The organism is Sporolactobacillus kofuensis (assembly GCF_024125425.1).
Lineage (GTDB): Bacteria > Bacillota > Bacilli > Bacillales > Sporolactobacillaceae > Sporolactobacillus > Sporolactobacillus kofuensis.
In genome coordinates this window covers 173,015-230,685 of record NZ_JAMXWN010000002.1, presented here as the reverse complement: position 1 = coordinate 230,685, position 57,671 = coordinate 173,015, and the positions used below count along the sequence as shown (strand labels likewise).

Annotated in this window: 53 protein-coding genes and 1 tRNA gene (2 of these 54 running past the window's edge); 19 read left to right on the top strand and 35 right to left on the bottom strand. The window is 42.5% G+C overall.

The window, feature by feature from the left end; genetic code table 11:
* Together tkt and NIE32_RS02530 are read right to left on the bottom strand one after the other, a co-directional pair.
* A protein-coding gene (gene tkt / locus NIE32_RS02535) for a transketolase (protein ID WP_253052685.1) crosses the window boundary here: on the bottom strand, positions 1–1,245 show its 5' portion. The gene continues 768 nt to the left of window position 1, outside the view; the window shows 1,245 of its 2,013 coding nt (coding positions 1–1,245); the start codon lies at positions 1,243–1,245; its stop codon lies beyond the left edge, outside the window.
* Positions 1,246–1,299: 54 nt separating this feature from the next.
* A complete protein-coding gene (locus NIE32_RS02530) occupies positions 1,300–2,010 on the bottom strand; it encodes a transaldolase (RefSeq protein ID WP_253052683.1) in 711 nt (236 codons plus the stop codon).
* Between the two features lie 229 nt (positions 2,011–2,239).
* Here NIE32_RS02530 and mmuM point away from each other — a divergent pair, with 229 nt between their 5' ends.
* Positions 2,240–3,187: a homocysteine S-methyltransferase gene (gene mmuM / locus NIE32_RS02525; protein WP_253052681.1), complete on the top strand. Its 948-nt coding sequence runs from the start codon at positions 2,240–2,242 to the stop codon at positions 3,185–3,187.
* A 69-nt stretch (positions 3,188–3,256) separates the two neighbouring features.
* On the opposite strand, the gene NIE32_RS02520 is transcribed toward mmuM, so the two are convergent.
* The 8 genes from NIE32_RS02520 to NIE32_RS02485 form a co-directional block, all read right to left on the bottom strand.
* Positions 3,257–5,914 carry a cation-translocating P-type ATPase gene (locus NIE32_RS02520; protein WP_253052679.1) on the bottom strand — a complete coding sequence of 886 codons (2,658 nt, stop codon included), beginning with the start codon at positions 5,912–5,914 and terminating at the stop codon, positions 3,257–3,259.
* Positions 5,915–6,385: 471 nt separating this feature from the next.
* Positions 6,386–6,886 carry a GNAT family N-acetyltransferase gene (locus tag NIE32_RS02515; RefSeq protein WP_253052677.1) on the bottom strand — a complete coding sequence of 167 codons (501 nt, stop codon included), beginning with the start codon at positions 6,884–6,886 and terminating at the stop codon, positions 6,386–6,388.
* A gap of 229 nt (positions 6,887–7,115) precedes the next feature.
* Complete coding sequence (locus NIE32_RS02510) at positions 7,116–7,736, bottom strand: hypothetical protein (RefSeq protein WP_253052675.1); 621 nt, start codon at positions 7,734–7,736, stop codon at positions 7,116–7,118.
* A 97-nt stretch (positions 7,737–7,833) separates the two neighbouring features.
* Positions 7,834–8,130 carry a DUF5316 domain-containing protein gene (locus tag NIE32_RS02505; protein WP_253052673.1) on the bottom strand — a complete coding sequence of 99 codons (297 nt, stop codon included), beginning with the start codon at positions 8,128–8,130 and terminating at the stop codon, positions 7,834–7,836.
* A 237-nt stretch (positions 8,131–8,367) separates the two neighbouring features.
* Entirely contained in the window at positions 8,368–8,685 is a 318-nt protein-coding gene (locus NIE32_RS02500) for a hypothetical protein (protein ID WP_253052671.1), read from the bottom strand.
* Positions 8,686–8,779: 94 nt separating this feature from the next.
* The gene (locus tag NIE32_RS02495) at positions 8,780–8,917 is read right to left on the bottom strand and encodes a hypothetical protein (RefSeq protein WP_253052669.1); all 138 of its coding nucleotides are present in this window, start codon (positions 8,915–8,917) and stop codon (positions 8,780–8,782) included.
* A gap of 36 nt (positions 8,918–8,953) precedes the next feature.
* Entirely contained in the window at positions 8,954–9,220 is a 267-nt protein-coding gene (locus NIE32_RS02490; RefSeq protein WP_253052667.1) for a hypothetical protein, read from the bottom strand.
* A 211-nt stretch (positions 9,221–9,431) separates the two neighbouring features.
* A complete protein-coding gene (locus NIE32_RS02485; protein WP_253052665.1) occupies positions 9,432–13,316 on the bottom strand; it encodes a pectinesterase family protein in 3,885 nt (1,294 codons plus the stop codon).
* 441 nt (positions 13,317–13,757) lie between these two features.
* Here NIE32_RS02485 and NIE32_RS02480 point away from each other — a divergent pair, with 441 nt between their 5' ends.
* From NIE32_RS02480 to NIE32_RS02430, 11 genes are all read left to right on the top strand, one after another.
* The gene (locus NIE32_RS02480; RefSeq protein ID WP_253052663.1) at positions 13,758–15,116 is read left to right on the top strand and encodes a ferredoxin reductase family protein; all 1,359 of its coding nucleotides are present in this window, start codon (positions 13,758–13,760) and stop codon (positions 15,114–15,116) included.
* Between the two features lie 14 nt (positions 15,117–15,130).
* Positions 15,131–15,796, top strand: coding sequence for a cytochrome b5 domain-containing protein (locus NIE32_RS02475; RefSeq protein WP_253052661.1), 666 nt, complete (start codon positions 15,131–15,133; stop codon positions 15,794–15,796).
* Between the two features lie 69 nt (positions 15,797–15,865).
* Positions 15,866–16,273 (top strand): YybH family protein, encoded by a 408-nt coding sequence (locus NIE32_RS02470; protein WP_253052659.1) that lies wholly within the window; start codon positions 15,866–15,868, stop codon positions 16,271–16,273.
* Positions 16,274–16,431: 158 nt separating this feature from the next.
* A complete protein-coding gene (locus NIE32_RS02465; RefSeq protein ID WP_253052834.1) occupies positions 16,432–16,857 on the top strand; it encodes a DMT family transporter in 426 nt (141 codons plus the stop codon).
* A 75-nt stretch (positions 16,858–16,932) separates the two neighbouring features.
* Positions 16,933–17,634, top strand: coding sequence for a Crp/Fnr family transcriptional regulator (locus NIE32_RS02460; RefSeq protein WP_253052657.1), 702 nt, complete (start codon positions 16,933–16,935; stop codon positions 17,632–17,634).
* A 47-nt stretch (positions 17,635–17,681) separates the two neighbouring features.
* A complete protein-coding gene (locus NIE32_RS02455) occupies positions 17,682–18,164 on the top strand; it encodes a DMT family transporter (RefSeq protein ID WP_253052655.1) in 483 nt (160 codons plus the stop codon).
* A 228-nt stretch (positions 18,165–18,392) separates the two neighbouring features.
* Complete coding sequence (locus tag NIE32_RS02450; protein WP_435594232.1) at positions 18,393–19,169, top strand: potassium channel family protein; 777 nt, start codon at positions 18,393–18,395, stop codon at positions 19,167–19,169.
* A 149-nt stretch (positions 19,170–19,318) separates the two neighbouring features.
* Positions 19,319–19,391, top strand: a tRNA-Ala gene (locus NIE32_RS02445).
* Between the two features lie 263 nt (positions 19,392–19,654).
* The gene (locus tag NIE32_RS02440; protein ID WP_253052651.1) at positions 19,655–20,185 is read left to right on the top strand and encodes a flavodoxin domain-containing protein; all 531 of its coding nucleotides are present in this window, start codon (positions 19,655–19,657) and stop codon (positions 20,183–20,185) included.
* A gap of 67 nt (positions 20,186–20,252) precedes the next feature.
* A complete protein-coding gene (locus NIE32_RS02435) occupies positions 20,253–20,633 on the top strand; it encodes a VOC family protein (protein WP_253052649.1) in 381 nt (126 codons plus the stop codon).
* A 208-nt stretch (positions 20,634–20,841) separates the two neighbouring features.
* Entirely contained in the window at positions 20,842–21,012 is a 171-nt protein-coding gene (locus NIE32_RS02430; protein WP_253052647.1) for a hypothetical protein, read from the top strand.
* A gap of 70 nt (positions 21,013–21,082) precedes the next feature.
* On the opposite strand, the gene NIE32_RS02425 is transcribed toward NIE32_RS02430, so the two are convergent.
* The gene (locus NIE32_RS02425) at positions 21,083–21,511 is read right to left on the bottom strand and encodes a disulfide oxidoreductase (protein ID WP_253052645.1); all 429 of its coding nucleotides are present in this window, start codon (positions 21,509–21,511) and stop codon (positions 21,083–21,085) included.
* 236 nt (positions 21,512–21,747) lie between these two features.
* Here NIE32_RS02425 and NIE32_RS02420 point away from each other — a divergent pair, with 236 nt between their 5' ends.
* The 3 genes from NIE32_RS02420 to NIE32_RS02410 all read left to right on the top strand — a co-directional run bounded on the left by NIE32_RS02420 (position 21,748) and on the right by NIE32_RS02410 (position 23,940).
* The gene (locus tag NIE32_RS02420; protein ID WP_253052643.1) at positions 21,748–22,269 is read left to right on the top strand and encodes a GNAT family N-acetyltransferase; all 522 of its coding nucleotides are present in this window, start codon (positions 21,748–21,750) and stop codon (positions 22,267–22,269) included.
* Positions 22,270–22,302: 33 nt separating this feature from the next.
* Positions 22,303–22,905, top strand: a complete 603-nt coding sequence (locus tag NIE32_RS02415; RefSeq protein WP_253052641.1) for a pentapeptide repeat-containing protein — start codon at positions 22,303–22,305, stop codon at positions 22,903–22,905.
* A gap of 132 nt (positions 22,906–23,037) precedes the next feature.
* The gene (locus tag NIE32_RS02410; protein ID WP_253052639.1) at positions 23,038–23,940 is read left to right on the top strand and encodes a GNAT family N-acetyltransferase; all 903 of its coding nucleotides are present in this window, start codon (positions 23,038–23,040) and stop codon (positions 23,938–23,940) included.
* A gap of 488 nt (positions 23,941–24,428) precedes the next feature.
* On the opposite strand, the gene NIE32_RS02405 is transcribed toward NIE32_RS02410, so the two are convergent.
* The 9 genes from NIE32_RS02405 to NIE32_RS02365 form a co-directional block, all read right to left on the bottom strand.
* Positions 24,429–25,658 (bottom strand): metallophosphoesterase, encoded by a 1,230-nt coding sequence (locus tag NIE32_RS02405; protein ID WP_253052637.1) that lies wholly within the window; start codon positions 25,656–25,658, stop codon positions 24,429–24,431.
* A gap of 219 nt (positions 25,659–25,877) precedes the next feature.
* A complete protein-coding gene (locus NIE32_RS02400) occupies positions 25,878–27,296 on the bottom strand; it encodes a M20 family metallopeptidase (RefSeq protein WP_253052635.1) in 1,419 nt (472 codons plus the stop codon).
* 23 nt (positions 27,297–27,319) lie between these two features.
* Positions 27,320–28,696 carry a M20/M25/M40 family metallo-hydrolase gene (locus NIE32_RS02395; RefSeq protein WP_253052633.1) on the bottom strand — a complete coding sequence of 459 codons (1,377 nt, stop codon included), beginning with the start codon at positions 28,694–28,696 and terminating at the stop codon, positions 27,320–27,322.
* Positions 28,697–28,844: 148 nt separating this feature from the next.
* Positions 28,845–30,482: an ABC transporter substrate-binding protein gene (locus NIE32_RS02390; RefSeq protein ID WP_253052631.1), complete on the bottom strand. Its 1,638-nt coding sequence runs from the start codon at positions 30,480–30,482 to the stop codon at positions 28,845–28,847.
* A 25-nt stretch (positions 30,483–30,507) separates the two neighbouring features.
* A complete protein-coding gene (opp4C, locus tag NIE32_RS02385; protein WP_253052629.1) occupies positions 30,508–31,440 on the bottom strand; it encodes an oligopeptide ABC transporter permease in 933 nt (310 codons plus the stop codon).
* A 15-nt stretch (positions 31,441–31,455) separates the two neighbouring features.
* Positions 31,456–32,406: an ABC transporter permease gene (locus NIE32_RS02380; RefSeq protein WP_253052627.1), complete on the bottom strand. Its 951-nt coding sequence runs from the start codon at positions 32,404–32,406 to the stop codon at positions 31,456–31,458.
* Positions 32,407–32,421: 15 nt separating this feature from the next.
* Positions 32,422–33,417, bottom strand: coding sequence for an ABC transporter ATP-binding protein (locus NIE32_RS02375; protein ID WP_253052832.1), 996 nt, complete (start codon positions 33,415–33,417; stop codon positions 32,422–32,424).
* Between the two features lie 2 nt (positions 33,418–33,419).
* A complete protein-coding gene (locus NIE32_RS02370) occupies positions 33,420–34,442 on the bottom strand; it encodes an ABC transporter ATP-binding protein (protein ID WP_253052625.1) in 1,023 nt (340 codons plus the stop codon).
* A gap of 14 nt (positions 34,443–34,456) precedes the next feature.
* Positions 34,457–35,680 carry a M20 family metallopeptidase gene (locus NIE32_RS02365; RefSeq protein ID WP_253052623.1) on the bottom strand — a complete coding sequence of 408 codons (1,224 nt, stop codon included), beginning with the start codon at positions 35,678–35,680 and terminating at the stop codon, positions 34,457–34,459.
* A 418-nt stretch (positions 35,681–36,098) separates the two neighbouring features.
* Between NIE32_RS02365 and NIE32_RS02360 the strand changes: the two genes are divergently transcribed.
* Together NIE32_RS02360 and NIE32_RS02355 are read left to right on the top strand one after the other, a co-directional pair.
* The gene (locus NIE32_RS02360; RefSeq protein WP_253052621.1) at positions 36,099–37,340 is read left to right on the top strand and encodes a M20/M25/M40 family metallo-hydrolase; all 1,242 of its coding nucleotides are present in this window, start codon (positions 36,099–36,101) and stop codon (positions 37,338–37,340) included.
* Between the two features lie 98 nt (positions 37,341–37,438).
* Positions 37,439–38,596, top strand: a complete 1,158-nt coding sequence (locus tag NIE32_RS02355) for an amidohydrolase (RefSeq protein ID WP_253052619.1) — start codon at positions 37,439–37,441, stop codon at positions 38,594–38,596.
* A gap of 192 nt (positions 38,597–38,788) precedes the next feature.
* On the opposite strand, the gene NIE32_RS02350 is transcribed toward NIE32_RS02355, so the two are convergent.
* The 3 genes from NIE32_RS02350 to NIE32_RS02340 form a co-directional block, all read right to left on the bottom strand.
* Positions 38,789–39,505 (bottom strand): helix-turn-helix transcriptional regulator, encoded by a 717-nt coding sequence (locus NIE32_RS02350; protein ID WP_253052617.1) that lies wholly within the window; start codon positions 39,503–39,505, stop codon positions 38,789–38,791.
* A gap of 260 nt (positions 39,506–39,765) precedes the next feature.
* Positions 39,766–41,157, bottom strand: coding sequence for a sensor histidine kinase (locus NIE32_RS02345; protein ID WP_253052615.1), 1,392 nt, complete (start codon positions 41,155–41,157; stop codon positions 39,766–39,768).
* Positions 41,154–41,852 (bottom strand): response regulator transcription factor, encoded by a 699-nt coding sequence (locus NIE32_RS02340; RefSeq protein ID WP_253052613.1) that lies wholly within the window; start codon positions 41,850–41,852, stop codon positions 41,154–41,156. Before NIE32_RS02340 ends, NIE32_RS02345 begins: the two co-directional genes overlap by 4 nt.
* 228 nt (positions 41,853–42,080) lie before the next feature.
* On the opposite strand from NIE32_RS02340, the gene NIE32_RS02335 reads away from it, so the two are divergent.
* Both NIE32_RS02335 and NIE32_RS02330 read left to right on the top strand, forming a co-directional pair.
* Positions 42,081–43,064: a glycosyltransferase family 2 protein gene (locus NIE32_RS02335; RefSeq protein WP_253052611.1), complete on the top strand. Its 984-nt coding sequence runs from the start codon at positions 42,081–42,083 to the stop codon at positions 43,062–43,064.
* A gap of 78 nt (positions 43,065–43,142) precedes the next feature.
* Positions 43,143–45,365, top strand: coding sequence for a glycosyltransferase family 39 protein (locus NIE32_RS02330; protein ID WP_253052609.1), 2,223 nt, complete (start codon positions 43,143–43,145; stop codon positions 45,363–45,365).
* 100 nt (positions 45,366–45,465) lie between these two features.
* On the opposite strand, the gene nspC is transcribed toward NIE32_RS02330, so the two are convergent.
* The 12 genes from nspC to NIE32_RS02270 form a co-directional block, all read right to left on the bottom strand.
* Positions 45,466–46,602, bottom strand: coding sequence for a carboxynorspermidine decarboxylase (gene nspC, locus NIE32_RS02325; protein WP_253052607.1), 1,137 nt, complete (start codon positions 46,600–46,602; stop codon positions 45,466–45,468).
* 11 nt (positions 46,603–46,613) lie between these two features.
* A complete protein-coding gene (locus tag NIE32_RS02320; protein WP_253052605.1) occupies positions 46,614–47,813 on the bottom strand; it encodes a saccharopine dehydrogenase family protein in 1,200 nt (399 codons plus the stop codon).
* A 65-nt stretch (positions 47,814–47,878) separates the two neighbouring features.
* The gene (gene speE, locus NIE32_RS02315) at positions 47,879–48,730 is read right to left on the bottom strand and encodes a polyamine aminopropyltransferase (RefSeq protein ID WP_253052603.1); all 852 of its coding nucleotides are present in this window, start codon (positions 48,728–48,730) and stop codon (positions 47,879–47,881) included.
* Between the two features lie 5 nt (positions 48,731–48,735).
* A complete protein-coding gene (locus tag NIE32_RS02310) occupies positions 48,736–50,184 on the bottom strand; it encodes an aminotransferase class I/II-fold pyridoxal phosphate-dependent enzyme (RefSeq protein WP_253052601.1) in 1,449 nt (482 codons plus the stop codon).
* A gap of 13 nt (positions 50,185–50,197) precedes the next feature.
* Positions 50,198–50,992 (bottom strand): adenosylmethionine decarboxylase, encoded by a 795-nt coding sequence (speD, locus tag NIE32_RS02305; RefSeq protein ID WP_253052599.1) that lies wholly within the window; start codon positions 50,990–50,992, stop codon positions 50,198–50,200.
* A gap of 562 nt (positions 50,993–51,554) precedes the next feature.
* Positions 51,555–52,715 carry a teichuronic acid biosynthesis protein TuaH gene (tuaH, locus tag NIE32_RS02300; RefSeq protein WP_253052597.1) on the bottom strand — a complete coding sequence of 387 codons (1,161 nt, stop codon included), beginning with the start codon at positions 52,713–52,715 and terminating at the stop codon, positions 51,555–51,557.
* A 14-nt stretch (positions 52,716–52,729) separates the two neighbouring features.
* The gene (gene tuaG / locus NIE32_RS02295; RefSeq protein WP_253052595.1) at positions 52,730–53,509 is read right to left on the bottom strand and encodes a teichuronic acid biosynthesis protein TuaG; all 780 of its coding nucleotides are present in this window, start codon (positions 53,507–53,509) and stop codon (positions 52,730–52,732) included.
* Between the two features lie 12 nt (positions 53,510–53,521).
* On the bottom strand, positions 53,522–54,205 hold the full coding sequence (locus tag NIE32_RS02290) for a hypothetical protein (RefSeq protein ID WP_253052593.1): 684 nt from the start codon (positions 54,203–54,205) through the stop codon (positions 53,522–53,524).
* Positions 54,202–55,701 carry a teichuronic acid biosynthesis protein TuaE gene (gene tuaE, locus NIE32_RS02285; protein ID WP_253052591.1) on the bottom strand — a complete coding sequence of 500 codons (1,500 nt, stop codon included), beginning with the start codon at positions 55,699–55,701 and terminating at the stop codon, positions 54,202–54,204. Before tuaE ends, NIE32_RS02290 begins: the two co-directional genes overlap by 4 nt.
* A gap of 21 nt (positions 55,702–55,722) precedes the next feature.
* The gene (locus tag NIE32_RS02280; protein WP_253052589.1) at positions 55,723–56,658 is read right to left on the bottom strand and encodes a GDP-mannose 4,6-dehydratase; all 936 of its coding nucleotides are present in this window, start codon (positions 56,656–56,658) and stop codon (positions 55,723–55,725) included.
* Positions 56,659–56,695: 37 nt separating this feature from the next.
* Complete coding sequence (locus tag NIE32_RS02275) at positions 56,696–57,355, bottom strand: sugar transferase (protein ID WP_381451501.1); 660 nt, start codon at positions 57,353–57,355, stop codon at positions 56,696–56,698.
* A gap of 154 nt (positions 57,356–57,509) precedes the next feature.
* On the bottom strand, positions 57,510–57,671 hold the end of the coding sequence (locus NIE32_RS02270) for a lipopolysaccharide biosynthesis protein (RefSeq protein WP_253052587.1). 1,269 nt of this gene lie beyond the right edge of the window; the window shows 162 of its 1,431 coding nt (coding positions 1,270–1,431); its start codon lies off the right edge, out of view — the gene reads right to left on this strand; it ends in the stop codon at positions 57,510–57,512.

The window sequence follows — 57,671 nt, the reverse complement described above, 5'->3', positions numbered from 1 at the left end:
TGCACTCATGGCGAATTCGCGAACCCCAAACCAAATGTTGCGACCGCTGTAAGATTCCGGAAGGAACTCACCGCCTTCTTTGATCGCCGTCTTAGTGGAAGAAGCAAGATCCGCAGCACCACCGAACAAGGCCGGTACCGTTTTTGCGAGAGCATTAATCACTTCGCCGGAAGTTTGGCGTGTCGCTTTCTTTGTTCCTGTAGCATAGATCGGCAATTGATCTGCATAATCGTCCGCAAGTTTTCCACTGATCGCTGCCTTCAGCTGCGCTGCAAGTTCCGGATAAGCTTCGGCGTATGCATCAAATTGGCTTTGCCAATCTGCCTGAACTTGTGCTTCCGTCGTGTTCAGTTTCAGGAAATGCGCCCGTACTTCTTCCGGTACATGGAAGGGTTCATGAGCCCAGCCGTAACTTTTCTTTGTCTCAGCTGTTTCTTCATCCCCGAGCGGGTTACCGTGGATCTTATTTGTTCCTGCAAGATGTGGCGCACCAAATCCAATGGTCGTGCGCACTTCAATCAAAGTTGGGCGTTCTTGTTCAGCGGTCGCTTGATCCAGTGCTGTCTGAATCATTTCAACATCATTACCGTCTTCTACCAATAGTGTCTGCCAGCCGTATGCATCAAAGCGCTGACGCACCTGTTCAGTAAAAGACATGTTCAATTGGCCATCCAGTGAGATCTTATTCGAGTCATAGAGCAATACCAATTTTCCAAGTTTCAATCGTCCGGCTAATGACGCAGCTTCCGAGGCAACACCTTCCATCAAATCACCATCGCCGCAAAGTGCATAGGTGTGATGATTGATAATTGGATAGCCATCACGGTTATAAGTAGCGGAAAGATGCGCTTCCGCCATCGCCATGCCAACAGCCATGGCGATGCCCTGCCCAAGCGGGCCAGTAGTCGCTTCGACGCCGACAGTGTGGCCGTATTCCGGATGACCTGGGGTCAGGCTTCCCCATTGGCGGAATTGCTTAATTTCTTCCACGGACAATCCATAGTTGAAAAGGTGTAGAAGACTATATAAGAGCATCGAACCATGACCGGCAGATAAGACAAAACGGTCACGATCGAACCATTTCGGATCAGCCGGGTTGTGCTTTAACTTCTTCGCCCACAACGTATAAGCCATCGGCGCTGCCCCCATCGGCAGTCCGGGGTGTCCGGAATTCGCCTTGTTAATGGCATCTATAGATAACGTACGAATCGTATTAATCGATAATTGTTCAAGAACTGTTGTCATCGTGGCCCTCCTTATATCGACAATAGCCGACAATTTAAGCGTTTACAGAATAATTTATAAAATAGAATAGCCGAGTGTCTGAATATCTTTATTAAATCCTTTTACTGTATCAAGGGACAATTGTTCGAGCGGTGTTCCTACCTTTTTCAATTTGGAAATTATTTCGGGTGTGCATGTGATAATGTCGACCCCTAGTCGGTCTGCTTCATAGACATTGAACAATTCTCGCGAGCTTGCCCATAGCAAATTCGCTCCTTTTTTCGTCTTGCAGATCTCAACAGACTTTTTCATGTATGGGATGGGATCAACACCTGTATCAGCGATACGCCCTGCGAATACGGAGACAATGTTTTCAACGTCCGGATTCAGCGCAGCAACTGTTTCTTCGACTTGCTTAATTGTCAAAATTGCCGTTACATTTAATGAATAGCCCTTATCTTCGAGCTTCTTGATGAGTGGAATCGAGGATTCCCCTTTTGTATTAGTAATCGGAATCTTGATGAAGACATTTTTTCCGAAAGAATGGATCTTCTCTGCTTCTTTTTCCATCGTTTCGAAATCGTCTGCAAACACCTCAAAAGAGAGAGGCAAGTCCGGAATTTTCTCAACAACGTCTTTGGCGAATGCCACGTAGTCGGTTACCCCCGCCTTCTTCATGAGGCTTGGATTTGTTGTAAATCCACTAACGAAACCAGATTCATAGGCTGAGAGCATATCGCTAAGCACCGCACCGTCGGCATAAATCTTTACATTTAGATCATTCATCTCATTCATTCCTCCAATTTAAGACATGATAAATATGGCAATTAGTAAAACTTATTCATGAATCACTGTGAACATTCACCATTTAACAAAATTTGTTTCTATGAAGAGTGCGTGTATGGCGAATTCCATAATGTCCAAATTCACAGGTGCCTGTTTCAGTTGTTTTGTCTATAATTGGAATCATGATTCGTAACAAGCACCCACTTGAACTATAGAAGGAAGTGTATGAATGAAAAATAAAATCAGCGAACTTCTACACCAAATGAAGCCGATTATCCTTGACGGGGCGATGGCTACGGAAATTGAAAAACAAGGGATTGTGATCGATAGCGAGCTCTGGTCAGCTTCGGTGATCCATGACAATCCCGCTAGCATCAAAAAGGTGCACCTAGATTATTTTCATGCTGGCGCAGATGTTGCGACGACTAACACCTATCAAGCAACCATGGCGGGTTTTCAACAAAGCGGGTACACAGAGCAAGAGGCCGCGACCATGATTAAAAAGGCTGTTGAAATCGCTATTGAATCAAGAACTGAGTTCTGGGAGAGTCTTTCAGAGGAACAGCGCAAAAAAAGACCATTTCCTTTGATCGCAGGAAGTGTTGGTCCTTATGGGGCATACCTTGCCGATGGTTCGGAATATACCGGTGACTATACATTGAATGATGCAGGCTACAAGCAGTTTCATCAATCGCGAATGCAACTTTTGAAAGAAGCAGGTAGTGATGTATTTGCATTTGAAACTCTGCCGAATTTTCACGAAGCACAGGTACTTGCTGAGTTGCTTCAGAATGAATACCCTGATGATGAAGCATGGCTCTCGTTCAGCATTTCAAGGGATGGGCAACTTTGCGATGGCACCCCACTATCTGAAGCGGCCGCATACTTCAACAGCAATGATCAAATTACTGCTATTGGTGTAAACTGCACCGCGTTGACAAGAATAACATCCGCAATTGAGACCATCCGAAATGCGACTAACAAACCCATAATCGTTTATCCGAATTCCGGTGAACACTACAATCCAATCAAGAAAATTTGGCAGGCGCCGAAAAAGTTGCCCAGCTTCGGTTCCCTCTCAAAAGAATGGTTCGATGCCGGTGCTTCATTGATCGGTGGCTGCTGTCGGACAACCCCTGAAGATATTCGCCAAATTGCGGAATGGGCACGTGACTGATGATTCACTTGTGACATGAAAAACAGGTAAGACCCGTTGGAGTCCTACCTGTTTTTGCTTTTCGATACACTATTTTGTTCTCATCCGCATTCCGCTTTTTATGAATTCATTGACGACAAGCGGGATTAAGGCAAATAGGATCACGATCACCCAGTCACGTAGCGTCAACATTTGCACATGAAACGCCGAGGCCAGGAATGGTATGGAGATGACGGCGAATTGGAGCACAACGCCCAGAATAATCGCACCGATTAGGTATTTATTCGAGAAGAGTCCAACTTTGAAGATTGAATGGGACGCACTTCTCATCGATAGCGAGAAGAAAAGCTGGGAAACCGCGAGGACCACGAATGCCATCGTTTCCGCATAGGTCAGGACTTGTTTTGGAATGGATTCTGACCAAAGTTGATAACCATGCTCGTTCAATCCGAAGTAAAAAGCAACAAGGGTTAGGATCCCAATTAATAAACCACCTACAATAGCACGTATGGCAGCACCGCCGGCAAAAAAGCTTTCCTTTGGATTTCGAGGCCGCCTCTTCATTACATCTTTATCGCCAGGATCAACCCCAAGCGCGATCGCCGGAAATGTATCGGTAATCAAATTGATCCACAAAATCTGTGTCGGCAATAGCGGCACCGGCCAGTAAAACAGTACGGATGCGAGAATCGCTACAATTTCGCCAAGGTTACAAGAAAGCAGAAAAACAACGGCTTTCTTGATGTTATTATAAATATTGCGTCCTTCCTCGATCGCCGCGACAATCGTTGTGAAATTATCGTCGGTCAGGATCATATCACTGGCGCCTTTAGATACATCAGTCCCTGTAATGCCCATGGCAACACCAATATCAGCATTTTTGAGCGAAGGCGCATCGTTCACGCCGTCCCCGGTCATTGAGACAATATTTCCATGAGACTGAAATGCTTTAACGATTTTCACTTTATGTTCAGGAGAAACACGTGAGAACACGCGGTAATTTCCAATGTTCTTATTGAATTCTGCTTCAGACATCGCGTCAATCTCACTTCCAGAGAGCGTCTGTTTTAACGACGTAGCCATACCGAGCTCCATGGCAATAGCTGCGGCAGTATGCTGATGATCACCCGTAATCATTACTGGTGTAATCCCTGCTTGCTTGGCTTGGCGAATGGCACCCTTAACCTCAAGTCGTGGTGGATCAATCATCCCGACAAGGCCAAGCACGGTCAGTTCTTTTTCCATCTCATCAGGATCGATGACGCTGTCGGTATCCTTATAGGCGGCACCGAGTACACGCAACGCCTGATCGGACATTTTCTCAGCTGCTCGCAAATAATCCGTTTTGAGCTGCTCAGTAAGCAGCACTCTTTCACCATTAATCAATGCATGGGTTGCGATTTCTAAGAGGTTGTCGATCGCGCCTTTGGTATGTACGCGGTAATGATCACGTTCCTTATTCAACGTCGACATGAGTTTGCGGTCTGAATCAAAAGGTTTTTCTGCCACACGCTCGTGACCGGACTCCAGTTCACGTTTCGGCGAATGAAATTTTTCCCCCAGTTCAAGCAAGGCAATTTCTGTCGGGTCACCGGTCCCCTCACCGTCAACAAGTGTTGCATCCGTACACAAGACCATCGTCTGAATCAAAAGTTGTGCCGTATGCTCTTCAGCGGTCGCTGTTCCTTCACTTGGTACATCAAGCTTTTGTCCGTGTGTATAAAGGTGGAGCACCGTCATTTTATTTTGGGTAAGCGTGCCTGTCTTATCTGAGCAGATAATATTCACCGAGCCTAATGTTTCCACTGCAGGCAGCCGCTTGACAATCGCATGAATGCGTGACATGCGCGTCACACCGAGCGCAAGTACAATGGCTACAATCGCCGGCAGCCCTTCTGGTATCGCGGCTACCGCAAGACTGATTGAGGTAAGAAACATTTCGAAAAGATCTCGTTTCTGAATCAAAGCAACAATAAATATGACTACACAAATTCCAATCGCGAGGTATCCCAGAATTTTTCCTAATTCAGCAAGGCGTTTCTGAAGCGGCGTCATTTCAGACTTGGTCTCATCGAGTCCTTTGGCAATCTTGCCAATTTCCGTATTCATCCCCGTACCAACAACGACACCTTCTGCTCGCCCATATGTGACGAGCGTCGACATGAACGCCATATTGGCCAAATCACCAAGAGGCGTTTTCGGATCATTAAAAAGAGCTGTTGCATTTTTCTCAGAGGGTACCGATTCCCCAGTTAATGCTGATTCCTCAATCTGCAGATTTATGCTCTCAATCAGGCGCAAGTCTGCCGGAATATACCGTCCTGCGTCAAGGATAATAATATCTCCAGGCACAATCGTCTTTGAATCAACCTCAATAACCTCACCATCACGTCGAACCAACGCATGCGGTGTTGTCATCTTTTGCAGGGCCTCAATTGCTTTTTCTGCTTTATATTCCTGAAAAACACCGATGATCGCATTCAGAAGAACAACAAGCAAGATGATGATTGCGTCTGTATATTCACCAATGAGCAGTGTAATGACCGCCGCACCAAGCAGAACATAGATCAGCATATCGTTCAATTGTGAAAAAAAGAGTGCAAATAGACTTTTCTTCGGTTTACCAATTAACTTGTTTTCGCCATATTTTTCTAGCCTTGTGCGGACCTGATCATCCGACAGCCCCCTTTTACGGTCGACATTTTGCTCGTTTAATACATCATCAACATCCGTTGAAAACCAATTCACTAAAATACACCACCCTCAATTGACACCCTAATCTCTTTTCTTATCTTTACCCCATTTTCAATGCTTACAACCGCGACGAACAATTTTTTGGTTTTTCTCACTTTATCGTATATGAAAAAAGCCCGGCTTATACGCTGGGCAGGTCAAAAATAACAGATCTCTTTAAAGTTGTTTTAGAGTTCTTAGGTTCAGCTTTCAGTCCGTTCGGTTCGTTTTTCCCTGGATTAAGTTCGATTCTTACGTGCTTAAGTTCGATTCTTTGGGAATGTAAATTAATTTTGTAAATGAATGATTCCCTGAATATGGTTAAGTAAATTCACTCATAAATTTCATATTTAATGAATTTTTTTGTCGTTTCAACACCGTTCCGGTTTTCATGATTATTTAATTCTCTTATTAGATGCATGAGATGACCTATATTTAAAGTATTATTCAATGTAATTTTTTGAAAGACAAATTGACATTAATTATTCACTTTTTCAGATCACTCTCAAATCCTTGGGGATGGAGTGCATTCCATTCTTCTCTGAGCACACCATAGCCGATCGAATCGTAGTATTCACCATTGACAATTCTTGCTTTTCGAAAACAGGCTTCTTTGGTGTAGCCTAATTTCTCAGCTAACTTCATCATGCCGAAATTACCTGACCATGTTCTTAAATCCACTCGCACAATCTCCGGCATCGCATCAAAAAGGTAGCCCGTCCACAATCCAAAAGCTTCATATCCTCTTCCATCGCTCCAATACTCAGGATTAAAAATGGCAATACCGGCGGACAACCAGTTTGTTTCCTTGCTTTCCCAATACCAACCTACCTGACCAATAAGTTGATCTGTATTTTTATCAGCAATAGCAAGGCTTTGTCTTGGCGCTTCTAATGTATTCGATTTTATTTTTGTACATAGCTCTTCGACAAAAGCAATAACTTCATCTTTTGACATTCTCGGGTAATACGTAATACGGCCCATCATATTTTTGCCACATTTGACCAGGCGTGCGCCATAAAATAAGATCGTCTGCATCTTTCAATTTCCAATCACGAATAATAATTTTGTTTCCTACATATTTAATCAATTCGAATCCACCTTTATTAAATTCAATGATTTAATTTTCCCCATTTGTTCATTTAACTAAGGAGCTGTAATAATTCATGAGCTGCTTTCAAAATAGATTCCTGTTAAATTCATACAGCACTCAATATCATAAATAATAATCAATCGTTAGCCGAATCAAGATAACTAAAAAATATAAGAATAACCCAATATTCAGTATGTATGGATTAGGCTTAATGGAATTAATCCATTGAGGTGGCGAATTGAGAACAGATCTGAGCAGCAGAGCAACACAATAAATGATTTGAAGGCTAAGTAGGAAAATAATAATCGATGTGAAACCAATATTGTGATGCACAAGCGCAATTGCGTTAAAAATCGCACTTATCCAGGCGAAAATACCTGCAATCACCTCAATTGGATCTGAGAGCATACTCATCATCCAAGAATCATAGTTGTCCCACAATTTCTTTTGCTCATGTGCATGTCTGTTTGAATAGATAATATGACCAGTTTGTAGAGCCATTGCAATAATAAAAAGAGATAGAGAAAGTATCCCGTATAATGCCCCTATCTGTGCCGGCCACCCAGCGAACAAAATACTGAAGATCAATGGAATCGGCAACCAAGACGAAAAAATGAGAATAAACAAGACATGAATCAACGCGTACTCATTTTTTTTTGCTAAGCCATTGACCTTAATAGATAACAAGAAAAAAAGAAAAATTCCTGTCCAACCAAAAGCGAGAATTGTTACGATCACGGTCACCCCCGATTCACCTCAAAATATGTTCCGGTGAATGACAAATTATCATTCTCTAGCGCTCGTTCGTACCTATGAAATATTTCATAGGGTTGACACTTCATTAAACGAATAAATAAATACCTAAAGCCGACAAAACAAGTGGCACACCAAAGAGGGCGGCCTTGATTCCAAAATCAAAGCGATCTGTTCTCGATTGCTTAGACTCGGACCAATAATTTGCGCGAATGCGATCGCCACTCACAAGAGCACCAACTGATGCTCCTGAAAACAGTAAACTGATAAGACCGATAAGCCCAACAATATTTGCAATAAGCGAATGATTTTTGAGAATAATACCGAGAATAAAAAAGATCACACCAACACCTATTCCAATGAGGAAAACAACAAGTTTTTTCATTATGATTCTTCCTTAATACTTTATTTTAAAAAATCGTAACGAACACTATCAAAACAGTAACTAACAACTAAAATCGTAACGAACTACCAAACAACAGTAGCAAGCGTTGAATCTTGTTTTGAACGATCCTTCGCTTTGTTTGCTCATTCTGTAGCAGATTTTCACCACTAAGCGGTCGTCCATGCCAGGATCACTATGATATGAAAAAAAGTGCGAATTAAAATTTTCCCCCAATATTTAAAAAATTCCAGTCTCTAGCTTTTTGTTTAAACGTTCATAATCATGCTTATCGAAAGATATTACCACTCGATCCAAACGATTCCCAATGGAATACCAATAAGACTGTTGACTAAATTTTACCCCCAACGATAAGACCGTCCGCTGGATGATTTCTAAAATTTTAAAACACTCTAAATCCACCCCTTCTTTCAAATGATTTTTAACACTAATGATTACTACATTTTCTATTTTTTCAAATCTAGGCCTTGTAGAAGAAATACCTTGATTTTTGACCATTCTTTTCATTAAATCTCGGAAATAATCTTTTTGTTCCAACAAAAAAAGCCTCCATTTTCACGTCTATTGCTTACTGTTCTCACTAGGGAACCCCACTGTAGCGCATAAATTAGTTACCTTTCTTGAAACACCCTCACTTTGCAATAAAAAGCGCATAGATAATAAACAGAATAATAATCCCCGACACGATCCCCATGCAGCCTGGTTTCCCAATAAATGCGCGATCAAAGTTGTCTTCTCTTGATTTGTTTTGTTTATGTTGATCGGTCATTTTCCCTGATCCTCCAGTCTTAATCGACCACATCCGTTAAAGAAATCGATCAACGATATAGCCCAATCCAATAAGTACAAGCGCTACTACAAAATGAACTTTTCGTTCATTAACTTTTGTTTTCTCGACTATGAGAAAAATTGCGGTAACAATGCCAATAAACATCGCACTTCTCACAAAGTAGTTTGTATTAACCAAGAAGACATTGGGAAATCTCTGATAAAGCCCCGATAGGATGCCCAAAGTAACGAGTAAAAGTGGAATTCTCAGTTTCCAATACATCCGTTCACCGCAATCGTACATACTAACAATCCTATTTTCCTATTCGACAAAAAAGTTGAATAGTCCTGTCTTCTCCAATAATGAAAAATGGTGGATCCTTCTCATTACCAGAAAAAAATCATCCACCCTGGTTACTTAGACAGTGTGGATGATTCTAATGATTTTTTTCTTCATATTTAATTAGCGCTGTAGGAAAGCTATTTTGCCCTTTTATTTTTTAATCGGTACAACTTTATCGGATAAACTTGATCACATCGCCGTACAAATAGGCGGTTTCCCCATGATACATAATTTTTATCCATTTCACTAATTGCTGAATTTGAATGGCTGTTCCCGCTTCTAATCTTGCAACTATTTTATCTTTTGTAGATGAACCCGTCCGGATCACAAAATCTTTTGTGAGATATACAGTATAAAGTCTATGCTTCGACAAATCTCCATACACATAAGCGGCTCTTCCTTTATAAGCAATTCTTGCCCATTTCCCTGAACGCAGAACGTTTACTGCTGTTCCAATCTTAAATGTTGCCATTCGTTTATATTTCGTGGACGGGCCTGTACGTACTGCATGCTTCTCTGTTAAATAAGCGATATACGGTTTCGTTTTTGTGATCTCTCCATACACATAGGCAGCTCTTCCTTTATAAGCAATTCTTGCCCATTTTCCTGAACGCAGAACGTTTACTGCTGTTCCAATCTTAAATGTTGCCATTCGTTTATATTTCGTGGACGGGCCTGTACGTACTGCATGCTTCTCTGTTAAATAAGCGATATACGGTTTCGTTTTTGTGATCTCACCATACACATAGGCAGCTCTTCCTTTATAAGCAACCCTTGCCCATTTCCCTGAGTGCAGAACGTTTACTGCCGTTCCGGCGGTTAATGTTGTGATACGCCTATGCTTTGTGGACGGGCCTGTACGTACCACATGCTTCTCTGTTAGATAAGCCGTATACGGTTTCGCTTTTGTGATCTCTCCATATACAAAAGCAGTTCTTCCCTTGAAATCGATTTTTACCCATTTCCCTCTACCATTTAACACGTGTACAGCTGATCCTGCACTTAATGTTGCGAGCACTCTATTTTTTGTTGAAGGCCCTGTACGTACTGCATGCTTCTCTAATAAGTATGCGGTATAGGTGGTTGGATTATCTTTACCTCCATTATTAGAGGATTTTCCTCCATCTTCTACTTCTCCCATTGTATCGTGCTCAATAGCTTTGCCATCTCCATCCTGATTTTTTGCTCCATTCACCTCATTATTTCCCATTTGTCCGGTTTGAGGCATCTCTTCTCCAGTTGAAATACCGTTATTAGATGGCTCAACAGGTGCTATAACAGTTGGTAAAGTAACTGGTGGTGGCATAATCAAAGTTAGAGATGGATCCCACCCATTGAAAATACGTGGAAGGGTGAATGCACTTGCTTCTTGGGCACTTAATTGTTTCGACCAAGAGACACGCTTTGCTGCGTTAGCACCCGGACCCATGCTGTTGTACTCTGCATAACTCGCTAGTTCGTGATTCAGTGTATTCGACCATTTACTCCATCCGCTAGGATCAATGTGATCATCCATCCACGTATTAATAAAAGTCGTTTTCGGATTATTTTTCCACGGTCTACCTAAATAGACTCTGGTAACCGAATCATCTTTTGTTAAACGTGAATTAAGAAAGACGAATCCTTTGTCCGATTCATTAGATTGAGCAGCCGCAGTAACGTATCCAGATGTTCCATTACTATGGATTTCACTATGATCAAAGACAACAGCTGGTGCCTCACCGAATATGAAGTCAACATCCCCTTCAATATATGAGTTGTGGTAATACTGTCTTCCACTCCCCGTATAAAGGGTATCTTGATGACTAATGATCTTCATATTTTCAAACACTGCTTGATCACTTTTTACAGATAATGCAACAGCGGTTCCATATGTTACACGCGGCTCTCTAGAATTTTTAATGGTCAAATTTGAAGCTCTAAAATAATCACCGGTTACGCCTACTGTCTGGCTTGCGAATGTACTACCGACATTGCCGGATTGTCCATTTGTTCCTCCATAATCGTCCCAATCAATAACCGTTTGATCTCGACTTTCTCCGATAATGCTTACATAATCCTGTGGGATGGATACCTTTTCTTTATAAATCCCATTCTTAATGTAAATAATCGTTCTCATTGTATTATCCGACGGAATCGCATTAACCGCATCTTGTATTGTTGTATAGTCACCAGTGCCATCTTGAGCAACAACAATTATTTTAGCCGGCATCACAGCTAGTTCATTGGATAGTTGACTCTCTCCTTTGGCATTAGAAGCTGAGACAACATAGTAATATTGTGTTCCGTTCTCTACTTTACTATCTGTAAATGCAGGTAAAGATAAACCGGTTGCTATATCCGTATATGGTCCGCTACTGGTTGTACTTCTTTTTATCGTATAAAATGAAGCATCTGGGCGAGCTTTCCATTGCAACTCAACTTGACGATTACCAGCACTCGCTAAAATGTCCGTTGGTGATGCTGGAGCACCAACGATAGAGACTTTTGGCATGGCTTGAGTTTGATTAGAAATCATGCTCTCAGCTTGATCACCAACTGCCGTAACCACATAATAGTACAATATTCCATTTTCTACCTCTGAATCAGTATAGGTTGAGTCTTTAACCCCCGTTGCAACAGTTGTATAGGGTCCACCATTATTTAAACTTCTTTTGACTACGTAAGAAGTTACCCCATCTACTCTCTTCCAATTTAAAATAACTCGCTTGTTGTCAGGATTTGCTACTAATTCTTCCGGCGACATTATAGGTGTTCTCGGTTGAACACGGACAGGAGTAGATTCGAGTCCGTCTCCCCCCACTCCACTCGCTTGTACACGATAATAATACGTTGTACCATTCACAACATCTTTATCGGTATAAGTTGGATCAATTAATTCGGACGCGATCGTTACAAACGGACCTTCGGGACTTGTACTACGCTTCACGGTGTAGAAATCTGCCGAATCTACCTTATCCCATAATAAATTTATCGAAGAATCTTTTGAGGTAACGGTTACATTTTTAGGTGTTTGAGGCAATGGTACTGCGCTAGATGGCGTCACAATCACAGGAAGTGAATCCGGACCTTCTCCAACTGAATTTACACCGCTTACAACATAATAATAGCTTGTATCATTTGTTAAACCCGAATCTGTAAATGTTAGGTCTGTGACATTTGATTTTACTGTTGTAAATGGACCTTCGGGAGTTGTACTTCTTTTTATATTATAAGAAGTAGCGTTACTTGCTGATTTCCAGGAAAGTTTTGTCTGTGTATTGCCTGCTTGTGTGGTTAAATCTGTAGGAGCCGATGGAACAATCGATGGAGTGTATATCTGGATGTTATCTAGATAAAGTGTTGCTATTGAACTATTGCCTGTGTTCACATCAAAGTTTCCAAAATCGGAAACTGACTGATAAAAAGGTACGTTTTTTATTTCAGCGTCACCCGCACCGCTCACGTTCACACTATACAATGCTTGCTGCATGTCAATTTCAATTTTCACATGGTACCACGAGTTCGGTTGAAGTGAGTCTAAAAGGGGAGCTGTCGTATTGTCTGCTTTTCGATACACAAGCTGGTTACCTGATGTTTCAAGAGACACCAAAGCTGTATTGACTCCTGCATTTGTGAGTCTAAATCGTGTACTTGAGCCAATAGGTGCGCCCATAAAATCAAAAGCAACAACGGTCGTCTTATTTGTTTGTTTTGAAAAACTGCTGTTAGAAATTCGCGTCGATCCACCTTTGTCTGGAGAACCGTCTTGATTATCATATAACTTCAAAACCTTGTTTCCAGGGTTTACCGGATCATCAGTTAGCTGGACGTTATTATCTCCAGGACTAAAAACCCATGGTTCACCTTTGTTACTCGTGATTTGTACCTTATAATTGCCTAAAGTATCGGTGATTGAATCAGTTATGTTACTGGGCAAGCCAGGATCTTCAAAATTATCATTTATCATATAATCCTGAGATTCTTGCGGAGCGGCCAATGCCCTAACTAAGCTGAAATCTGAGACTAGAGAAACGACCAAAGTCAGACACAACATCATTCTTAATAACTTTTTCAATCCATATCTCTCCCCCTAATTCTAGTCGCCTAAACTCTCAAAAAATGCAAGCAATGATATAAATTACACGTTTTTGAAAATTCCCCTTCTTTTTTTTAAAAAAAATAGCCAAAAGTATTGCATATATATTCTTATTTTTTTCTAAATGCTGCTACCGTTCCATTCATGCGGTTCATTTGTCCTCTCTATTAATCTACTTTCAGTATTTGCGCTACTATGCGTATCCAATTGCAGCAATTTTGCACACGTGTTTCCGGGTTCTCATAGTCGCCTGAGAGATATCTAATTTCATTTAATATGTGAAAAATCTCATCAAACACTCATGATCTATTCATCGAATTGAAAGTATAATAACTTTGCCCGCTCAGGCTCGGTTTTATATTGAGTATCATCACCTTATGGCTGGGCACAAGGCTTGATTTGACTCGGAGGTCGAAAACGTTGATTAAGATCATGAGATCGCTGTTTATACTTATCTATTTGTTCAGTCCTCTTCCAGCTATTTATGTAGTCTATTCATCGGACCCAACCGCGTATCAAACGATGAGAGGGTTACTCCCGATGATACTTGGCACAATTGCGTATACCTGGCTCATGGCTGAACTAGTCATTAGTGCCCGTCCTAAATTTATCGAACGGTTTTTTGGCTTGAATCATTTTTATCAATTTCATGGGGCAGCCGCGATTATGTCCATCATGCTTTCCTTGCTTCATAAGCAGCTCGAAGACGCCATTTGGGGCCATTTTCTTCATACGGTTCGGCAAATTGGAGATCTTGCGCTTATCCTTTTTATTGTATTAGCCTCACTGTCTCTGTTTTTTATGACCCGCACAATTATTCGACGGATTCCCTTTTTAGAGACACTTCGATCCTTTCTCGAGCAGAAACTACACGTTGACTTCAAATATAGTGTTTGGATTCATAACGCAAATGTTATTGCAATTGTATTGGTTTTTGCACATGTTTTTATGCTTAGTGCCTTTTATCAACGGAACATTTGGATCTGTAGTATTTACACACTCTATTTTGCAATTGCGTTCGGCTACTATGTCAACCATAAATTCATAAAACAAAGATATGCAATGCGCAAACACTATCGAGTGACCGCAATCATTAATGAATCGCCGAATGTGCACACCTTTGTTTTCACACGGATCAAAGGAAAAATTCCGCGCTATAAGGCTGGACAATTCATTTTTCTTCGCTTCTTAACTAAGGAATTAAACGGCGAGGAACACCCTTTTTCAATAACGTCCAATCCTCGTGATCGTTACCATCTTTCTGTCACCATTAAATCCGTTGGTGATTTCACAAGAGCCATATCGAGAATACCTTTAAATACTCAAGTAATGATCGAGGGACCGTTTGGAATTCTTGGAAATAGCGTACGCCGACATAAAACAGACATCGCTCTCGTTGCAGGCGGTATCGGGATTACACCAATGATCAGCATTTTAAAAGACATAAAGCAAACCTATGTAGATAGGCGCGTATTGTTAATTTGGTGTGTACCAACAAGAAAAGAGCTGATGTTTCACGATCTAATCAATGATCTTTCAGCGCAAATGCCACACTTCAGTTTTGTGCCCATTCTTTCAAGAGAAATAGATGAACTCGGAGAAAGTGGGCATTTGAATCAAGAGAAAATGCAACGCTTGTTGGCCACGTACCACTATCATCCAAAGCGTACCGATTATATCATTTGTGGCCCATCAAAAATGATGGAATCGGTCACTCACATTTTGCACTGTTTTCATGTACACAAGAAGAACATTCATCTAGAAGACTTCTCATTATGAGGGAGCTGAAAAACATGTCCACGAAAAAATGGTTATTCTATCCTTTAATCCTTACACTTCTATTCATGACAGGATGTGCACATGCAGCACCAAGCGAACACACCACTTCCGTTCACTCCAAAACAAATACCAGTCGTGTTGCAGCAAATAAACAGTTCACACTCAATGAATTAAGTAAATTTGATGGAAGAAACGGGCACCCGGCCTATATTGCAGTGAAAGGAAAAGTATACGATGTCACTCATGCACCGGATTGGCACAATGGCAGCCATCACGGCGTCCAAGCCGGTCAAGACCTAACATCAGCGATTGAGCATGCACCTCATGGAACGGCAGTGTTATCCGCTGTCCCAATTGTCGGCAATCTGGTCAAGGGAACGAAAAGTTCTGAAGCAAAGAGCACCAATTCCAAGGCGAATAACAAAGGACATCAAACGGCAAAAAGCAAAACAAAGAGAACGTTCACGTTAGCTGAATTGAAAAAATATAATGGGCAAAACGGTGGCCCTGCATATGTAGCTGTTCATGGAAAAGTATATGATGTCACTCATGCACCGGGCTGGCACAACGGTTGGCACCACGGCGTTCAAGCCGGACAAGACTTAACAACAGCGATTGAGCATGCACCTCATGGGACGTCTGTGCTGTCCCAACTTACTGTTATTGGCTATGTAAAATAAAAAAATGAGGCATCAATACATCACTTCGGTTATGATTAGTTCAATTGAAGTTGAGGGAGTGACCCAGTGATGACTATTGATGAAGAAAATAAGGAAATCAAACGCGTGATTGATGAATGTGATCATCTGATCAAACATGAAGCCTTTGATCAATTAATTCAGCATTATTCGGAAAATGCGATCTTAGTTGTTAAACCAGGAATGGTCGCTCATGGCCGGGAGGAAATAAAGGCAGCTTTTATAAAGATCGCTAAATACTTTGATAACAGTATTGTTCCAAAGGAAGGGAAGATGACTATTCTTAATAGTGGTTCTTCAGCCCTTGTCCTTGCACAAACCTTAATCGAAACCAATGATACCGCCAAAGAAACCAACGAATTTTCTTTGGATCGACGAGCAACCTATGTTTTTGAAAAAGTCGACAATCAGTGGCTTTGCAGTATTGATAACTCCTATGGAACTTCACTACTGGATTAATTTTTTTACAGAATGGGCATGTTTGGCCCATTCTTTTTAGTTGGATTGAGTTATGTACGAACCCATTTTTTAATTTTTAGGACACATGTCCTTCACATACTCCTTGATCTCAGTTTAAATAGTAAAAGGAGATTTAAACGGAAGGAATGTGTAACAATATGAAAGGGTTTTTCTATGCATTTATTGGCGGTGCTTGTATTACATTTCAAAGCGTAGCCAATTCAACAATTAGCCGTGACATCGGAACGTGGCAAGCACCGACAATCACTCAGTTTACAGGTTTCATTGTCGCACTCCTCATCTTCATGGTGGTCCGTGATGGAAAGATCAGTGATTTTAAGAACGTCAAACCATTGTATCTGGTCAGTGGTGCCTTTGCTGCATTAATTATTTCCGGAGAAGTCACTGCGATTCACCACATCGGTGTCACACTCTCGGTCGCGATCTTGCTCATTGCCCAACTTCTTCTCACCTTTCTTGTTGACCTGTTCGGATGGTTCGGAATCGAAAGAAAACCAATGCATGTCCCTCAATTTTTGGGTATCGGCCTCATGATTCTCGGCGTCATTATTTTAAAAATGTAATTTAGCTCGCACATTCACCCCATTTTTACATCTGTTTCTTATTGGTTTATGTCTGATCAGCTCGAGGTGACAAAAATGATCGAAGAAAGTAAAGACAACCAAATCATCAATTATTTAGAGAAGTTCCATCTGGAATCAGTATTTAAGGAGCCGCTAAGAGATTTTCTATCCATTTGTACCTTCAAGGAAGGCCAAGTTATATGTTCTCAAGGTACACATGCTCATTACCTAAGCGTTTTGGTCACTGGTAAAATTAAGATCTTCACGAATTCAAGGGAAGGAAAAACATTAATTCTTTCCTTTATGACACCGCTCGAAATGATCGGTGATATTGAATATGTGATGGAGAAACCCTATTTGAATACAGTCCAGGCGATTTCACCGGTAACCATGATTCGTGTCTCCTATGATTCTCTGAAACAATATGGATGGAATGATCCTGACTTGCAGCGCTTTTTACTCAAAATCATCACGAATAAATTTTATATAAAATCCAATTTTATGAGTTTTAATTTGATGCATTCAGTGGAGGTACGTCTTGCGAGCTACCTCTTATCGGTTGGCTTTGATGAGACAGGGCAGCAACAAACTGAAAGTAATCATGAATTGATGATTACCGATATCGCTAATCTGATCGGCACAAGCTACCGTCATCTGAACCGAGTCATTGTCCGATTCTGCGCGGACGGACTCGTTGAGCGGAACAAAGGTTACCTAAAGGCAATAAATAAAGACGGTCTATCAAAAATAGCAGGTGGCAATATTTATGAATCATAGGCATTCGATTAACGATTGTGGCATCATGAAAGGATGACAAATTAGAGATGGTAATTGGAATGATGCTGGCATTTATCGCCGGCGGGCTTGTAAGCCTACAGAATGTTTTCAATAGCAGAACAAATGAACAAACCGGGACCTGGGCGGCTACTTCTCTCGTGCTGGGTACGGGGTTTGCTGCATCATTAATTCTTGGTCTCGTGTTCGAGGGCAAAAACATGCTGACCATTCAATACGCAAAGCCGTGGTACTGGATTTGCGGACTAATCGGCATTGGTGTTGTTGTCTGCCTCATGAACAGTACACGTTTGCTTGGTCCAACATTAGCGATGTCTATTGTATTGACCTCACAACTGATCTTTGCTTTACTCGCTGACTCATTAGGAATTCTCGGACTCAAACACATACCATTATCCTTTGATAAATTGCTCGGTGTGTTGATCATTATCCTCGGCGCTCTATTCTTCAAATTTGGTGGTCAGAAGCATCATATAAAAACCAAACCGGTCAAAGAAGAACAAGTCAGTTGAATTCTGAACTAAGAAGAGGTTAATACACTGACAGGCGGCATTCATGGCCTACTCATTTTAATTTTGATGATCAAGACAGGAATCACACAAAGCCTTTTAAATAATTGGACTCAGCGAGCCACTCCCCTCTCCCCATTCAGAAAGGTCAATGAACGAACACTATTTTAGTTTTGATCGTCTGAAAGTGAAACAGAGAAAAAAGAGTGGGAAATAAGAGGCTATTTAATGATGGATAAGAAATTAAAAAAAATAACACTTATATATCATATAACCATAATTTTTCTAGCGCTGTTCTCTGTTCTTCTTGTGTTGTGTTCTTTATTTCATTGGCTGAGCATTGTTACCTATCCTTATAATTACATTCATAACGGTGGGTTAATCATCTTTGCCATTGATTATGTGATTCGATTCATTTATGCCCATGATAAAAAGCATTTTTTGATCGAGAACTCATTTGATCTTCTAGGCATTATTCCCATGCATCCGCTGTTTGTATTTTTTCGGTTAGGCAGAGTTGTGCGCATCCTTCGCGCTCATCGTATCTTTGTCGTGCTTGGCATTGATGGAGCATTCACCGGCAGCATTCATAAATTCATCTACTCCACCGGATTTATTTATCTCTTTTCAATTAGTGTTGCGATTCTCATATTGAGCGCTCTACTGTATTCTGTTGTTGAAAAAATATCGTTGTCTAATGCGCTGTGGTGGGCGATTACAACCGCTACAACAGTGGGTTATGGTGACATTTATCCTCACACTTTTATTGGTAAAATTATCGCATCAATACTAATGATTGGCGGTATTGGTTTTATCGGTTTGCTCACAAGTACTATTACCGATTTCTTCACATTTAATAAGGAAGCAAAAGAAAACACAGTGAATCAAAATGAGCTCAAAGAACTCATGTCCAGCATTGATCAACTCTCCAAGAAAGTTGATCATTTATCCGACCAAGTCAACCGATTAACAAAACAGAAAAAGAACACAAATCATAGAAATAGATAAGATCCTATAGAAAAAATTAAAGCGCTTGTTATTAGAGCTCTTTATCAATTTAATTGACCTTCGCGCAGTCGATATTGTAACATGATTAAGTAATCGACTCATTTATTTAAAAATGCTTATAAATAGCATAAGGTCACGGTTTACCACACGGGGCATTAGCTCAGCTGGGAGAGCGTTGCGCTGGCAGCGCAAAGGTCAGGGGTTCGAGCCCCCTATGCTCCATCATAGAAAACATGAGAACAGCAAGGATTTCGGTATGATCCGATCCTTGCTGTTTTCTTTATGTGGCAAATGGGTTACCAAATGTTTTTGAAACGTTTTCACAATCGATCGTGAAAGCTTGATTACTATTAAATAGCTCATGGATTTTTTCGAGGTTCACATCACACAGCACTTACTGAATATCACAATTGCATGGTAAAATTAGCCTATCGAATTGTCGGGAGTAATCCCTATTTTTTAAAACAATGAAAGAAGGTACCGTCATGAGCAACGTTGTTGTTGTATATCAGACAAGACATGGAGCAACACTAAAATATGCAAAATGGATCTCTGAAGCACTTCATTCCGATCTTTATCATTTGTCAGATGTTCATGCTAATATCTTGGAAAAATACACAACAATAATCTATGGTGGTGCTCTTTACGCGAGTGGAATTATGGGGTCAAAGAAGATTTCAAACTATTTCTCTGGCGTACACGATAAAAATTTAATCGTTTTTACAGTAGGCTTATCAAATCCAAAAACAACTGATTATCAAGAAATCATTAACAAAAATTTTAACGACCAACTTCAACAAGCAATTTCCTTTTTCCATTTTCGTGGTGCAATTGACTATAAAAAGTTAAATATCATTCACCGAATAATGATGTTTGCTTTAAAAAGCAAAATAAAAAAATCAAAAAATGCATCGCCTGAAACATCGCTATTTTTGGAAACCTACGGGAAACAGATTGATTTCACTGAGAAAGAGTCAATAAACCCTCTTATTATCCATGCTCAGCATTTTATTTAAGTACATTCAGTCCGGATTTATGCAAGAGATGCTTTCATCATTATTGAATAAGGGAGTGAATGAATCGATGATTAGCCAAGTTGGTCAAATCATGTTGTACGTGAATAACCAAGAGGAAGCAAGCAAGTTTTGGACAGAAAAAGTAGGGTTTACGGTCCTTTCAGAAAATGATAACGGTCAGGGCATGAGATGGATTGAAATCGCTCCAACTAAAGAAGCTGAAACCAGCATCATTCTCCATAATAAGGAACTAATTGCTAAAATGCAGCCCGAATTAAACCTTGGAACACCTTCTTTAATGTTCTTCACAAATGAACTCGACAAATTATATAGTAACTTGTTGGACAAAAATGTTACCGTAGGAAAAATTGTGACTATGCCTTCAGGTAGGGTATTCAATTTTGCAGACAACGAAGAAAATTACCTTGCTGTAATGGAAAAAAAATGAATGTCTATTCAAATGACGCGTTCACTATTCGAATAAGTGCATCGCCTTTTGTTTGAATGCGTTTGTCTTTTTGAATAAAGTCTACATGGCATGTTTTGCTTTCAGCCTTATACCTTTACGATGTGCAACTTCCTGTTTTTTCATTACATCATTTTCGAAAAGCAATCCAAAATAGTAATGCACCACAATTTGAGGAGATGAAGATGAAATGGGTAACGGGAATACTTTTTGGTCTTTTGTTGCAGGATGCGGTGCAACAGCAGCTTTTTTTTGGCTAAGAGGCAATCAGAAAAATATGCCTAAATGGGCGAAACAACCGATGGACCAAATGGGAAAAGCAACGCAGAACATCACTGGATCGTTCAGCCCACAAGGTTAATTAAGAGCACCACCATACAAAAAACTCTCTGCTGAAGAAACTGCGGAGAGTTTTTTGATGTTGCAAGGATTTATTCTTCTTCCGGTGAGCGAATCATGAGCATCACTAATGTAATCAATAGAAATGCGATTCCCGACATAAATGGAATCGTGATAAAGCCAAGGATCGAGAAATCTTTCACTGTGCATGGATTGTTTGGTGAACAAAAAGCCACCTTATTAACTTGAGGCAACATCTGAATGGTATAGTGATAAGTCGCGAGGATGAATCCAAGGCAAGACACCGGCAGTATGTATTTTCTTATCGATGAGTCATTCAATAAATAAGCGATGCCGAGACTGATGACGAGCGGATACATCAGAATGCGTTGATACCAGCAAAGCTTGCAAGGAACAAAATGCATGATTTCACTAAAAAAGAGACTACCTGCTGTTGCAACAATGGCGACAATCCAAGCGAAAAGCAAAATGTAGTGATTTGGAATCTTGTTCTTGATCATTATTATTTAATCCCCAAACGTTCTTCATCTTTTTGCACTCAGACATGATTCTGTCTGTGAGCGTTTTCTCTAATCTTTCTGATTGAACATACATATATTTTCCTCTATTCTAATCCTATAAGAGATCAGCATGTATGTGGTGGAAACAAATTAATCATATCAGGGATTCATTCTTTTTTCATCTCATGAGTCAATGAGGCCAGAAGATATTCTCTAAAAGATAGGAGCAATGCTACTTGACCACCTATTTACGCAAGGCAACCGATGATGATTTGCTTGAAATCAATAAAATCATTGATAGTGCAAAATTACTTTTAAAAGCAAATGAAATTAACCAATGGCAGGATGGTTATCCCGACTTAGAAACGTTGCATCACGATATTGAGCAACAAGTCTGTTATGTCCTCATTGTCGATCAACAAATTGCCGGTGTCGGTGTGATTCTTCAAGATAAGGATCCTGGTTATGAGAAAATCGTACAAGGTAGCTGGTTGGATTCCGACCAGTCAACTTATCGTTCCATTCACAGAGTGGCCCTATCTCCGGATTTTCGAGGTCAGCACTTGTCTGCAACACTCATGAACCACTTAATCACCGCCGCAAGATTAGCGGGCAGTACGGACCTCCGAATTGATACCCATCCTGAAAACAATGCGATGCAACGGGTCATTCAAAAATCCGGATTCGACTATAGAGGCGTGATTTATCTTGAGCGATCCCATGATAAACGCTGGGCCTACCAACTTTTGCTCTCCTAATTGATCAACGATGAAAAGAATGGTGGTACGGACATGAAGCAATCAACCCCAATTGAGAATCAAACTGTTTCTCTTGAACACATTGAAGCAGGCACTGTACTAAAAAACTGTGAGATCCAGAGTGCCCAAGAACGAAAAATGCTGAGTGAGGTACAATTTAACAACTGTATTTTTTTATTTGATGATTTTTCGAAGACGGAGATCCTAGATTGTTCCTTCACACATTGTGAGTTCTCCAACTTTGATTTTGAGAAAGCAATTATATATCGTAATACTTTTACCGCTTGTAAGTTACTCGGCACCAATTTTATTCAGGCCGGTTTTAAAGATACAACATTCACAGACTGTCTCATGACCTATGCAAATTTCTCGGATTCCAAACTGACCAATATAACCTTTGACTCGGATAAACTCAACGAGACCTCCTTCCAACACGTACAAATGAAGAAAGTGAACTTTAATCATGCGCTCATAGACGGCGCTGATTTCAGTGAGACAGCACTCAAGGATCTCAATTTCTCAAGCTGTGAATTTTCATCGATTCGGATTGATGTCAACTTGGCAACAGGATTGAAAATCAATCAGTTTCAGGCTGCCGGGTTGATCTCATCTTTCGGGATCAAGGTTGTTGAGTAAATAGAAATTTAACCGGTATGATCGAAAACTAAAATTTGAGTCATGTCGGGTTTTATTATCATGGAATCAGTTGATCGATAACGGAAAGGTTTCACATTTTATACTAATTTTATTAATGAAAAGTTGGTGACCATGGTGACTATTGACTATTTGAGTAACGAACGCATTCATGATTTTGTTGCTTATTGCAAAAAACACCGCATGGACGTTGATGATTCCTATCTCTACGATGAGGATTTGGAGCATTTCGAACCGGATGAAGAGAACCCGACCTACATCCTGACCGATGAAAACGATATGATTGTTGGCGCAGCATCACTGCTCATGGATGAATATTACCAAAAAAGCGGACGCGGTCGTTTTCGTATTTTTCACTGTGAAAGCAATGCCTATGATCAGTATCAAATGCTGTTAAACGCAATAAAGCAACACACGCAAGCATTAACTGAGCTGTCGCTATTCATTCAAACGACAAATGCAGAGATGATGGCAAATGTAGAAAAATTGCAATTCACAAAATGGCGCTATTCATTTTTATTGGTAAAGGAAAATTTAACCCCGCTTCCTGTTGCTTTGCCTGAAGGGTTTGTCATCCGTCCCTTTCAACCAGGTAAAGATGAAGACTTATGGGCAGAAGTACGGAACTCAGGTTTTGCGAAACTGCTTGGAAGTGAAACACCAATTACCGCAAATATGGTGAAAAAAATGGTCTCAGAAAGCGATTATTTAGAGGATGGTATGCTGATTCTGTATCATGGCAATCAGCCGATTGGTATTGTACGCGGCGCAGATGATGAATATGAAGGCGCACCGATCATGAATATTGGCCCTCTGGCGATTATCCCATCCTATCAAGGTCAAGGCTTGGGTCGGGCAATGCTCCGATCATCGCTTAATTTTGCTCATGCAAATAACTATTCAAGCGCTGTCTTATGCGTGAATGGTGAAAATGAACGTGCGAAAACCTTATACACACACGAAGGGTTTAAACAAGTGGAATCCGTAGTGTGTTACACCTATTCACTAAAGAACTAATCGAAAAAGCCTTTATAAATTTAGAAAGACCGAGCAAACTGCGTGTTATCTGCCTTATCGATTTACGCAAACAGCCGGTCTTTTTTCATGTTTCGGTGTTTCGGTGTTTCGGTGTTTCGGTGTTTCGGTGTTTCGTTACCATTATATTTTTTCGTTACTTATTTTTTAGGCTTCGTTACGATTTTTCTTGGATTCGTTACTACTTTTTTGAGATTGGTTACGATTTTTTCCTGGTTCGTTACGACTTTTCACTATTTCGTTACCATTACATTTTTTCGTTACTAATTTATTAGGCTTGGTTACAATTTTTCCTTAATTTGTTACGACTTATCTAAGCTTAAGTTCGGTTTTCGTTTTATTAGGTTCGGTTTTCTCATGCTTGGGTTCGGTTTTTTCCTCCTTAAGTTCAATTTAATTTCTTGGGTTCGGTTTCCGTTTTATTAGGTTCGATTTTCTCTGGCTTAGGTTCGGTTTTTTCCCGCTTAAGTTCACTTTGATTTCTTGGGTTCAACTTCCGTTTTACTAGGTCCCGTTTTCTCATGCTTAGGTTCGGTTTTTATCCTCTTAGGTTCATCTTGATCTTTTGTTCTATTCTGTCCTGCTTTCTTCTTCGGTTCTTGATCAAGGTCAAGGCTGAAGGTGAAGTTGTCTTTGTTCTTTTTGAATGCGTGGGTACGATTCACCTGTGGCGAAAAGGTTCGAACATAGACTTTATCGTGGCTGAGGTCGAAGCCCATGACCCGGATGTAGCCCTGCCCTCCTTTGACGGACTGATAATCAGATAGGATCTGCGTGACTTGACGATCAGGCTTGCCATCAAGGTTGTCATCAATCTTATCCACACGTCTCGCTGCACCGTAGCTATGTCCATTCATCACCAGTCGCACATTGCGATTCGGTTTTACAATTTTTTCAAACAGCATCTGGCCTTGCACTGTTCGTTTCCCGTAACTTCCTAGATAATCATGAACAAAGAGAATCGCAATCCGTTTTCTATAGTCATGAAGGACATGATTCATCCATGCAATTTCTTGACCGCCAATGCCCCAGCCCATACCGAGCATGATATATTTTTGCCCATCTGAATTAATTAAGTCAAAATGTCCTTTATTATTTTCATAGTCTCCGCCGTACCATGGATTCCACAGGTAGCGCTCTTCGCCAAAATAATGGTAGAACGGCCTATAATTTTTCTGAAAGCCGACATCATGATTACCGGTAATAATGCCATAGGGTAGCATTGCATCATCTAAAATCCGCATCGCCTTATCTGCCGCTTTCCATTGATAGGGTTGATCGTGATTATTCACGATATCACCCAAATGAAAGATATAGCGTAATTGAAGCGCATCCCGATTGTCGACGAACCAGCGATTCATACGCTTGAAAATATCAGGATGCGAGCGACTATAATATTGGGTATCGGGAAGTACAGCAAACGTGAAATCAATAGAATGAATCCCTTTAAAAAGTTTATGGGAAACCTTTGGCTCCTGATGATCCTCATGAATGAATTCAGGCTTTCTGAAGAATACACGCTGAAACTGACGTTGATGGATGTGGCGTTCAGCACTCGCCACTTGGGCATTCAATCCCGTTTGTTTCGTTGGAAAAAGACTCAGAATGCCTGAGATGACACACCCGAGAAACAAAAGTACGATCATGATTTTGATTATTATATAACTTGGCTGTTCCTGATCACGCATAGATACATTCATTCTCCCTTCCGTTTCAGACGCAATGTCCCGGAGGGCAGGCACCCGCACACCCGAAGAAGGTTCACTATTTTCTCAGTATGTGTGGGACTTCTTACAATCCACCGTCCACATCTCTTCCATTAAATTGCTCGGCTTTGGCCATTTTCATGCAATAAAAAAAGAACTTTTCCCAATTTCATGAAGAAAAGTTCCAAGGATATCTTAGTTACTGGAATCGACTTAATAAACAGGCGGCGTTATTTCCTTAGGAATGAGGCATTCATAAGTCTCACCTTCAAGCCGTTTCTTGAATTCACGCGTTGCTTCGGCCAATAATTCCGGTTCCTCAACAGCTTTAAGCGCGGTACAGGCCATGGCCGCCCCGGCAAACAATGCCGCATTCAATGCATAATCCTGTGTCCCCTGTGCAACCACTTGCCAGGTATGGGGAACAGTAGCATAAGCCCATGTTGCCGTGAAACATTGCGCTGTCGGCACATTCCAACTGACATCTGAAACGTCAGTTGATCCTTCCATGAAGGTTTCCTGATCAGGACATGGGATCATCCAATCTGAAATCGGCTTTTCATTTATCTTTTCTTTCTGTTCTGCCGTTAAGTGCTTCATCGCAAAGTACTTCTCTTGGTCACCAAGCGAGGCATAAATCGATTTAATAAAAGCGAGATCCTGTTCGCTTGGTTCAGGGAGTCCAATCTCCTCCATATATTCAGCCATCACTTGATGAAGTGCCGTATTTGGAATCAGATTGCAGCAGCCACCCTCTATTTGATAGCTCATACTTGTGCCCGTCATTAGAGCAGCACCTTTCGCAACATTGACAACGCGCTTGAACAATTCTTTCACTTCATTCGGTTTCGGCGAACGTACAAGAAAACGTTCTTCGGCAAAGGACTGAACAACATTCGGTGATACCCCGCCGGTATTGGTAACCGCATAATGCACACGTGCTTGATCAGCCATATGTTCTCTTAAATAGTTCACACCAACGTTCATCAATTCAACTGCATCTAACGCGCTACGTCCAAGTTCCGGCAATGCTGCTGCATGCGCACTGACCCCTGTAAAAGTAAATCGTGCTTCAATCACTGCGTTGGATGAAAGATGTTGCACTGCATTAATCGACTCCGGATGCCATGAAAAGGCAGCATCAACATCGTTAAAGTAGCCCTCTCTTGCCATATAGGCTTTCCCATTCCCGCTTTCTTCAGCAGGACAACCATAATAGCGTACAGTCCCTTTGAGCTGATGCTTAATCATATACGATTTGGCAGCAAAAGCAGCGGCAAGAGAACCAACACCGAGTAAATTATGCCCGCAGCCATGACCGTTTCCATTCGGTACGATCGGATCATGAACAGCTGTATCGCTTTTTTGACTCAGACCGGCCAGTGCATCAAATTCGCCAAGAAAAGCAATCACCGGCTTGCCTTCACCATAGCTGCCAATAAACCCTGTCTTTAACCCAGCAACTCCGCGTTCAACAGTAAATCCTTCCTGTTCCAGTGCCCGACTAAGTACTTCTGCCGACTTCACTTCTCCAAAACGCAGTTCAGCAAAAGACCATACTTGCTCACTCAGTGTTTGGTAGATCTCTCGTTTATCTGCAATCATCGCTTTGATTTCATCAACTAATCCCACTTTTAGAGCTCCTTTTCATTGATTTATTTTGCAGCAAAGTCAGTAAGTAAATAAGCCATGTGCAAGGCACCGTCTACATAATCTTTCATACGGATTGATTCATTTGGTGCGTGTGCCTTAGATTCCGCCCAGCCCACTCCTGTGCTGACAATTGGCAGGTGAAGCGATTCGTTGAACGCGTACATCGGACCTGTTCCAGGAGAGTTTGGGTATAAAACAACGTCGGACTGATAAGCTTCCTCTGCAGTCTGTTTTACAAGATTTAAGAAAGGATCATGAATATTTGAGCGATAAGCGCGCTGCGATTCGATCAGTTCAATGTGAATATCTGAAAAACCATGCCGCAAAAGATGGCGCTGAAAGCAGGCAAGCAAATGCTCGCCGGTTTGGCCAGGCACCATGCGGCAATCCAATTTCACTTTGGCTTCTTTAGGGAGCACCGTCTTTGCGCCTTCTCCAATATAACCACTGACCATACCGCAAATGGTCATCGTCGGATAAAGCATTAAGGCATCCTGAGGAATTTCGCCGCGCGCTTCGGTGATCAGCGGGCGCGTAAGGCCAAAGGGTTCGCTAAGTGCTGCCTTATCAAAGGGGACATTGCGAACCAACTGCAACAGCTCCTCATCCGCTGCTTCAATTTCATCAAAAAAGCCTTCAACCAAAATGTTATTGTTTTGATCTTTCATACTCGCCAACGCCTGAACCAGACGCCAAGCCGGATTATCAACAACCGCTGCAAGTGAAGAGTGCAGATCAATCGATGCGCTTTTTGTTGAAAGTTCAAAGTAAGCCGATCCTTTGATACCCGCAAATAGTTCAACGCGTTCCTCTGCATCCTTACTACCGAATTCCCAAATGCATGCATCTGCCTGAAAAAGATCGGCATACTTTTTCAGATAACTAGGCAGCCCTGGGCTTCCGATTTCTTCCTCACCTTCAATCAGAAATTTCACATTGCAGGGCAGACCTTCTGTTTCTTCCAACGCTTTAATTGCCGCCAACCGCTGCATCAATGAGCCCTTATTATCGGCAGTTCCACGTCCGTACAAGGTCCCATCCTTTAGATAAGGTTCAAACGGCTCTGATTCCCATTCATCAAGCGGATCCGGAGGCTGAACATCATAATGGTTGTAAAAAAGCAACGTTCTTTCCGAATTGCCCTGTTCTCCAGCAGGAAATAGGCCGTAAATGACCGGATTTCCTCCTAATTCGTCGAGCACCTGAACTTCTCCACCAAATTTTTTGAGCAGATCGGCGATAAAAGTTACCGTTTCTGGAATAGCGAGATGTTGTGCGGACACCGAAGTTAACCGTAGATAGTGATAGAGTGTATCAACGGATTGATCGGCTTGCTTAATGACACTTTCTTTGAGTTCCTGCCTATTACTTTCAATCATAGAGATCGCTTCCTTTTTCAGATGTTCGTTAAATGCTTTAATACTTAGAGATTAAGATGATCGCTTATAAAATTTAAACAGCTGACTCAAATGAGCAGCTGTTTAAATTGGTAATCCTGAGATGAATAACCAGCATCAATTCACTGGCTTATTTTTTATACGCCCATTTCTGGAAGTCTGCTACTGTACCTGGCCAGTAAGCGGAAGCACCGCCATAAGCAAGGTCTTTGCTCTTCACAACAACTTCATTATCTGAGTAGAGTGTGAGTACCGGCATATCCTTTTCCCAGATCGCTTGCAATTTGCTGTAGATCACTTTTCGCTTTGCACTGTCTGGTTGTGATTTTCCTTCGTCAATCAATTTGATTGCTTCAGGGTTCTTATATTTCATAAAGTTGTAGGCACCGTTTGGTCCGTACAGCGCGGAAACGTCCGGATCAATGTTGAACGTAAACCCAATCAACAAGAGATCGAAGTCGCCCGCTGCTCCTTTTTGCATAATAGTTGGGAAATCATAGGTTGTTTCTTTCACTTTTACACCGATCGCCTTGAAGTTCTGAACAATAATGTCGGCAGATTGTTCACGGACTTTGTTCCCAATTGGAACAACGAAGTTGAGCGTCTTGTTAAAGTCCCAACCTGCATCCTTCAACATTTGTTTTGCTTTCTTAGGATCATATTTAATCACGTTTGTGCTCTTATCGAGGTAAGGGCTTTGTGATGTGTACGGCCCGTCAATAATTTCACCATTACCTTTAAGCAGCTTATCTACAATTTGTGGGCGGTCAATTGCATAGGCAAGGGCTAGACGGATTTTCGGATTTGGCAATGTTTTTGTGTTATATTGCATTGTCTGGAATCCAATTTGCGGATGAATCTCTGTTGTCACGTTTTTCAATTTCTTTGCCGAATCAACATCCTGGAATGGCATGTTGCCGATACCGCCGGATGCGTTCGCTTGAATGGATCCCGATTGAAGTTCACTCAATAAGTTAGGTGCCTGCATAATCTTGATAAAGAATTTAGGCGTCTTTGGTTTTCCTAGATAGTAAGCGTTATTTGCTTTGTATTGAATATACGTATTTTTGTTGTAGGTAACGAATTTATAAGGCCCGCTTGTTACATTTGGTGCCTGAACGTATTTGCTCTTCGAAAAATCAGCTGGAGCAATGTCTTTCAACACATGCTGAGGCATGGTGATGATTTTGGTACCAATCATTTCTTTAATGTAATTTGGATCAACAGGTTTCTTCGTTTTGAACGAAACCGTATGTTCGTCAATCTTCTTCAAATCAGGAATAGCTGTGGCACCGCCGGTCAGCTTGCCGTTGTCATCCAATCCCTCAAGAGTAGACAGGTTGGACCCAACAGCTGTTTCAGTTTTTGGGTTGGCAATAAGGTTAAATGTGAAAAGCACATCGTCAGCTGTAATCGCTTTGCCGTCGGTCCATTTTGCCTTCGGATTGAGTTTAATCGTGTACGTTTGATTGTCCGTCGTGTCAATTGATGTTGCAAGTTTTGACTGAAATTTCAAAGGTGCCGTCATATCGAGAAATGAGTCAAACATGACACGAATCGCGAATTGCCCGGCAATATCTCCGGTATTAATTGGGTTAAATCCACCGGGAGGGTTAACCATTCCAAGATAAATGGTATCTTTCCCTTTACTACCGCCTGAAGATCCAGATCCGCCGCCGCAAGCTGCCAGCAAGACGAGTGAGAGTGCCATAAAGGATGTAATCACATAGTTAAAAATACGTTTTGACATGGATTTGTGCTTGTTCATGTTTTTGTTGCATCCCCTTTTTCTGTTATTTTGCATTCTGTGACTCAATTGCATCACGGAGGCCGTCACCAATAAAGTTCACGGAGAGAACGGCGAGTAAAATCATCAAACCTGGTGGAATCCAAAGCCATGGCTGTGAGGAGAGCACGGTAATGGATTCTGCTTGTGTGAGCATATTGCCCCAGCTCGCTGCCGGCGGTCTTACGCCCATTCCTAGAAAGCTTAATGAAGCCTCCATGATAATGGCCGAAGCAACACCGAACGTGGCATTAACAAGAATTGGTGCCAAAGCATTCGGAAGAATATGCTGGAAAAGGATCTTCGGCGTAGAGTAGCCGAGCGCAACACCTGCCTTTACGTAGTCCATTTCTTTTATTGAAAGCACACTGCCCCTGACTAAGCGCGCAATGGCTGGCCACCCGAGAAGACCAATAACGATAGTGATATTAAATAGGCTTGGACCGATAATGCTTACCAAGACCAGAATAACCATGAAATACGGGAAGGACATAAAGACATCGGTGAGCCTCATGATAACCATGTCCACCCATTTTCCACAGTAACCAGCAATGAGCCCCAAAACGATCCCAATGGCCACATAAATGGCAACCGCACCGACACCTACAGAAATGGAAACCTGTGCACCATAGATCAAGCGACTCATCACATCTCGTCCAACCGGATCAGTACCTAAAAGATGATTTGCTGATGGTGCTGCCTCAAATTCATTAAAGATCTTGTTAGGATCGTGAGGCGTGATAATCGGGGCCAGAGCAGCAATGAGTACAATTAATGAGAAGACAATGAGTCCTGCAAAAGCGAGCTTATGTTTGAAAAATCGTCTTGCAATCATATGGAGATAGCTTTCTTCTTCTCCAAACTGATCCATAATTTGTTCTGAAGTCCCAACCCCTTCGAGTTCAGGAACATTCTTATTCGGGTTCAGTTTCATAGCCATGTCTTCCGCTCCTCCTTAGTCATACCTGATTCTTGGGTCGGCAACGGCATAAAGTATATCTGTCAGCAGGTTAGCAAAAAGTACCGTTACTGCTGCGAGCAGGTTGATCGCCATCAGCGTTGAATAATCCCTGGATGTAATGGATTGAATGGTCAAAAGACCTAATCCCGGCCATTGGAAGACCTGCTCCGTCACGATCGCACCGCCAATAAGGAGTGGAATGTCAATACCGATAACCGTAATGATTGGAATCAATGAATTTCTGAGTGCGTGTTTATTCGTAATAATAAATTGCGAGAGTCCTTTCGCCTTTGCAGTTCTTAGATAGTCCTTACCAAGCACATCCAACATGCTGGAACGGACATACCGGACCATATTGCCTGCAATCCCAGTTGATAGTACAAGAACTGGAAGAACCAGGTGATTAACTGTATCAATCAACCCCCCGTCTCCCCCCAAGGTATTCATGCTTCCGGTTGGGAACATCAGGAGCTTGCTGGCAAATACGTAGATCACACCGAGTCCTAAGAAAAAGTGCGGCACAGAAATTCCGAAGAATGAGAAACCGGTCACTAGGTAATCAATCCATGAATTTTGCTTTCTCGCACAGAGAATACCAAGCGGTATGGCAATTAAATAACCAACAACAAGCGATACCCCCATGAGTAAAAGGGTTGGTCCGATATGTGACATCAGAATTTGTGTCACTGGTTCACGCGTTTGATACGAGAATCCGAGATTGCCATGGATAAGTTGTCCGAGCCAATTGAAATATTGTACCCATACGGGTTGATCCAGTCCCAAAGCGTGCTTGGTCATTGCAAGTTGCTCAGGTGTCGCAGATGGATTCACCATCATATCCACGGGGTTTCCGGGCGCAAGATTAATAATGAAGAAGTTCAGAACAGTAACACCGAAAAGAACTGGAATCGCAATTAATAGTCGGCGAATAATGTAGTGCAGCAACGTGAGCTCCTCCTTTCAGACATTGACTGACTCAAGTGGAAAGTGGCAAGCGACAAGATGATCTTTTCCAGACAGCACCGGTATCTTTTCCCGGCAAATATCTTTAGCAAACGGACAGCGTGTATGAAACACGCAGCCTTTCGGTGGGTTTGCCGGGCTAGGCACATCACCATCGACCACAATCTGATCACGCCCGCGCATATGCGGGTTCGGGATCGGATAGGCATTGAGTAAAATTTCCGTATATGGATGTTTTGGATGTTCAAATATTTCTTTGGTTGTCGCAAGCTCCATCACTTTGCCAAGATACATTACCGTAATTCGATCACTAATGTATTTCACCGCACCCAGTCCATGGGCGATAAACACGTAGGTAAGATGCAGTTCCTTTTGAAGATCCTTGAGCAAGTTCAGCACCTGTGCCTGAATAGAAACATCAAGTGCCGAAACCGGTTCATCACAGATAATCAGCTTCGGATGAAGCATCAATGCACGTGCAATGCCGATTCTTTGACGCTGACCGCCTGAAAATTCATGGGGATATCGATTTTTATACTGTTTCGAAAGGCCAACAATTTCCAGAATTTCGTTCACTTTCTGATCCGCTTCGCTCCGTGTCGCCAATTTATGAGCAATCAGTGGTTCTGCAAGCAAATCTCCAATTCGTTTCCTTGGGTTGAGTGAAGAATACGGATCCTGGAAAATGATCTGTAAGTCTGTTCTGAGCTTTCTCATTTCTCTGTGAGAAATACTGGCCAGATCTTTTCCTTGGAAAATCACTTGGCCTGCCGTCGGGTCCTCCAAACGAACGAGCGAGCGTCCGGTTGTCGATTTTCCGCAGCCGGATTCACCGACTAGCCCCATCGTTTCGCCGGGATAAATATCAAAGCTTACATCATCCACGGCTTTGACATGCCCCACAGTCTTAGAGATAATGCCTTTTTTGATCGGATAATACTTTTTCAAATTTTTGACCTGAAGTAAAGGTGTCTCTTGCTCGAGAGGTGGCATGTTCAAGAATTCACTTCCTTTGCTTTCTTCTTATTTTCATAGTCTTGTTCTTCTTTCTCATATAAAAAACATCTGATGCTGTGGGACTGTTTGTCCTCAATCGGTTTTAATTGCGGTTTTTCTTCCAAACATCGCTGCATCGCATGAGGACAACGATCATAGAAGCGGCAGCCTTTCGGCATATTATGCACACTTGGTACCGAACCCTGAATAGATTCTAGACGCATATCATCGGGATTCGTAATATGTGGGATCGACCTCATCAAACCGAGTGTATAAGGGTGCTTCGGATTATCAAATAAGGTAAAAACATCTGTTTCTTCAACAACCTGGCCGGCATACATCACCGCAACTTTATCAGCCATTTCCGCTACAACACCAAGATCATGAGTGATCAGTATAATTGCCGTGTTCGATTCCTCGCGTAATTTCTTCATTAACTTCAAGATCTGTGCCTGAATCGTCACATCGAGTGCTGTTGTTGGTTCATCGGCAATGAGTAGTTTCGGTTTACAACTAAGTGCCATAGCAATCATGACCCGTTGCCTCATTCCCCCAGACAACTTGTGCGGATATTCATCGATGATACTTTCCGCTCTAGGAATACCGACCTTTTTCAACATATCAATCGAATAGGCTCTCGCCTTTTTCTTTGAATAATGCATGTGTAGCCGAATGCCCTCGGTCAGCTGGTCACCGATCGTCAGAACTGGATTGAGTGAAGTCATTGGTTCCTGGAAAATCATTGAAATTTCATTTCCTCGAATCTTCCGCATTGCAGCTTCGGAAGCATTGGCTAAATCTTTGTCTTCAAAAAGAATCGATCCTTCACTAATTGAGCCGTTCCGATCAAGGAGATGCATGATGGACAATGACGTGACTGACTTTCCGCAACCCGATTCGCCAACAAGGCAGATCGTTTCACCTTCATTCAAATCAAAACTGACTTCATCAACTGAAGTAACCGTGCCCTTTTCCGTTTGAAATTCGGTTTTCATTTTGTCTACCTTCAAAAGTTCGCCCAAATCGTTATCCCTCCTTATTGATTACCAAGCGCAATATTTTGGCTCAATTCCGGTCGTTCATCCGCACAGAGATACTCACGAACCATGGCGAGAAATGCTTTTCCAGCTGTCAGCATCACGCGTTCGTCAACGTTGAATTTGGGATGATGATGGGGATATACAGCACCGGTTTCCGGATTTCCGGCACCGGAAAACCAAAACATTCCCGGCTTCTTAAGCAAGAAATGCGCGAAATCCTCTCCTCCCATCTGTGGTGCAATTTCAACAGCTGCGTCCTCACCAAAGGTTTGCCCCATCACCTTTTTGAATACATCCGTTTCTTTTTCATGGTTATATACAGCAGGGTAACCTTCTTGGTAGACAACTTCCCCTTGCGCATGAAAAGCGACACATACATTTTCCACAATACTTGATAGCTCTTTCTTAATTTGTTCACGGACAGCCGGATCAAAGGTACGCACCGTTCCTTCGAGAACTGCTGTGTCGGCAATGACATTAGGCGCAACACCGGCATGAAACTGGCCAATGGTTACGACCGCAGCTTTTTGCGGATCTACTGTTCTGCTCACAATCATTTGCAATTGATTCACAACCTGAGATGCAACAGCAACTGAATCTATTGAGAGTTGTGGTGCAGAACCATGCCCACCTTTTCCTTGAATATTGATTTTTATATAATCGGCCGCAGCCATGAAATAACCTTTGCGATAGCCAATTGTGCCAAAAGGAATGGTGCTCCAAAGATGCGCGCCAAAAACCAAGTCCACATCATCGAGACAGCCATCCTTAATCATTGCCTGAGCCCCGCCCGGCGGATATTCTTCTGCAGGCTGGTGAATCAGCACAACATCGCCTACTAATTCATCCCGATGTTCTTGAATCACCCTTGCAACACCAAGCAATGTCGAAGTATGTCCGTCATGTCCGCATGCATGCATTACATTTGGCACTTTTGATTTATAGGGAACATCAGTCTCCTCGTTAATTGGGAGCGCATCGAAGTCCGCGCGCAAGGCAACGGTAAGTCCCGGTTTTGCGCCATGAATGCGTGCAACGATACCATAACCGCCTACATGGGTCTTAATATCCGTAATACCAAAACTTTTCAATTTTTCTAAGATAAAAGCGGATGTTTGCGTTTCTTGAAAAGACAATTCCGGGTGCTGATGGAGATAGCGACGCCACTCAACCATATCATTAAATGAATTTTCCAAATCATCAGACCATAAATTGTTCATTTTCTTCCTCCCGTTGAAAAGAATAAATAATAGAAAAATAAAACTAAACTCTATTTTCTGAATTTACAAAACTACAAGAGCTATTATAAATGAGAATTTATTATTCGTCAAAATAATTCTTAATATAATAAATGTTTTTTACTACAAATTATCTGCAACTAAGCAAAATTTCTCCATTTTTCAGCAAAAAATCTTTAATTCTATTATTCAAGCAAATGCTATCCATGTGCTATAATTTATTGCAATAATGATCATTGACTATCAATTGGTAATTGGATAAAGATAACAAAGTGTTTTTTTGTCCGTGGGTGTATTCTCAAGAAAACTTGAATCAATCATTGCAATTCTCTTCTTCCCTAAAGAAGATTAATAGTTTGAAATTTCAATCTATTAACAAACGAGCGGAGGTATTTATTCGATGGACAGTCGAGCACGCGATGATGAACAGATAATACGGAACATGGTTGATCTGCCTGCTGTGAAGGCTGCGTTACACTTTCTTGTTGCTGATCATGAGCCCACCACCTCTGAACAAATTGAGCTTACATCCATTCCTGCACCGCCTTTTCAAGAAACAGCAAAAGGTCTATGGATGACCAACCGATTCCAGACACTTGGATTAAAAGATGTACATACAGATGCAGAAGGAAATGTTATTGGCTTCCTGCCCGGTGCTGTGGATGAAAAGAAAATTGTTATTTCCGCACATTTGGATACCGTTTTTCCAGAGGGAACAGTGATTACTCCCGTGATTAAGCAAGGAATTATCTATGCACCGGGTATTTCAGATGACGGGAGAGGGCTTGCTGTACTGCTCACGCTCATTCGTGCGCTTCATGCTTCAAAGATCAAACCAAAGCATACGTTGATGTTTGTGGCCACAGTGGGTGAAGAAGGCTTAGGTGATCTGCGCGGCGTCAAGGCGCTTTTCAAAACGCACACGGATATTGGTGCTTTCCTATCTGTCGAGCCGGGACTACCCGGACAGATCACCGCTACAGCAGTTGGCAGTCACCGTTACAAGGTTACTTTCAAAGGACCGGGAGGACATAGCTTTGGAAATTTCGGTTTGCCGAGTGCCGTTCATGCACTTGGCCGCGCCATCACAGCAATCAGCGACCTGAGCGTACCGGCTGATCCGGTGACCACTTTTACTGTTGGAACAATCCGCGGGGGCACGTCAATTAATTCGATTGCTCAACATGCGCAGATGGGACTGGACATGCGTTCTATATCGCAAGAGGCACTCCTCGATCTTGAAGAAAGGGCGCTTAAATGTATTCATCAAGCGGTCAAGGCGGAAAATGATCGGTGGGGTAAAGGAACGCTGATTCAGGCTGAAGTCACACAAGTCGGCGATCGCCCGGCCGGTGATCAGAATCACGACGCACCTGCGGTCAGCATCGCTTTTGCAGTCGCTCGTTCCTTTGGCCTGAAACCTGTTCTGATACCGATGAGTACTGATGCCAATGTTGCCATCAGCTTAGGGATTCCGGCACTGACATTGAGTGGCGGAGGACAAAGCGGCGGTGAACATACCCTCGAAGAATACTATAATCCTGAAGGCGCCCATTTAGGTGCTCAGACAGTCTTGTTGATTGCCCTTGCTTTTTCCGGAATCGACAAAGAACTCCCCTCGGCTATACTGATGTCGGAGTAAGATTTATTAATTAAATGATCTATGACATGATCGCTATAAAATAACCAATTGATTATGCTAGTTTTTTTAACAAACCATTTCTGCAAGGAGCGTGCCCATTGACTACTTTTTTAGATGATCCCTTATTTGAAGAAAAATTGATTGCGTGCCGTCGCCAATTGCATCAGTATCCTGAACTCGCATACGGAGAAAAGGAAACAACCAAAGCGATAAAAAACTGGCTCTCCGATGCGGGCGTTGATATGCTCCCCTTACCCTTAGAGACCGGCGTATTGGCAGTCATTCGTGGAGCCAATCCAGGCCCTGTGATCTGCCTCCGGACGGACATTGACGCTTTACCTATTCAGGAAGCGACCGGATTGGCATTTGCTTCCAAAATTCCCGGCAAAATGCACGCGTGTGGCCATGATTTCCATACAGCTTCCATTCTTGGAGCGACCTTGTTACTCAATGAAAGGAAAGAAGAACTTGAAGGCACTGTTAAAATCATCTTCCAACCTGCTGAAGAGAGTGGCAGTGGTGCGCTGAAAGTTATTGAATCCGGCGTTCTTGACGACGTTCAAGCTATTTTCGGCATGCATGACATGCCAAATCTCCCAACTGGAACAATTGGCATCAAGTCCGGTCCGCTCATGGCAGCGGTCGATACATTCACTATTGATATCGAAGGCATTGGGACGCATGCTGCCGCACCTGAAACAGGGATTGACTCCATTGTTGTGGCTTCACACATTATTACTGCACTGCAATCCATTGTCAGCCGAAATATTTCCCCTTTGGACAGTGCCGTCATCAGTGTAACCCGTCTTGAATCTGGAAATACATGGAACGTACTTCCTCAAACCGCACAAATGGAGGGCACGGTACGTACCTTTCGCGAAAAAGTGCGTGACCGGATTCCAGAACAAATGAAACGGATCGTAGAAGGTGTTGCAGCAGGGTTCGGCGCAAAAGGTAGTCTTCATTATACAAAGCTCGGACCGGCATTGATGAATGATGCAAAACTAACGGACTGGGCCGTGAGCAGCGCCAAATCTTCCGGACTGCAAGTGATTACCCCCACTCCGTCTTTTGCAGGCGAAGATTTTGCTGAGTACAATCGTAAAATCCCCGGTGCCTTCTTCTTTATGGGGGTTTCCGGAAACTCTGATCTTCACCATCCGGACCTAATTATTGATGAAAAAGCCATTCTTCCAAGTGCAAAATTCTTTGCCAATCTTGCTGTTGATATGCTGAAAAAAGTAAAAGATCTTTGAGCGAAAATCAAACGAATAAACGTATTTTCATACTTTTAGACGTAAACAGAGCATTTTATTTTTTCATTCAAGCGTTGTTCCGCTCCTAAGCGAATCATGACTGTTTCTTTTCTTTTGAAAAAAACTCCTGAAGGATCACACTCGCCATCCTTCAGGAGTTTTTGCCATGAATAGAGACATATGTCATTGCCTTTACACATTACCGTGCACTTTTTTTACTTTGCTCAAGTAGCGATAAATTGATGCCTCAGAAGTGCATAATTCTTCCGCTACGATACTCACAATTCCTTTGAGTAGAAAGATTCCATTTTCATTTAACTTTTCAATGATTTCTAATTTCTCTTCCTGTGACATCCGTTCGGGTGGGATATTCACACCACCTACAATTTCTTTAATGCTTGCTTTTGCCAAGTCCTCGATGGAAGGGCTTAGATGTTCGACGGTCACTTCCGTTTTCTTTTCTACAGGTTTCTGTACACCAATAAATTTACTTAAGTAGTCAATAACATTTTCCATTTTTCGATAATCAACATTAATACAGAGCATGCCGATAATTTCACCGTCATGGTCCCGAATAAAGAACGTTGACGAACGTAGAACCGTCCCATCCTTGGCTACTCCTTCATAGTTGGTGATAAACGGTTTGTTCCCCGCCTTTCCTTCCTTTAACATCTTCAAGATCAAGTTCGTAACCGGGGCTCCAATCTCTCGCCCGCTTAAATTCGTTTCACTAATCGCTACAACTGAATTCTCAAGGTCGGTGACGTCATGAAGAATAATTTCAACATCGTCGCCGAGCACTTCTCCAAGAAAAGTGACAAAATCTTTGAACCTTTCTAATTTCGCGTTAATAAAACCACCGCCCCACCATTTCAAATCATTTGGAAGCCGGATCGCTTTTTGTGGCAATCGAAGCCTTCACTGCTGCACATGAGCCGTATCCTATTTCACGCGCCTTTTTTACTAGAAAAAAAATTATCACAATAATAAATAAGTTATTTCCATTTTCCAATATTCACCCAAAATTGTCAATGAATCAAGTATTCTAGTAAAAGTGATGGTCTATTCGCCTCTTTTTTCAGAAAAAAAAATAAGGCGTTCGAAATCCTCAATCATTCCGATACGCCACTATTTTTAATTAAATGAAAGAATGATGGTCCTCAAGCCTCTTACTTTAATGAATTCGCTGTTCTCGACTTTAATCGGACAATAAATGCACTGCCGGTCGGTTCAACATCTTCAACCCAAATCGATCCCTCATCGAGCTCAACCAATTCTTTGACAATTGCGAGTCCAAGTCCGGAACCGCCATTTTCACTCGTTCTGGATTTATCGAGCCGATAGAAACGTGTAAAGATTTTCTCTTTCTCGTCATCCGGAATCGACGAGCCCGAATTCTGGACAATGATATAGGAATAATGCTCGTCTCGATTAATAATGAGTTTAATCCATCCGTCCTCCGGAGTATATTTGCGTGCATTGCCCAGTAAAGAAACCATAACCTGGTGGACATAATCCTCATTGGCTAGGGCGTAGGTCGCATCCGTAATCTCAGTAGAAAAGTGTTGCTTGACATCTGTTGCGTAATCCAAAACGACATTCTTTGCGATCATTGATAAATTAACATTTTCCAGTTCTTTTGATCTGCGATCTAATCGAGCAATCATCAGAAGCTGGTTTATCAAGCGTTGCATACGTTTAGATTCTTCATCAACGAAATGCATTGATTTCTGAACGAGCTCCGGATGATCGTTGCCATGCCGCTTAATGAGTTCGACATGACCGCGTATCGCCGAAAGTGGTGTTCTCAATTCATGGGAGGCATCGGACACAAAATGCAGTTCCCGCTCAATCTGCTGATCAAGTTGACCCATCAACTGATTGAATGCCAGAGCAAGTTCATGGACTTCCTTAGGGCTTTCCGGCACAGGCACACGCTGCTTGAGATCATTGGTTTCCGTAACTTGATTGATCATACTCGTGACTTCCATCAGCGGTCTGCTCAATTTTTTCGACAGCTGATAGATTGCCAAAGCGCCAAATACAGTACCCAATAAGATACAAACCAAAAGGACTTTGATCATGAGACTAATGAATTTGTGAATACTGATCATCCGGACATACAAATCAAAGGTGTATCCGTTATATAAGAAATGGTGATGATAGATCGGCACAAGTTTCTTTTTAAAGGCAATGGATGAAAAAAGTGAGAGCTTGAATTTATACATATTATTGTCCGTAATGCTCTCGCTGCCCTTGGAATAAATCGTTTTGTGCTGCGGGGTTTCAATATGCACGTAAAAATCCGGATGTTGAGAATAAAAAATATTCTCAAGTGAATCGGTCCAATCCGGATTCTTTTCCTTTGACTCTTTATGAAGTTGCTTTTCTACATAATTAATTTCATGCTCGGTACTCTTGTAGAGTTGATAGCTGATGCTTGTAACGGCAGCAAGGCCAATGAATACTACCGTGAGAAGAAGAATTAAGATATACCAGAAGCTCATTCGGAAGAGTGTTGTCTTCCTATTTTTGTTAAAAGCGGTACGCCAATTTTTCATTCTTCAATCCTCAAAGCATAGCCAATACCGCGCACTGTGTGAATCAGACTTGAGGTTTGATTTTTGTCAATCTTATTCCGTAGATAGCGGATATAGACGTCAACAATATTGGTTTGCCCCATATAGTCAAATCCCCACACTTTGGAAAGTAATTCTTCTCGGGTCAATACCTTCCCCTCATTCTTCATCAACGTGGCAAGAAGATCAAATTCTCTCTGAGTTAAATTGAAGGTTTCTCCATCTCGTGCAGCCGTCCGTTTTTCGATATCGAGCCGCAGGTCGCCCACTTGATAAACATGATTCATTGGCGCCGCTGCGTAACTATCCTTGCGCCGGATTGCAACACGAACCCTAGCGAGCAGTTCCTCAATTTCAAAAGGCTTCGTGATGTAATCATCCGCTCCACCGTCAAGTCCCGCTACCTTATCCCCAATATAATCCCGAGCGGTCATAATAATAATCGGTACGAGACTCCGCTTACGAATGCGCCGGCACACTTCAAGTCCATTAAGTTTCGGCAGCATCCAGTCGAGCAAAATCAAGTCCCATTTTGACTCATCCTGAAGAAAAAGATTCAGGGCCTGTTCCCCATCATAAGCCTCTTCAACCTGATAATTTTCGAAGCCTAACTCCGTTGAAACAAAGGAAGCCACACTTTTCTCATCTTCAACAAGTAATATATTCGCCTTTTTCATAAGTAAAGTCCATCTCTTCCACTAATATTTCCCGATTTTCAGAACTCTCCATTATTATACAAGTTCAATGAAACGCTGTCAGGAACGTGACATGAGAATTTAATGAGAAAAATCTCATGATATTTTCATACTGCGTTAGTTACCACGTAACAATTCAAGTTTAAGATGGGCAGTGTTAAGAAGTTGAACGTGTTTTGAAATAAGTAAGTCCTTAGGAGGAAAAAATAGATGAACGAACAGATTCTAACCATTGTCGTCCCTTGCTATAACGAAGAAGCGGTTCTTAAAGAAACAGTGACTCGATTACGCGGCGTGTTAATGCACGCCTGCCGGGAACAGCTAATTGCTAAAGGCAGCACGCTATTGCTCGTTGACGATGGCAGCAGTGACCACACTTGGGAAATTATTGAACATTATATAGAAGAATATAAAGAAGTCACCGGATTGAAACTCAGCCGAAATTTTGGGCACCAGAACGCTTTGATCGCCGGAATGGAGACGGCGCGCCCTTATTCTGATTGTGTGATCACTATTGACGCCGATTTGCAAGACGACGTCAATGCAATTAAACAATTTCTAATCAAATACAATGAGGGCTTTGATATCGTCTATGGGGTTCGCGACAAACGAGAAACAGATACATTTTTCAAAAGAAACACCGCGCGTATGTTTTATGGACTGATGGGTCATCTTGGGGTCAAGACAGTGCCTAACCATGCAGACTTCCGATTACTGAGTCGTCGCGTACTCGATGAACTCATCAAATACCAGGAGGAAAATATCTTTTTACGTGGCATGATCCCGCTGCTTGGCTTTAAAAGTACGAAAGTGTACTACAATCGAGCAGAACGTTTTGCCGGTGAGTCAAAATACCCTCTTAAGAAAATGTTGAATTTCGCTGTTGATGGAATTACTTCATTTTCGATCGCACCGATCCGGATCGTCACCTATTTGGGGGCATCGATCGTCGGCATTGGTTTTCTGATTGGTGTGTACGCATTGATTCAACATTTTCTTGGTCATGTCGTTACCGGATGGACATCCATGATCCTCTCAATTTGGTTGCTCGGCGGTATACAGCTTACAGCGATCGGTGTCATTGGTGAATATATTGGGAAGATCTTTAAAGAAACCAAACACCGCCCACGCTACATCATTGAAAAGCAATTAGTAGCATCAAAAAACAACCGTTTTGAGAAACAAGCGCTCTAAGAGAAATCTGAGCATTATTGTCGGAGTTATCGTGCTATCGATACCCCGTATGAATAGGATGTGACTTCTATTTTAACAATGAAAAAAAGCCTGATTACTCTGTTTAGCATTGCATTTGTAGCATGCTTTCTCGCTGTACTCGTGATCAGTTTCCTGTATCCATTAATCTTTCATCATACCCAGGGTCTTATGACAACAGCACTTGCTCTTGCACTGTTTGCAATGATTGTGCTCTTGTTTCTGATTTCCTGTTATCGATGGCTCGGAAGATTCTCCGACCATGTCATCAATAAACTTTCAACCGGCCTCTTTGCAATCATGCTACTGATTGAGGGAACATTGATCACCGTCTTTAATTCGATCATTCCCCCGGCCATTGATGGCGGACATACCTACGCAGAAGCCTTATATCTTCTCGCGCATGGACATGCATCCGACAGTATTTATTTTAAGGTGTATCCGAATAACATCCCGATCACCCTGTTGCGTTACGTTCTTTATCGTATTTTTGATCTCATGCATGTAACGAATTATATGATCATTGATCGGAGTTTCTGTGCGCTGATCTTGTTCGTCGGCATTTTCCTATCATGGAAGCTTATACGCACGTTTTTTGATGCACGGACAGCATGTCTATTTCTATTGATCGCGCTCACATGTCTGCCGTTATTCTTTTACACCATGTACTTTTACACAGATACTGCTGCCATTGCCTTTCCGGTTCTGCTGCTCTATCTTTGGGATCTGTACAGTCGTTCGATGAAAATTCGATACATTTTTTTGCTTGGGATTGCTCTAGGCATTGGCGATCTAATCCGGCCAAATCTGATTTTATTTCTGCCGGCGCTCGTCATCTATATGTTCCTTGTTCTGAACTGGAAAAAGACATTGATCAACCTCGCCATTATTGGTATTTTGATCAGTTCGATTAGCTTAGCTTCCCAGGGTGTCGAACGTCATTTTGGCTATACCCAAGATCCTTCGTTGTCCATGCCCACACTTAACTGGATCATGCTCGGCGTCTCTCAAGACGGTGGCTACAATCGTCATGATTATGAGTTGACACGACAACAGCCGGACCAGGCAGCGAAAAAACACGCAGCAGCACTTCGGATCGAGCAACAAGTAAGTCACTATGGATGGCAAGGATTGGTTCGCCTTTGGGGGATAAAGACAGCGAGAACGTGGGGAACCGGTGCGCATGGCTATTATTGGTACACCCATTTGTCCAATCATCCTACCAAAGCGTACCAGTATCTCTTTAATCATAAAAATCAATTGACTCTTTTTATGATCCAAGTGTTTTATATCGTAAACATTTTACTCTTGATCCTTTCCGTACTGCGCTACTTCAGAACGAGAAAGGCAGATCTCAATCTTTTGATCCAAATTTGCCTGTTCGGGAATTTTATCTTCTATGTGTTCGTGTGGGAGGCAGAGCCGCGCTATAGCATGCTCTATACACCATTCATTCTGCTCGGCAGCATATTCGGATTTAGAGAGCTTGTCCACTTATTAAGTATGGAAAATGCGGAAAAGACACGTGTTCAGCGTGTGGGCAAAGGACTCCGGCTTGTACTCACAGGCAGCCTACTTGCCGCAGTCTTCCTTTGCGCTCAAGCAGGATTCACCGCCTATACACAGGCCAAGTCGCCTCAACGAAGTTACATTGTTGATCAGCACTATAAAGTTGGCAAGAAAGGTGTCCTCGTTGATAACCGTCATGCGATCGCTCAGACTTTTCGCGCCACCGGAGCATATAATCGCGTGGACATCGGTATTCGCACAGTAAAAGGCGCAGGGACCTATCACATTACCGTTGGCAACCTGCATACAGGAAAGATCTTTTATTCAAAAGATGCTCTTATTTCTAAGTCGAAAAAGATGTTAACTTTAAAGATGAATCATAAGCCTTTGGTAAAAGGCGATGAAGAAATCATTACGATCTCTAAAGTAAGGGGCGACGCGCATTCCGCCATTACATTCAATATAAGCGGAAAAGGCTATGAGCAACGTGATCTTTATTCTGAAGGTCGTCTCATACAAAAGGGTTTGAAGGACCAAAAGAAAGATCTCCAATTCATGGTTTATGAAACAAAAAATGGTCCTTATCTTAGCAGTTTTGCTTATCAGATGCTGTTCGTTCTTCCCGTTCTGATGCTGATCTGGTATGGTTACGTTTCACTCAGTATGGATCGTGCCGGAATCGATGTGAACCGTCGAAAACAGCAGCAAGTGCAACAAGCATCCGATAAAACAGTCCAACGATCAAGTAATGAACAGATGCGGCGTAATAATTAATTAAAGCCGTAACAAAATAATTAGTAATCAAGAAAAAATCCCTGAGTTGATTTTCATCGTCAACTCAGGGATTTATAGTTATACTCTTGTTGGATGACCATTATGACAACCGTGATCTGAAATCATCATAGCTAAATTCTTTGATCACGCGAATGCCGTCTTCCTCATTATAAGAAGCAATTGCAGGCAGTGCGATGCCATTGAACGTGTTATTTTTAACCATTGAATAGATGGCCATATCACAGAACACCAATCGATCACCGACCTGTAGCGGCTGATCAAAGGAATAATCCCCGATCACATCACCGGAAAGGCATGTTGGTCCGCCTAACCTATAAGTATGTGCCTGTTCTCCAGGCTTCCCAGCATTAATGATCTCCGGTCGATACGGCATCTCAAGTACATCAGGCATATGACAGGTTGCGGATGTGTCGAGAATGGCAATTGGCATCCCATTCTCAAAGACATCAAGAACAGTTGTGACAAGATAGCCGGTATTCAGTGCCACAGCTTCACCCGGCTCGAGGTAAACCTCGAGGTCGTACTTCTCTTTGATCGCTGTAATACATTGCGCAAGGCGGTCAAGATCATAGTCCTGACGTGTGATGTGATGACCGCCACCAAAGTTGATCCATTTCATCCCTTTAAGATAGTTGCCAAACTTACGCTCGACGACAGCCAATGTATGTTCGAGTGCATCGGAATTTTGCTCACATAACGTATGAAAATGCAAACCGTCCAAACCGTCCAATGCCTCAGGATCGAAATTGGCTTCGGTCACACCCATACGTGAATAAGGTGCACACGGGTCGTAAAGCCCTGTTTCAACTTCCGAATATTCCGGATTCACGCGCATCCCGCATTCAATATGTCTCGGTGCATTTTTCACCTGCTCTTTGAACTTTGCCCACTGACCGAATGAATTGAAGACAACATGGTCGCTGACCTCAAGGATCTCTGCAAAGTCTTTATCATCATAGGCAGGAGAGTAGATATGCACTTCTTTGTTCATTTCTTCACGCCCAAGACGCGCTTCATACAATGAACTGGAAGCGACTCCGCTTAAATACTCCCCAATTAGCGGATAATACGCGAACATCGAGAACGCTTTTTGTGCAAGAAGAATCTTGCATCCGGTACGTTCTTGAAGTTGTTTTAGAATCTCCAAATTTTTCACAAGCAGCCGTTCATCAATGAGATAGCTCGGCGACGGTGCTTTTGTAAAATCAATATTCATTCACGAACTCCTTAGTCAATCAGTGCCGGGGCAAAATCTTCATGCCATGGCAAACCGAATTTATTTAATGCATCCATGAATGGATCCGGATCAAATTCTTCGATATTAAAGACGCCCGGACGTTTCCACTTTCCGGTCATAACCATTGATGCGCCTATCATTGCCGGAACACCGGTCGTATACGAAATCGCTTGTGAGCCGACTTCTTTATAGCATTCCTGGTGATCGCAGACATTATAGACATAATAGGTCAGTGGCTTGCCGTCTTTAACCCCTTGGAAAATGCAGCCGATATTGGTTTTACCCTTTGTCCGCGGGCCAAGTGACGATGGATCCGGCAGCACAGCCTTAAGAAATTGCAACGGCACAATTTGCTTGCCTTCGAACTCAATCGGTTCAATGGACGTCATGCCGACATTCTCAAGAACTTTAAGGTGCGTGAGATAATTCTGTGAGAACGTCATCCAGAAACGGATTTTCTTAATGCCCTTAATGTTCAGCGCGAGCGATTCCATTTCTTCATGATGAAGCAGGTAAATGTCTTTTGGTCCGATTTGTGGGAAATCGTAGACACGCTTGATTGACATCGGCTCCGTTTCAATAAACTTTCCGTTGTCAAAATAACTTCCGTTCGCGGTCACTTCACGAATATTAATTTCCGGATTAAAGTTCGTTGCGAATGGATAGCCGTGGTCCCCCGCATTCGCATCAAGAATATCAATCGAGTGGATTTCATCAAAATAATGCTTTTGGGCATAAGCAGAGAACACACTTGTAACCCCTGGGTCGAACCCGCTACCGAGCAAAGCAGTGATTCCTGCTTCTTTAAAACGTTCACGGTACGCCCATTGCCATTTGTATTCAAATTTTGCTGTGTCTTCAGGTTCATAGTTTGCCGTGTCGACATAGTCGACTTTCGTTGCGAGACACGCATCCATGATCGTTAAATCTTGATAAGGAAGCGCAACATTAATCACGATGTCCGGTTTCACTTTTTCAATCAGTGCAATCAGTTCCGGTACGTTGTCGGCATTCACTTGTGCCGTTGTGATCTTTGTTTTCCCTCCGTCAAGCTTTGCCTTCAATGCATCACATTTTGAAACCGTACGGCTGGCAATACAAATTTCCTCAAATACGTCCGGATTCTGACAACATTTATGTACCACTACGCTTGCGACTCCGCCAGCGCCAATAATCAATGCTTTACCCAAGTTAAAACGCCTCCTTAATTTTTAGCCTGTCCATCCGTCTTCTAACTAACTTTAGCATCAAGCCCTTATTCCACTTCTTCAAGTAATTCCTTCACATAATTCGGTAATGCAAATGCACCCACATGGATTTTGTCATTATAATAGTTCGTTTTCAGTTCACGTTTTTTCCAGGCAACTGCGTCAAAATTCTCTATCGGGTGATAGTTCTTTGAGGCGAAACCAAACAACCAATGACCGGAAGGATAGGTCGGGATATGCGCCTGGTAGACCCTGCTGATTGGAAAGGAATCAATGATCCGCTTATGGGCACGCTGCATCGCAACGGCGTCCTTAGGGTAGAATGGACTTTCATGCTGATTCACCATCGCACCTTTTTCTGTCAGTGCCTTAAAGCAGTTTCCATAGAATTCCTTCGTAAACAGACCTTCGCCCGGGCCAAATGGATCCGTTGAATCGACAATGATCAAATCGTATTCATTTTTCTTTGAACGGACAAACTTCAACCCATCGGCATAATGAATCGACACCCTCGGATCATCCAGCTTGCATGCCGTTTGCGGCAGATACTTTTTGCAAACCTCAATGACCTTTGCGTCAATCTCAACCAAATCGATTTTTTCGATGCTTGGATAACGAACGAGCTCACGAACTGCTCCGCCATCTCCGCCGCCGATCACCAATACGTTCTTCACGTCAGGAAGAACGTTCATCGGGACATGAACAATCATCTCATGATAGATGAATTCATCTTTCTCCGTCAGCATCATGTAGCCATCAAGCGTAAGAAAGCGTCCGAACTCAAGCGAGTCAAACAGATCGATGCGTTGAAATTCGCTCTGACCGCTGTAGACTTGGCGATCCACTTTAATAGAGAACGTGACATTGTCTGTATGTTGCTCTGTAAACCATAATTCCAATCCGATCACTCCTTCACGGTCTGTATTCGGTTCACTTGACTGTCCTGAGTACCTGTCATAAAACAACCTTTTTCCTTCGCGTATTGAATATATTCCAATACTTCAGCGGTCACTTTTTCACCAGGTGCGAGAATCGGAATGCCCGGTGGATAGCACATGACGAACTCACCGCAAATGCGACCAAGGCTTTGTTCAAGCGGAGTGGATTCACATTCCGCGTAAAAGGCCTCCTGAGGGCCAAGCACAACTTGAGGTCGGATATACTCCTGACTCAACATGCCCGTTCGGTCCTTCGCATAACGACGTTTGATTTCCGATAATGCAGAGACAAGCCGCTCAAGATCAAGAATTCGGTCACCGATTGAAAGATAGGCAAGGATGTTACCGATATCGCCAAACTCAATTTGAATGTCATAGTCATCACGTAGAATATCATACACTTCAATACCGGCAAGACCGACATCTAAGGTCAACACGGAAAGTTTGGTGCGATCGAAATCAAATATCGAATCACCATTAATCAACTCACGAGAATAGGCATAATATCCACCAATTTGATTGATCTCGTCACGTGCATAGTCAGCCATCTTGCTAACTTTATCAAAAATATCTCGACCTCTAAGGGCAAGATTTCTTCGCGAAATATCAAGTGACGAAATAAGCAGATAGGAGCCGCTTGTTGTCTGCGTCAAGTTAATGATCTGGCGGACATAGCCTTCGCTTAATCCGTTCACGAGAAGCAATGAGCTTTGGGTTAGCGATCCACCTGACTTATGCATGCTAACCGCCGCCATATCTGCACCAACAGACATTGCAGAAGGCGGAAGGCCCTCGCCAAAATAAAAATGTGTGCCATGGGCTTCATCAACAAGCACCAGCATGTTGTGCTTATGAGCGAGATCCGTGATCGCCTTCAGATTAGAACATATGCCATAGTAAGTCGGGTTATTGACCAAGACCGCTTTGGCATCCGGATTCTCAAGAATCGCTTGTTCGACATCCGCTACCGACATGCCCAGCGAAATGCCTAATTCCTTATTCACCCCAGGATTTACATAGACCGGGATCGCTCCACTTAGAATCAGTGCATTGATTGCACTGCGGTGCACATTGCGTGGCATGATAATCTTCTCGCCTCGTTTGCAGGCGCTCATCACCATGCTTTGAACAGCCGAGGTCGTTCCATTAACCATGAAGAACGCGTGCTTCGCACCGAACGCATCGGCAGCCAGTTCTTCTGCTTCCTTAATCACAGAAACCGGATGACAGAGGTTATCGAGCGGCTTCATTGAATTAACGTCCACCGTCAGGCATTTTTCTCCAAGAAATTCGGTCAGTTCCCGATTGCCTTTCCCTCGTTTATGCCCCGGCACATCAAAAGGCACAACACGCATAGATTTATAACGATTCAGCGCCTCCAGTACCGGCGCACGTTCTTGTGATAAATGTGTCATTTTCTCTGCTCCACTAATCAAATATATTGGCTCCGCTGAAAATCTCAATCATTTCTTTACGGAGGTTGTTGCTGATCTTCAAGCGCTCCTTTGGAGGAATCTCAAGAACATCACGATTAAACAGATAATTTTGCAGTTCCGGCTCTTTAATCAGCAGTTTGGTATGAAAGAGATTTGCCTGGTACACATTAATGTCCACGGCATCATATTTGTCAAGGGTCTCATTATCAATATAATTCTGTATTGAGGTCATCGGATGATCCATAAATAGTTTCTTCCCATTAACGTCACGTGTAAATCCACGCACACGATAATCGGCTGTGATGATATCCGAATCAAAACTCCCAATCAAATAATTTAATGTATTCAAAGGTGAAATTTCTCCACAGGTTGCGACATCGATATCAACGCGAAATGTTGCGATAGCGTTCCCTGGGTGAAATTCCGGATACGTATGCACGGTTACATGACTTTTATCCAGATGTCCGACGACCGTATCTGAGTACTGTCCAAGATTGCACGAACGATCAATTTTATCTTTTGGAAATTCTTGCTCAGCGATGAGAATGGTAACACTGGCACCCTGAGGATCATAGTCCTGCTTACTTATGTTGAGGACATGGGCACCGATCATTTCCGTCACTCGGCAAAGAATATGGGTCAGTCGCTCTGAATTGTACTGCTCGTCAATGTAAGTAATGTAATCTCGTTGCTCACGTTCACTTTTCGCATAACAAACATCATAAATGTTAAAGCTTAGTGACTTCGTGAGGTTGTTAAAGCCGTACAATTTCAGCTTATTTTCCAACCCTATCCTCACAGCCTTTCCCAGTTATTTCAGGATCCAATGACAGATGTGTCACGTTCAAAAGAGGAAATACAAAGAATTGCGTGATGCTTACAAACGAATAGATACAAAGCGTACACGTATCCCTTCGTTATTCTCCGATAAAAATTCAATTTCAATTATATAGAGAAGTCCAACTAAGTCAAGCTATTCATTGAATAATTGATCATGCATTTTTTAGGTAAGAAAACGATCGATGCGCTCTGCTGAAAATTTTATTCTTTCTTATATTATAAAACACGTTTGTGTTGATTGCGAATCATTAAAAAAAGGTGGTATACGTTACGTTTTTCTTGTTTGGTGCTTTCAGTGCCCACTTGCCACAGGCGTCTCGCACCACGCCTTACTTAAACCTCCAATAAAAAAATCATTCGTTGTTAACCAAGTCATGCTCAACCCGTTAAATCTTTAAGTACGTGATCCCTAGAGAAACGTTTTGCACAAACAAAAAGCGTCTCACGATCGTGCCGAGAAACGCCGTAAGGCTTCAATAAATCATTATAATCATGTTCTTTCGTACCGTTCATAAATAGCTAAGCATCGTATCGAAAATTTTCGACCAATCCTTTGATTGTGCCAATACTTTCCTTTTTTCCACTGCTTCCGGTTGCTCTATAGTAACTGCCATTTGCTCACAGACCTTAATCAACTGGTTTACGTCTTCACGTTCAACGCATTGATAGCAGCCTTGTTGTTCATATTTTTTCGTAGACGGCAAATGAATACCGATAGCTGGCTTTCCTGCTGCAAGGAATTCAAATAATTTTAATGGAAAAACTGCATGATTGTATGGAGATGATTTGTACGGCATAAGTCCAATAGCGATGAGCTGCATATAATGTGGGACTTCATAAGGTGGTACACCGGCAATCCAATCCACATTGTCCCGCTTGATCAAGCGTGCAAATTCCGGATCACCGTTTGTTCCATCCGGACCCACAAGTAAAAGTTGCCAATCCGGTTTCTTTTCAGCTAATTTATTCAGTAGTGCAAAATGAAGTTTCGGTTTAATGCCGCCAATATAGCCAAGAACCAATTTTCCTTCCGCCACAGAATATCGCTTCGACCGATCCACGGGTTTTGAAAAAAGTGTATAATCAACACCATTCTCTAAGGTGATCACTCGATTTCTTTTTAGTTCAGGTAGTTTGAGCACTGTTTGTTGATGCAAATAGTCCGATGTGCAGAAAATCAAATCGGCACGATCAATGATGCGCTGTTCCGCTTGGCTAATGATATGACTTCTCATACGCGTAATTAACGAACGCTTGCCACCAATTGATGCTGTCCAAAGATCACTGCAATCATAAATGACTTTATCCCATGGGAAAAGTTGGCTGAGTATTGGAAAGCCCGGAAATGTATACCATAAATAAATAGGCTCATGACTTGCGAATCTCTCAAGATGGTGAATCAATTGAGTCAATTGCCATTTATGAAAAAATGAGAGGTAGCGACCGAAGCGAAACGTTTTCTGAGGAAGCAGATCTTGCACCGGCCACTGCTCGATCAATCCTTGCTCACCGACATTGGTGATGGAACCATGATGCGGCGTAGGGCAGATCCAGAATACTTGACGCGTATTTGGTTGCGCAGCTAAAAAATCTGCAAGCCTGTGACGGCGATAGCGCAGACCATCCTGTTCCCACAAACCCGCACCAACTACAACATGAATCGTCTTCAAAAGAGTCCTTCCTTTCACGAAAAACTGCCGTTCATAAAGCGTTTGATGCATGCGTTCGCAGCGTAATTACAGAAATACCAACATGAAGCCAGAAACGGCAATCGTTCGACGCTACGATACACATACCAAGTCTTCTGTGCCGCTCTCCACTTATTCCCCGATAGCGATGACTTTCCGCTAATACGATACTCCGCCAAGGGTTCATCTAATCCATAAGCCACTGTTCCTTTTTTTAACAAAGAAAGCCAAGTAGCCAAGTCCTGGCGTGCACGCAGATCCGGCATGTGAAAAGGGCCAGTCTGTGCTCTGTCGATCATCACGGTTAGGCATCCGACGATCGTATTTTTCAACATCCGTTTATAAGTCACCCGAGCCGGTGCAGAAATGATTTGATCCAACAGATGGCCCTCCGCATCCATTAACTCATAGCTCGTAAATGTAAACGCATAGCGATGGATCTCCATAAAGCGGAGCTGTACTTCAAGCTTATTCGGTTTCCAACAATCATCACTATCAAGAAAAGCGATATATCGACCTTGTGCTTGATCAAGGGCCGTATTCCGGGCATATGCTGCACCATGATTTTCTTCAAGAAAAACAGGGTGAATCCGACTGTCCGCTTTCGCAGCTTCAGTAAGTAGTGCCTGTGTCTGGTCCGTTGATGCATCGTCAACAATAATCATTTCCCAGTAGGGGTAGGTTTGTTCACATACCGATTGAATCGTTTGCATGATTGTCTTTTCCGAACAGTAAGTGGGGGTAATAACCGAAATTAGAGTTTGTTCGATAGCCATGGAAGCCACCTCCTACACGTCTTCTCTTTTTCGTACAAATTCCGGTAAAGCTGCAGCGATAAGAACAAGCGTGATCCCAAGCATGATGCCTAAAACCGCCCGTTTCTTTGAGGACAAGGTCGTTACACCTGAATTGCTCCCTTGTTTTGCAGCTTGTAGCAGTTGTGCCGGCCGCATTTTCAATTTTTCGTTCTGAAGCTTGTAAAGAAAACGTTCACGATTCACCGTTTCCCCTTGTTCTGGGTTCATTGTTTTCATAGCATGAATCGTTTGATCAATGACCTTTTCCTTCTCGTCAAAGTGTTTCGAGTCCATTTTGAGAAAGGCATTCGTAATCTGATGCACACCATCAATAGCATCATTGGCTTTCTGGGCGCGATAACTGATTTGGATCAAATGATTGGGCATCTCACTGACATTAATCCGGGTCATAAATGTCTTTGCCTCGTCAGTCCCCAACGCATGACTATTTTGTTCATAGAAAGACAGATTAGATAAAAGCAGAATCACCTGTTGCGGATCGTTATACTGATTATTTTCATAGTCTCCCAACTGGATCGTCGCTTGCGCATCGTATTCAGAAGGCATTTTCCCGACCGGGATCAACCATCCGAGCACGCCAAGCAAAACGGGTAACGCCAAGACCACCCATAGATATTTTTTTAGTCTTGTAAACACACGATTCAATACATTCACTTCGCTCTAGCCACTCCTGACTGTACAATTTCCTGTCGCGTGCCACCAAGTACCGAGACGGTGCACAGTACAAATCCTAGAAAAACCCAATGAAAATATAAATTGCTAACTGAACTTGGGCTAATGCTCGACACTAAAAGGGCAATTTGTGCTGTCATACAGGTTTCAAGAAGAAGCTTTGTTTTTTCATCCAATGCTCTTCCATAACTTTTATATAAGGAGATAAAAAGTGCGCAATACATCGCTAAATACCCAGCCCCAAACAATAAACCAAAATTTCCGGTAATTTCGGCAAGCCAGTTATGAATTTCAAAAATATGATTGGTGTTTAACAAAGGCCGGTATTTAAGATAGACCGGCAAGTTGCCTGCCCCGACACCTACGCCGAAGCTGTCCGTCAGATATTGCCAACCACTCTGAAGCAGGTGGACACGTACCGCATTAGAACTCGGCGTATCATTTACTGAATAAACCATTTTACCTGGGAATAATCCTTGCAACTTGGCAAGCAGCTTTGCAGAAAGAAACAGTAGACCACAAGCGCCGATGCAAGCACCACCAATAAGTGCACCTTTTTTATACACTTTCGGAAGTAGTAAGAAGAAATAAAAGACGATTCCTGCTGCAATACCAAGAAGACTCGCCCGTGATTCAGTCAAGTAAATAAGCCAGACCGAGCAACCAGCCAGCGCCAAGTGCATCGCGTATTGCCATCTTTTCTTTGCATACCTGCATGCAGCTAAATAAAAGAAGCAAGAGATCGCCAGCAAGGTTGCAAAATCGTTTTGGTTAGTGAACACAGCCGTTGGATACGCTTGTTTGTAGGTCGGTCCTCCATAAAGTGTCGAGGTCGGCAATTGGATTTGCCCGAAATGATTGATTAAGCCAAGCAAGAGTAATAAGGTGCTCATCAGTAACCAGATCTTATGAACCATCAGCAAATGATCGACTTGTGTAAACGTAAAAACCGCCATTAAGAGAAAAAGAATACCTATGCCAAACAGAAACCAATAGTTCAAGCCTTCGACTACAGACCAAGACCAAATAAGTGATACCGCTCCATAAGCAAGCCATATCATCAGAAAGTAGATCGAGCCTTTAATCGGCATCCTCTGCCATTCCTTAGAAAAGCCTCCAGAGTGAACGGCGCGTATTAGAAAAAGAACGAAACAGCCGATCAAGAATACCCGATAGATAAAAATGGTGAAGAAACCGACTGAAATACTGAGCAGTGCTTGATTTAGAAAAGTGGACCCAATCAGCACATACATTAGACTTAAATGAAAAACAGGCAACGTCAACCATTCTTTGCTTAAGAGTGCAGCAAGGATCACTAGCCATGTCCAGCCCATAAGCAGAGCCCATTGCAACCAAAGATTGCTCATCCAATAGATGCCGATCAACCCAGCAGTAAACAGACTGATCATCATGCTTGTATAAAGAACAGATCGACGATCCATCTGTTGTCGATTCAAAGTCCATAACGTTGCGGTCATGTTTTGCCTCCAATTTCGTGCTTAAACAGCCGCTTTTTTCTTACGCTTTAATGCGCGCAGGGTCATCCGCAAACCATCAGACAACGAAACTTCAGGCTTCCAACCAAGCAGCTCTCTCGCCAGTTGATTCGAGAGCATGCTATGTCGGATATCGCCGTTTCGTTTTGGACCATAATAGACATCCAAATCCGACCCGGAAACTTCCTTCATCACTTGGAAAAGGTCCTTAATGCTAATCGCTGTCTGCGACGAGACATTGACACATAGGCTTTCTTTAACAGCAATCGAAGCAACCACAGCAGCTGCCACATCTTTGACGAAAATAAAGTCACGCGTCTGATCACCGTCGCCATAAATCATTGGCGGAGTTCCTTTTTGGATACGGTCGGAGAAAATCGAGACAACCCCACCTTCTCCCTCAGCATCCTGACGCGGCCCGTACACATTGCTGAAGCGAAGAATACTGTATGGCAACTGATAGAACTTCTCAAACAGATTCAGGTAGTGTTCAACAGTGAGCTTTGTCAGTCCGTATGGAGATTCCGGATGGGTCGGATGCTTTGTCGTTACCGGAATTTCAATCGGATTTCCATAAACCGCAGCGGACGAAGCAAACACAATTTTCTTCACTGACGCAAGTCGTGCCCCGTTCATTACATTTAACGAACCGGTAACGTTCGTTCGTTGATCAAAGAGCGGATCTGCCACGGAGTTAGAGACACTTATTTGTGCAGCCAAATGAATGATGTAATCCGGATGAATCGATTGAATAACATTAATCGCTGCCGGATCTGCAACATCACAGATATATAAATCAATCGGTAAATCGGCAATATTCTCCTGATGCCCGGTTGAAAAGTTGTCCATCACGGCAACCGTATAGCCTTTTCTCAGCAAGGTTTCAACAACATGTGAACCAATAAATCCGGCTCCCCCGGTAACGAGCACTTTCTCCACGGAAATCCCTCCTGATTTTTTGCGTTCTTTGATGTGTTTATCGAGCGCCTTCTCCAGTAAACAGCACCTTAATCGTGCGTACTATAATCGTTAGTTCCAGAGATGGTGATAGGTGACGAACATAATTCAGATCATGGACAAGTTTCTCTTTAGGCGATAAGTCATACCCCCCGCTTACTTGTGCAAGCCCGGTCAATCCAGGCTTGACTAGCAATCGATTCTTAAACCCTGGAATCTCACGCTCAAATTTTTCAGTGAACATTGGACGTTCAGGTCTTGGACCGATTATAGACATATCGCCCTTTACAACAGACAGAAATTGAGGAAGCTCATCAATACGTGTTTTGCGAATGAAACGACCAACACGTGTCACACGTGGATCATTAGCTTCCGCCCATTTTGCACCTGCATGCTCTGCATCTTTCCTCATTGATCGTAGCTTGACGAGTCGAAATGCCTTTCCAGCCTTGCCCACACGTTCTTGATGATAAAACGGTGACCCCGGTGTCTCGAGAACAATAAGGATTGAAAAAAAGAGAATGACTGGTGCCGATAACACCATTCCTACCAAGCCAAACACCAGATCAATGCCTCGTTTGACCCATAGATACGTATTCACCCCATGGGGGAGGGCAACCGGCTGCGGTTTCATCACCGTATAACTGCTGCAAGCCTCTATTTCTTTTTCCGCCTTCACATGAAACACCTCTCCAGTTCACCTCTTGCTTGCTCTTCTGAACTTGTTTCAATTATAGAGAACGTTTATGTAGTTAATATGGTGGTTTTTTTAAGGTTGTGTAAACCCGGTAAACCAGCATATGGAAAAATAGAGCAAGATGATCCACACAGAGTTATGAGAAAAATGCAGATGAACGCCCGTCTGTCCGTTTGGTTTTACGTCCACTTTGATAAAGGATCTTGATTGAGCGTGTCTGAATGAACATCACTAATAAAAGCATGCCCAAATTAGCCCAGACCATGAAAGGAAAATGAAAGATGTTAAGAATTCCGGC

Coding starts and splice junctions, on each gene's coding strand:
- NIE32_RS02530 (WP_253052683.1), bottom strand. CDS start 2,010: ATGAATGATCTAAATGTAAAGATTTATGCCGACGGTGCGGTGCTTAGC.
- mmuM (WP_253052681.1), top strand. CDS start 2,240: ATGAAAAATAAAATCAGCGAACTTCTACACCAAATGAAGCCGATTATC.
- NIE32_RS02515 (WP_253052677.1), bottom strand. CDS start 6,886: ATGATGGGCCGTATTACGTATTACCCGAGAATGTCAAAAGATGAAGTT.
- NIE32_RS02505 (WP_253052673.1), bottom strand. CDS start 8,130: ATGAAAAAACTTGTTGTTTTCCTCATTGGAATAGGTGTTGGTGTGATC.
- NIE32_RS02495 (WP_253052669.1), bottom strand. CDS start 8,917: ATGACCGATCAACATAAACAAAACAAATCAAGAGAAGACAACTTTGAT.
- NIE32_RS02490 (WP_253052667.1), bottom strand. CDS start 9,220: ATGTACGATTGCGGTGAACGGATGTATTGGAAACTGAGAATTCCACTT.
- NIE32_RS02475 (WP_253052661.1), top strand. CDS start 15,131: ATGTCCACGAAAAAATGGTTATTCTATCCTTTAATCCTTACACTTCTA.
- NIE32_RS02470 (WP_253052659.1), top strand. CDS start 15,866: ATGACTATTGATGAAGAAAATAAGGAAATCAAACGCGTGATTGATGAA.
- NIE32_RS02465 (WP_253052834.1), top strand. CDS start 16,432: ATGAAAGGGTTTTTCTATGCATTTATTGGCGGTGCTTGTATTACATTT.
- NIE32_RS02460 (WP_253052657.1), top strand. CDS start 16,933: ATGATCGAAGAAAGTAAAGACAACCAAATCATCAATTATTTAGAGAAG.
- NIE32_RS02455 (WP_253052655.1), top strand. CDS start 17,682: ATGGTAATTGGAATGATGCTGGCATTTATCGCCGGCGGGCTTGTAAGC.
- NIE32_RS02450 (WP_435594232.1), top strand. CDS start 18,393: ATGGATAAGAAATTAAAAAAAATAACACTTATATATCATATAACCATA.
- NIE32_RS02440 (WP_253052651.1), top strand. CDS start 19,655: ATGAGCAACGTTGTTGTTGTATATCAGACAAGACATGGAGCAACACTA.
- NIE32_RS02435 (WP_253052649.1), top strand. CDS start 20,253: ATGATTAGCCAAGTTGGTCAAATCATGTTGTACGTGAATAACCAAGAG.
- NIE32_RS02430 (WP_253052647.1), top strand. CDS start 20,842: ATGGGTAACGGGAATACTTTTTGGTCTTTTGTTGCAGGATGCGGTGCA.
- NIE32_RS02425 (WP_253052645.1), bottom strand. CDS start 21,511: ATGATCAAGAACAAGATTCCAAATCACTACATTTTGCTTTTCGCTTGG.
- NIE32_RS02415 (WP_253052641.1), top strand. CDS start 22,303: ATGAAGCAATCAACCCCAATTGAGAATCAAACTGTTTCTCTTGAACAC.
- NIE32_RS02410 (WP_253052639.1), top strand. CDS start 23,038: ATGGTGACTATTGACTATTTGAGTAACGAACGCATTCATGATTTTGTT.
- NIE32_RS02405 (WP_253052637.1), bottom strand. CDS start 25,658: ATGAATGTATCTATGCGTGATCAGGAACAGCCAAGTTATATAATAATC.
- NIE32_RS02395 (WP_253052633.1), bottom strand. CDS start 28,696: ATGATTGAAAGTAATAGGCAGGAACTCAAAGAAAGTGTCATTAAGCAA.
- NIE32_RS02390 (WP_253052631.1), bottom strand. CDS start 30,482: ATGAACAAGCACAAATCCATGTCAAAACGTATTTTTAACTATGTGATT.
- opp4C (WP_253052629.1), bottom strand. CDS start 31,440: ATGGCTATGAAACTGAACCCGAATAAGAATGTTCCTGAACTCGAAGGG.
- NIE32_RS02375 (WP_253052832.1), bottom strand. CDS start 33,417: ATGCCACCTCTCGAGCAAGAGACACCTTTACTTCAGGTCAAAAATTTG.
- NIE32_RS02365 (WP_253052623.1), bottom strand. CDS start 35,680: ATGAACAATTTATGGTCTGATGATTTGGAAAATTCATTTAATGATATG.
- NIE32_RS02360 (WP_253052621.1), top strand. CDS start 36,099: ATGGACAGTCGAGCACGCGATGATGAACAGATAATACGGAACATGGTT.
- NIE32_RS02345 (WP_253052615.1), bottom strand. CDS start 41,157: ATGAAAAATTGGCGTACCGCTTTTAACAAAAATAGGAAGACAACACTC.
- NIE32_RS02340 (WP_253052613.1), bottom strand. CDS start 41,852: ATGAAAAAGGCGAATATATTACTTGTTGAAGATGAGAAAAGTGTGGCT.
- NIE32_RS02335 (WP_253052611.1), top strand. CDS start 42,081: ATGAACGAACAGATTCTAACCATTGTCGTCCCTTGCTATAACGAAGAA.
- NIE32_RS02330 (WP_253052609.1), top strand. CDS start 43,143: ATGAAAAAAAGCCTGATTACTCTGTTTAGCATTGCATTTGTAGCATGC.
- nspC (WP_253052607.1), bottom strand. CDS start 46,602: ATGAATATTGATTTTACAAAAGCACCGTCGCCGAGCTATCTCATTGAT.
- NIE32_RS02310 (WP_253052601.1), bottom strand. CDS start 50,184: ATGACACATTTATCACAAGAACGTGCGCCGGTACTGGAGGCGCTGAAT.
- tuaG (WP_253052595.1), bottom strand. CDS start 53,509: ATGGCTATCGAACAAACTCTAATTTCGGTTATTACCCCCACTTACTGT.
- tuaE (WP_253052591.1), bottom strand. CDS start 55,701: ATGACCGCAACGTTATGGACTTTGAATCGACAACAGATGGATCGTCGA.